General features: G+C 54.8%; 45 protein-coding genes and 2 pseudogenes (1 of these 47 running past the window's edge). 22 read left to right on the forward strand and 25 right to left on the reverse strand.

All coding sequences use genetic code 11. The features are described from left to right. The 3 genes in view from rbsK to AC07OT_RS01290 are tightly spaced (at most 26 nt apart) and all read left to right on the forward strand, a layout consistent with a single transcriptional unit that may run on beyond the window. Positions 1 to 208, forward strand: partial view of a ribokinase gene (rbsK, locus tag AC07OT_RS01280; protein WP_141157757.1) — the end only. It extends 713 nt beyond the left edge of the window; 208 of the gene's 921 nt are visible here — the last part of the coding sequence; the start codon falls outside the window, past its left edge; the stop codon is at positions 206 to 208. 26 nt (positions 209 to 234) lie between these two features. After that, a complete protein-coding gene (gene fucP, locus AC07OT_RS01285) occupies positions 235 to 1566 on the forward strand; it encodes an L-fucose:H+ symporter permease (protein WP_027605850.1) in 1332 nt (443 codons plus the stop codon). Next, on the forward strand, positions 1563 to 2609 hold the full coding sequence (locus AC07OT_RS01290) for an aldose 1-epimerase family protein (protein WP_495107197.1): 1047 nt from the start codon (positions 1563 to 1565) through the stop codon (positions 2607 to 2609). The genes fucP and AC07OT_RS01290 overlap by 4 nt, the downstream gene beginning before the upstream one ends. On the opposite strand, the gene deoR is transcribed toward AC07OT_RS01290, so the two are convergent. Continuing rightward, a complete protein-coding gene (deoR, locus tag AC07OT_RS01295) occupies positions 2606 to 3364 on the reverse strand; it encodes a DNA-binding transcriptional repressor DeoR (protein WP_495107198.1) in 759 nt (252 codons plus the stop codon). The two genes, AC07OT_RS01290 and deoR, sit on opposite strands and share 4 nt — an antisense overlap. Before the next feature lie 128 nt (positions 3365 to 3492). On the opposite strand from deoR, the gene deoC reads away from it, so the two are divergent. From deoC to AC07OT_RS01320, 5 genes and pseudogenes are all read left to right on the forward strand, one after another. Beyond that, positions 3493 to 4176: a deoxyribose-phosphate aldolase gene (deoC, locus tag AC07OT_RS01300; RefSeq protein WP_495107199.1), complete on the forward strand. Its 684-nt coding sequence runs from the start codon at positions 3493 to 3495 to the stop codon at positions 4174 to 4176. A 189-nt stretch (positions 4177 to 4365) separates the two neighbouring features. After that, entirely contained in the window at positions 4366 to 4725 is a 360-nt protein-coding gene (locus AC07OT_RS01305; protein ID WP_065927544.1) for a response regulator, read from the forward strand. Next, a complete protein-coding gene (locus tag AC07OT_RS01310; protein ID WP_027605845.1) occupies positions 4725 to 5336 on the forward strand; it encodes a chemotaxis protein CheC in 612 nt (203 codons plus the stop codon). Before AC07OT_RS01305 ends, AC07OT_RS01310 begins: the two co-directional genes overlap by 1 nt. Positions 5337 to 5348: 12 nt before the next feature. Next, positions 5349 to 6677, forward strand: coding sequence for an ATP-binding protein (locus AC07OT_RS01315; RefSeq protein ID WP_098479517.1), 1329 nt, complete (start codon positions 5349 to 5351; stop codon positions 6675 to 6677). A 2-nt stretch (positions 6678 to 6679) separates the two neighbouring features. Then, positions 6680 to 7084, forward strand: a pseudogene (locus AC07OT_RS01320) (response regulator); the annotation flags it as partial. Positions 7085 to 7162: 78 nt separating this feature from the next. On the opposite strand, the gene AC07OT_RS01325 reads toward AC07OT_RS01320, so the two are convergent. Then, a complete protein-coding gene (locus AC07OT_RS01325) occupies positions 7163 to 7522 on the reverse strand; it encodes a winged helix-turn-helix transcriptional regulator (RefSeq protein WP_027605843.1) in 360 nt (119 codons plus the stop codon). 99 nt (positions 7523 to 7621) lie between these two features. Between AC07OT_RS01325 and AC07OT_RS01330 the strand changes: the two genes are divergently transcribed. Beyond that, on the forward strand, positions 7622 to 8371 hold the full coding sequence (locus AC07OT_RS01330) for an SDR family NAD(P)-dependent oxidoreductase (protein WP_027605842.1): 750 nt from the start codon (positions 7622 to 7624) through the stop codon (positions 8369 to 8371). A gap of 568 nt (positions 8372 to 8939) precedes the next feature. Next, the gene (locus AC07OT_RS01335) at positions 8940 to 10583 is read left to right on the forward strand and encodes a hypothetical protein (protein WP_495107200.1); all 1644 of its coding nucleotides are present in this window, start codon (positions 8940 to 8942) and stop codon (positions 10581 to 10583) included. Positions 10584 to 10930: 347 nt separating this feature from the next. On the opposite strand, the gene AC07OT_RS01340 is transcribed toward AC07OT_RS01335, so the two are convergent. From AC07OT_RS01340 to AC07OT_RS01350, 3 genes are all read right to left on the reverse strand, one after another. Then, positions 10931 to 12058, reverse strand: a complete 1128-nt coding sequence (locus tag AC07OT_RS01340; protein WP_495107201.1) for a hypothetical protein — start codon at positions 12056 to 12058, stop codon at positions 10931 to 10933. Between the two features lie 16 nt (positions 12059 to 12074). Further along, positions 12075 to 12824, reverse strand: a complete 750-nt coding sequence (locus tag AC07OT_RS01345) for a hypothetical protein (protein WP_495107202.1) — start codon at positions 12822 to 12824, stop codon at positions 12075 to 12077. Between the two features lie 227 nt (positions 12825 to 13051). Then, on the reverse strand, positions 13052 to 13873 hold the full coding sequence (locus AC07OT_RS01350; protein ID WP_495107513.1) for an NADPH-dependent oxidoreductase: 822 nt from the start codon (positions 13871 to 13873) through the stop codon (positions 13052 to 13054). 137 nt (positions 13874 to 14010) lie between these two features. Between AC07OT_RS01350 and AC07OT_RS01355 the strand changes: the two genes are divergently transcribed. Next, on the forward strand, positions 14011 to 14325 hold the full coding sequence (locus AC07OT_RS01355) for a DUF7693 family protein (RefSeq protein ID WP_495107203.1): 315 nt from the start codon (positions 14011 to 14013) through the stop codon (positions 14323 to 14325). A gap of 133 nt (positions 14326 to 14458) precedes the next feature. Here AC07OT_RS01355 and AC07OT_RS01360 read toward each other — a convergent pair whose 3' ends face one another. After that, the gene (locus AC07OT_RS01360) at positions 14459 to 14677 is read right to left on the reverse strand and encodes an antitoxin Xre/MbcA/ParS toxin-binding domain-containing protein (protein WP_495107204.1); all 219 of its coding nucleotides are present in this window, start codon (positions 14675 to 14677) and stop codon (positions 14459 to 14461) included. Positions 14678 to 15461: 784 nt separating this feature from the next. Here AC07OT_RS01360 and AC07OT_RS01365 point away from each other — a divergent pair. From AC07OT_RS01365 to AC07OT_RS01395, 7 genes and pseudogenes are all read left to right on the forward strand, one after another. Further along, the gene (locus AC07OT_RS01365; protein WP_495107205.1) at positions 15462 to 16634 is read left to right on the forward strand and encodes a phospholipase D family protein; all 1173 of its coding nucleotides are present in this window, start codon (positions 15462 to 15464) and stop codon (positions 16632 to 16634) included. Between the two features lie 129 nt (positions 16635 to 16763). Continuing rightward, positions 16764 to 17371 (forward strand): annotated as a pseudogene (gene tnpC, locus AC07OT_RS01370) (IS66 family transposase); the annotation flags it as partial. 384 nt (positions 17372 to 17755) lie between these two features. Further along, the gene (locus tag AC07OT_RS01375; protein ID WP_495107206.1) at positions 17756 to 18550 is read left to right on the forward strand and encodes a hypothetical protein; all 795 of its coding nucleotides are present in this window, start codon (positions 17756 to 17758) and stop codon (positions 18548 to 18550) included. A 348-nt stretch (positions 18551 to 18898) separates the two neighbouring features. Further along, a complete protein-coding gene (locus tag AC07OT_RS01380) occupies positions 18899 to 25408 on the forward strand; it encodes a hypothetical protein (RefSeq protein ID WP_495107207.1) in 6510 nt (2169 codons plus the stop codon). Between the two features lie 2 nt (positions 25409 to 25410). Beyond that, complete coding sequence (locus AC07OT_RS01385) at positions 25411 to 28188, forward strand: DISARM anti-phage system protein DrmE domain-containing protein (RefSeq protein ID WP_495107208.1); 2778 nt, start codon at positions 25411 to 25413, stop codon at positions 28186 to 28188. A 9-nt stretch (positions 28189 to 28197) separates the two neighbouring features. Continuing rightward, positions 28198 to 31758 (forward strand): helicase-related protein, encoded by a 3561-nt coding sequence (locus tag AC07OT_RS01390; RefSeq protein WP_495107209.1) that lies wholly within the window; start codon positions 28198 to 28200, stop codon positions 31756 to 31758. A 10-nt stretch (positions 31759 to 31768) separates the two neighbouring features. Then, positions 31769 to 33811: a DUF8724 domain-containing protein gene (locus AC07OT_RS01395; protein ID WP_495107210.1), complete on the forward strand. Its 2043-nt coding sequence runs from the start codon at positions 31769 to 31771 to the stop codon at positions 33809 to 33811. Positions 33812 to 34147: 336 nt separating this feature from the next. On the opposite strand, the gene AC07OT_RS01400 is transcribed toward AC07OT_RS01395, so the two are convergent. The 4 genes from AC07OT_RS01400 to AC07OT_RS01415 form a co-directional block, all read right to left on the reverse strand. Further along, complete coding sequence (locus AC07OT_RS01400) at positions 34148 to 36124, reverse strand: DUF3732 domain-containing protein (RefSeq protein WP_495107211.1); 1977 nt, start codon at positions 36122 to 36124, stop codon at positions 34148 to 34150. Then, on the reverse strand, positions 36124 to 36636 hold the full coding sequence (locus AC07OT_RS01405) for a three component ABC system middle component (protein ID WP_083714415.1): 513 nt from the start codon (positions 36634 to 36636) through the stop codon (positions 36124 to 36126). Before AC07OT_RS01405 ends, AC07OT_RS01400 begins: the two co-directional genes overlap by 1 nt. Before the next feature lie 96 nt (positions 36637 to 36732). Continuing rightward, positions 36733 to 37692, reverse strand: coding sequence for an ABC-three component system protein (locus AC07OT_RS01410; RefSeq protein WP_495107212.1), 960 nt, complete (start codon positions 37690 to 37692; stop codon positions 36733 to 36735). A 490-nt stretch (positions 37693 to 38182) separates the two neighbouring features. Continuing rightward, positions 38183 to 39217, reverse strand: coding sequence for a DNA-binding protein (locus AC07OT_RS01415; protein WP_495107213.1), 1035 nt, complete (start codon positions 39215 to 39217; stop codon positions 38183 to 38185). Positions 39218 to 39384: 167 nt separating this feature from the next. On the opposite strand from AC07OT_RS01415, the gene AC07OT_RS01420 reads away from it, so the two are divergent. Both AC07OT_RS01420 and AC07OT_RS01425 read left to right on the forward strand, forming a co-directional pair. After that, positions 39385 to 39990, forward strand: coding sequence for a site-specific integrase (locus AC07OT_RS01420; protein ID WP_495107214.1), 606 nt, complete (start codon positions 39385 to 39387; stop codon positions 39988 to 39990). 10 nt (positions 39991 to 40000) lie between these two features. Continuing rightward, positions 40001 to 40333, forward strand: a complete 333-nt coding sequence (locus tag AC07OT_RS01425) for a tyrosine-type recombinase/integrase (RefSeq protein ID WP_495107215.1) — start codon at positions 40001 to 40003, stop codon at positions 40331 to 40333. Positions 40334 to 40511: 178 nt separating this feature from the next. Here the strand turns inward: AC07OT_RS01425 and AC07OT_RS01430 are convergent, their stop codons facing one another. The 7 genes from AC07OT_RS01430 to AC07OT_RS01460 all read right to left on the reverse strand — a co-directional run bounded on the left by AC07OT_RS01430 (position 40512) and on the right by AC07OT_RS01460 (position 47915). After that, complete coding sequence (locus AC07OT_RS01430) at positions 40512 to 41606, reverse strand: hypothetical protein (RefSeq protein ID WP_495107216.1); 1095 nt, start codon at positions 41604 to 41606, stop codon at positions 40512 to 40514. Between the two features lie 199 nt (positions 41607 to 41805). Further along, on the reverse strand, positions 41806 to 42810 hold the full coding sequence (locus AC07OT_RS01435) for a hypothetical protein (RefSeq protein WP_495107217.1): 1005 nt from the start codon (positions 42808 to 42810) through the stop codon (positions 41806 to 41808). Then, positions 42803 to 43480 carry a TauD/TfdA family dioxygenase gene (locus tag AC07OT_RS01440; protein ID WP_495107218.1) on the reverse strand — a complete coding sequence of 226 codons (678 nt, stop codon included), beginning with the start codon at positions 43478 to 43480 and terminating at the stop codon, positions 42803 to 42805. The genes AC07OT_RS01435 and AC07OT_RS01440 overlap by 8 nt, the downstream gene beginning before the upstream one ends. Before the next feature lie 496 nt (positions 43481 to 43976). Next, complete coding sequence (locus tag AC07OT_RS01445; RefSeq protein ID WP_495107219.1) at positions 43977 to 45191, reverse strand: hypothetical protein; 1215 nt, start codon at positions 45189 to 45191, stop codon at positions 43977 to 43979. A 137-nt stretch (positions 45192 to 45328) separates the two neighbouring features. After that, the gene (locus AC07OT_RS01450; RefSeq protein ID WP_495107220.1) at positions 45329 to 46477 is read right to left on the reverse strand and encodes a hypothetical protein; all 1149 of its coding nucleotides are present in this window, start codon (positions 46475 to 46477) and stop codon (positions 45329 to 45331) included. 109 nt (positions 46478 to 46586) lie between these two features. Continuing rightward, a complete protein-coding gene (locus tag AC07OT_RS01455; RefSeq protein WP_495107221.1) occupies positions 46587 to 47057 on the reverse strand; it encodes a hypothetical protein in 471 nt (156 codons plus the stop codon). A 597-nt stretch (positions 47058 to 47654) separates the two neighbouring features. Further along, a complete protein-coding gene (locus AC07OT_RS01460; RefSeq protein WP_193040903.1) occupies positions 47655 to 47915 on the reverse strand; it encodes a hypothetical protein in 261 nt (86 codons plus the stop codon). A gap of 432 nt (positions 47916 to 48347) precedes the next feature. Between AC07OT_RS01460 and AC07OT_RS01465 the strand changes: the two genes are divergently transcribed. Continuing rightward, positions 48348 to 49334, forward strand: a complete 987-nt coding sequence (locus AC07OT_RS01465; RefSeq protein WP_495107222.1) for a hypothetical protein — start codon at positions 48348 to 48350, stop codon at positions 49332 to 49334. Between the two features lie 155 nt (positions 49335 to 49489). On the opposite strand, the gene AC07OT_RS01470 is transcribed toward AC07OT_RS01465, so the two are convergent. The 4 genes from AC07OT_RS01470 to AC07OT_RS01485 all read right to left on the reverse strand — a co-directional run bounded on the left by AC07OT_RS01470 (position 49490) and on the right by AC07OT_RS01485 (position 51910). Next, positions 49490 to 50122, reverse strand: a complete 633-nt coding sequence (locus AC07OT_RS01470) for an HAD family hydrolase (protein WP_495107223.1) — start codon at positions 50120 to 50122, stop codon at positions 49490 to 49492. Between the two features lie 59 nt (positions 50123 to 50181). Beyond that, positions 50182 to 50679, reverse strand: a complete 498-nt coding sequence (locus AC07OT_RS01475) for a hypothetical protein (protein ID WP_495107224.1) — start codon at positions 50677 to 50679, stop codon at positions 50182 to 50184. Positions 50680 to 50852: 173 nt separating this feature from the next. Then, on the reverse strand, positions 50853 to 51176 hold the full coding sequence (locus AC07OT_RS01480) for a hypothetical protein (protein ID WP_495107225.1): 324 nt from the start codon (positions 51174 to 51176) through the stop codon (positions 50853 to 50855). Continuing rightward, a complete protein-coding gene (locus tag AC07OT_RS01485; RefSeq protein ID WP_495107514.1) occupies positions 51176 to 51910 on the reverse strand; it encodes a metallophosphoesterase family protein in 735 nt (244 codons plus the stop codon). Before AC07OT_RS01485 ends, AC07OT_RS01480 begins: the two co-directional genes overlap by 1 nt. A 292-nt stretch (positions 51911 to 52202) precedes the next feature. Between AC07OT_RS01485 and AC07OT_RS01490 the strand changes: the two genes are divergently transcribed. Then, positions 52203 to 52577, forward strand: coding sequence for a helix-turn-helix domain-containing protein (locus tag AC07OT_RS01490; protein WP_495107226.1), 375 nt, complete (start codon positions 52203 to 52205; stop codon positions 52575 to 52577). A gap of 47 nt (positions 52578 to 52624) precedes the next feature. Here the strand turns inward: AC07OT_RS01490 and qatD are convergent, their stop codons facing one another. From qatD to qatA, 4 genes are read right to left on the reverse strand one after another with little or no spacing between them, the layout of a single operon-like run. Continuing rightward, entirely contained in the window at positions 52625 to 53392 is a 768-nt protein-coding gene (gene qatD / locus AC07OT_RS01495) for a Qat anti-phage system TatD family nuclease QatD (protein ID WP_495107227.1), read from the reverse strand. Further along, positions 53389 to 54765: a Qat anti-phage system QueC-like protein QatC gene (gene qatC, locus AC07OT_RS01500; RefSeq protein WP_495107228.1), complete on the reverse strand. Its 1377-nt coding sequence runs from the start codon at positions 54763 to 54765 to the stop codon at positions 53389 to 53391. The genes qatD and qatC overlap by 4 nt, the downstream gene beginning before the upstream one ends. Further along, a complete protein-coding gene (gene qatB, locus AC07OT_RS01505; protein ID WP_495107229.1) occupies positions 54762 to 55643 on the reverse strand; it encodes a Qat anti-phage system associated protein QatB in 882 nt (293 codons plus the stop codon). The genes qatC and qatB overlap by 4 nt, the downstream gene beginning before the upstream one ends. Positions 55644 to 55653: 10 nt before the next feature. After that, positions 55654 to 57612, reverse strand: coding sequence for a Qat anti-phage system ATPase QatA (gene qatA, locus AC07OT_RS01510; RefSeq protein WP_495107230.1), 1959 nt, complete (start codon positions 57610 to 57612; stop codon positions 55654 to 55656). Positions 57613 to 57671: the final 59 nt, after the last annotated feature.

The following is a 57671-nucleotide window of genomic DNA, read 5'->3' on the forward strand; positions in this document are numbered from 1 at the left end:
GCCGGGCCGAAAGGTCGTGGCACGGGACACCACGGGCGCCGGCGATGCCTTTATCGGTTGCTTCATCCAGCACTGGAGCCGCGACGGTGGTATCCGGCAGGCCATGGAACAGGCCGTGGCGTATTCCGCCTGCTCGGTCATGGCGCTGGGCACCCAGACGTCATATCCCGACAGCGACGCGTTCGCCCGTTTCCAGCAACAGCCGTAACCCCCAAACCAGCCCGGAGAACAATAATGAACAAACCTGCGCTGCAACAGACACCCGATGGTTTCTACCTGAACCGCACGCCCTGGTTCGCCTTTATCCTGCTGTGCAGCATCTTTGCGCTGTGGGCGGCGGCGGCAAGCATGAATGACGTGCTGATCGCACACTTCAAGAAAGCGTTTCTGCTCAGTGATTTCCAGACCGCCTTTGTGCAGTCGGCGTTTTACCTGGGTTACTTTTTCGTGGCGATTCCGGCGGCGATGGTGGTGCGTCGTTTCAGCTACAAGAGCACGATCCTGATCGGGTTGCTGCTGTACATGTTCGGCTGCCTGCTGTTTTTCCCGGCGGCGTCGACGGCCAAGTACGGCATGTTCCTGCTGGCGCTGTTTGTGATTGCGGCCGGCCTGTCGTTCCTGGAAACAGCCTGCAACACCTACTCGACCCTGATGGGGCCCAGGGAAACCGGGACGCGGCGCTTGAACATCTCGCAGACGTTCCACCCCTTCGGTGCGATGGCAGGGGTGTACGTCGGCAGTTTCGTGATGTTCAAGGACACCGACGCGACCACGGAACAACTGACCCGGATGAGCGCCTCCGAGGCCGCCGTGCAGCAGTTGCAGATGATCCAGTCCACGCTGTTGCCCTACAAGTGGATGATCGCCGTGCTGGTGCTGATGTTTATCCTGGTTGCGATCACTCGGTTCCCGGCCTGCAAGGGCAATAAGCCGGCTGACAGCAAGCCTGGCAGCCTGCGCCACAGCCTGGGCCGACTGTGGCGTAACCCGCGCTTTACCTTTGGCGTATTGGCGCAGTTTCTCTACGTGGGCGCCCAGGTCGGCGTGTGGAGTTTCACCATTCGCCTGGCGATGCAAATGGGCGGAATGAATGAGCGCAGCGCTTCATGGTTTTTGCTGACCACCTTTGCCGCCTACTTTGTCGGCAAGATGATCGCCAACCTGTTGATGCGCCGCCTGCATCCGGCCAAGGTCCTGGCGATCTACGGTGTGCTGTGCATTGTGCTGCTGGCCTACACCATTCTGGTGCCGAATATTTCGGCGGTGTACGCAGCGGTCGGCGTGAGTATTTTCCTCGGCCCGTGCTGGCCGACCATTTACGGCCTGACCATCGATGGCCTGGGTGAAGACACCGGCGTCGGCGGTTCATTGCTGGTGATGAGCATCGTCGGCGGCGGGGTGATTCCGATCTTCCAGGGCCTGTTGTCCGATGCCAGCGGCGGCAATATGCAACTGGCCTACAGCGTGCCATTGCTGTGCTTTATCGTGATCGTGATGTATGCGGTCAAGTGTATGCGCCAACCCGGCACGTTGCCGTCGAGCGCCGCCGCGGCGGTGGCCTCATGAATACGCGGATCCCGCTGTATCCAGCGGTGTTTGCCGAGCAGGAGAGAGTCCTGTTGCAGTCCGAGGATTTCAAGGTCAGTGCCTGGATCTATCCGTCCGGCGTGCTGGCCGTGAGCCTGGAGAACAGCCGTGGACGCCTGGTGCTGCTGCCTTATCAAGGGCAGATGATCTGGTCGGCGGTGTTCGACGGCTGTGACCTGACCATGAGCAATCTGTTCGTGCAACCCCGGCCCAGCCCGACGGTCATTGATACCTACGGCTGCTTCATGTTTCACAGTGGCCTGCTGCGCAACGGTTGCCCGGCGCCGGATGACACCCACGCCTTGCACGGCGAAATGCCTTGCGCCCCGATGGACTCGGCCTGGCTGGACATCGGCGAGGGCTTTGTGCGCCTGGGCGGTTGCTATCAATACGCCAAGGGCTTCGGCGATCGCTACCGGGCGTGCCCCAGCGTGACCCTGCGCGCCGATTCGGCGGTGTTCGATATCGACATGGACGTGACCAACCTGGCCGGCAAGCCTATGGAACTGATGTACATGGCCCATATGAACTACGCCTTTGTGGCCGGTGCGCGGTTTGTCGAGCCATGGGGCATGCAGCGCCTGCGCCTGCGCACCAGCATTCCGGACCACGTCAAGCCGACGCCGGACTGGAGTGCCTACATGGCGCAACTGGCCGAACAACCCGGGCAATTGGCCTGTCTCGATCAGCCGGGGTTGTACGATCCTGAAATCGTGTTTTTCTTCGACGGCGTCGGCACGGACGCCACCGGCCAGGCGCACTTCCTGCTGGATCATCCCGATGGCGCGGCGTTCTACACCCGCTATCGCCCCGAACAATTCGAGCACGCCGCACGCTGGATCCTGCACACGCCGGATCAGCAAGTGGCGGCGTTCGTGCTGCCATCGACGTGCGAACCCGAGGGCTATAACGCCGAGAAAGCCAAAGGCCATGTGCGTCTGCTGGCGGCGGGAGCCAGTGCTTCGTTCAGTGTCAGCACCGGCTACCTGAGCGCGCAGGAACGCCAGCGGTTGCTGGGTTAAACCAGCAATTGCGCGCCGTGGGCCTGGATGGCGTCCTTGTAGCTGCGGGGGATTTTCTTGTCGCTGACCACGTACTGAAAGTCCTCCAGGGCAGCGAAGTGAGCGGTGCGCACCGTGTCGAACTTGCTGAAGTCGGCGAGCAATACACGTTGCTGGGCCTGGCGCATGACCTTTTGCTTGACCTCGATTTCATTGAAGTTGAAGCACGTCACGCCGAATGCCTGGCTGACGCCGGCGGCCGTCACGAAGGCCCAGGTCAGGCGCACGCTGTCGAGGATGCTGCTTTCGGCACTGTTTTCAAACACCTGGTTCTTGCGGTGGAAGGTGCCGCCGCACAACACAATGTGGCAGTTGGGCTTGTTATGCAGCTTGAGCAGCACGTTCAAGGAGCTGCACACCGCCGTGAACTCCAAGTCGTCGGGGATGAAGTCGATCACAAACGGCGAGGTGGTACCGCAGTCGAAAAACACCGTATCACCGGGCTGGATCAGGCGCGCGGCGAGTTTGCCGATGCGGCGCTTTTCCTCGACGTGGCGGGTGTCCTGCTCGGCAACCCGGTAATCGCTGACCTCGCTGCCGACCCGGGTGATGTAGCCACCCAGCAGGCGCAGGTGATCACTGAAGTGGTTGAGATCGCGGCGCAGGGTCATCTCCGAAACCTCCAGCAGCGCCGCCATTTCCCTCAGGTGAATGGCGTTCTGGTCCTGCAAGGCTTGTTGGATAAGCTTGAGTCGCTCGGCTTTTCTACTGTCCACGAGTATTCCAGGGCTTGATTGTTTGTGTTAGATAATTAACATTTAGTGTTATTATTGTAACGCATTAGTGTGGGTGCTGTGACAAGCGGCACACGACCATTCGCAACATACAGGCAAGGGCACGTTAAATGAACACTCTTCAACCCGCAGCATTGGCCAAGTACATCGATCACACCTTGCTGGCGCCCGACGCCTCCCGCGAGCAGATTCGCACCTTGTGCGAGGAAGCCCGGGAGCACGGTTTTTATTCGGTGTGCCTGAACTCAGGGCAGGTGCCTTACGCCGCTTCCTGCCTGACCGACGACAGCGTGGTGATTTGTGCCGTGGTGGGCTTTCCCCTGGGCGCCGGCCTGAGTGACACCAAGGCCTTCGAAGCCGAACGGGCGATTGCCGCCGGGGCAGGGGAGATCGACATGGTGCTCAATATCGGCTGGTTGAAGGACGGTTTGCTGGAGGCAGTGCGCGAAGACATTGCCTTGGTCCACAAGGCCTGCGGCGCCGTGCCGTTGAAGGTCATCCTGGAAACCTGCCTGCTGGACGATGAAGAGAAAGTCCAGGCCTGCGAAATCTGCCGGTACCTGGGTGTGGCGTTCGTCAAGACCTCCACGGGGTTCAGCCGAAGCGGTGCCACCGCCGAAGACGTGGCCCTGATGCGTAAAACCGTGGGCGCTGCGGTTGGGGTCAAGGCGTCGGGGGGCGTGCGCGATTATCCGACGGCACTGAAGATGATTGAAGCCGGGGCGACACGCTTGGGCAGCAGTTCGGGGATTGCGATTGTCGGCGGGGCGATGACGGCGGCCAGTGGTTACTGAGTTTCGGGCCGGCGCCTGGCAGCCTGTAGGGAAATCCCTACAGGCTGCGCAACTCATTAGATCACTATCCGGTTTTCCTCATGGCTCTTTGCTATATGTCACGCTAGAGTGGAGGGAAGATTCAATGAAGTCTTGATTTCTCCGGCCTCGGCCGAGGCCGCAGGACACTTCATACCTGTGGAGTGCACCATGAAAGTTCTAATCGCCGATGATTCATCCATGTCTCGCAAGATGGTCTTGCGTTCCCTGCCAGAATCACTGACCGAAGATGTTCGCCAGGCCTGCAACGGTGCCGAAGTGATGGAGGCTTACCACGCCGGTTTGGTCGACCTGCTTTTTCTCGACCTCACCATGCCCGTCATGGATGGCTTCCAGACCCTGGAGGCACTCAAGCGCGAAGACGCCAATGTGGTCGTCGTGGTGATCAGCGCAGACATCCAACCCCTGGCCAGGCAACGGGTATTCGACCTGGGCGCTGCTGCCTTTGTAGCCAAGCCGGTTACGGCTGAAGCTGTAGTCAATGCCTTGCACGTCATAGGAGTGCTTTGATGGAAACCTTGGCTGCACTCACCGAAGACCAACGTGATGCCCTGCAGGAACTGATGAACATCGCCATGGGACAGGCGGCCGAGCGACTGGCGCTGCTGACCGATACCATGGTGACGCTTTCGGTTCCTTTTATTCACCCGCTGATCCGGGAACAGAATCACCTGCTGATTCCGGAGCATCTGCGCCGGAGCTTCATGATCGTCACCCGCCAGTCTTTTCTGGGTGAGTTGCGTGGCGAAGTGTTCGTGTGCTTTGGCTCCAAGGGGGCCGATGAACTGGCCGAACTGCTGGGCTACAAGGGCAGCGGCCTGGAGCAGCAGCACGAGTTGATGCTTGATGTCACCAACATCCTGACCGGCGCCTGCATCAGTGGCCTGGCAAGGCAGGTGGCGACTCAGGTGAGCTATGACGCACCGTCCATTCTCGTCCACACCGAACATGCGGCGAATGCACTGGATGAATTGAACCTGAATGAACACCTGGCGATGGTGCTGGAGATCCGTTTCGAGGTTCAGGCTCATCAGTTCTCCTGCGACTTGTTGATCTGCATCACTGAACGTACGGCAGGCGTTGTCGTTCGGGCCATCGATCGTTTGCTGGACGAGCTTTGAAGGGGCCTCTTCATGACAGACAGCAAGGTAATTTCCCGGGAAACCCTTGAGTCGATGCTCAAGGCCATCAATATGGGCGTGCTGCTGGTCGACCAGGACTGCAAGGTGCTGTTCTCTAACCATTTCATGTCCATCAACAGTGGCCGCAGCGCGGAAGAACTGGTCGGCCGTACGCTGTTCGAAGCCTTTCCGGAGCTGCCGGAGGCCTGGACCCGGCAGAAGATCAACAGCGTCATCACCCTGCAAAACTTTGCGTTCACGTCATGGCAGCAGCGGCCGCACCTGTTCAATTTCGAGAGTACCCGGCCCATCAGCGGCATGGTCCGGCTCATGTATCAGAACTGCACCTTCTTCCCCGTGCAAGATGCCGATGGCAGCAATCTTGGCGTGGGCCTGGCCATCAGTGATACGACTGACACGGCTGCCCGCCAACTCGAGTTGACGCAACTTAACAAGTTACTGGAAGAAGAGAAGGGTGCCCAGGCGCTGCTGATCGCGCGGCTCGAAGACGCACAGGCGCAGTTGCTGCAGTCCGAGAAGATGGCGGCGATAGGGCAACTTGCTGCAGGCGTGGCCCACGAGATCAACAACCCGATCGGGTTTGTCGGCTCCAACGTCAACAGCCTGCGTCGTTACCTGGTGGACATTTTCGCGCTGCTCGAAGCCCATGAACAGGCGACCGACGACAGGCATGCCAGCGCTCATCCCGAGCTTGCGGTGATGCGGGACAAGATGGATTACACCTTCATGCGCCAGGACATCGACGACCTGCTGGCCGAGTCGGTCGACGGCCTTGACCGGGTCACTCGCATCGTCAAGGACCTGCGCGAGTTCTCCCACGTCGACAGTTACGAATGGCAGTTGGCCGACCTGCACAAGGGGCTCGACAGTACCCTCAACGTTATCTGGAACGAGATCAAGTTCAAGGCTCAGGTGATCAAGCGCTACGGCGATGTGGAACCCATCGAATGCATGGGCTCACAGATCAACCAGGTCTTCCTGAACCTGCTCATCAATGCCAGCCATGCCGTGGGGGCCGACGGCGAAATCACCCTCAGCAGCGGCAGGGAGGACGGGGGCGTCTTCGTCGAAATCGCCGACAACGGCCACGGCATTCCCCTTGAAATCCAGAACCGGATATTCGAACCGTTCTTCACAACCAAGCCGGTGGGCATGGGGTCGGGCCTTGGCCTGTCGTTGTCGTACAGCATCATGGTCAAGCACCATGGACGGCTCACCGTCGACAGTGAGCCGGGCAGGGGGAGTCGCTTCCGCGTCTGGTTACCCTTGCGCCAGCCGGTGATAGAGGCTGTCTCTACCTGCGCCGTTGAAGGACGCTGATCATGGACACGCTGTCTTCCTGCGAAAAACGACACATCGTCATGCTGGTGGATGATGAGGAAAGCATCCTCAACAGCCTTCGACGCCTGCTGCGCGCAAAGCCTTACGACTTGCTGCTGGCCACGAGCGGGGCCCAGGCGCTGAGCCTTTTCGAACAACACGCGGTGGACCTGATCGTCTGCGACGCGCGCATGCCGTTCATGGACGGGCCGACCTTATTGCGCGAGGTGCATAGGCGCGATCCGCACTGCGTGAATATCCTGCTGACCGGCTACGCCGATATGAGCATGATCACCCAGGCGATCAATGATGGGTATGTGTTCCGTTACATCAGCAAGCCCTGGAATGATGACGATCTCAAGCTCAGTCTCGATCAGGCGCTGGAAATGAAGAGAGCGCTCGCTGAGGGTAGCCCTGCGACTTCGCCCCCACGTCTATAACTCAACTAAATAGTCATTTAGTTGAGTTGGCTATCGGGGCAGGGCTCAGGCCTGGGCGAGGGCGCTGATACGCCGTTCGCTGATGCGTTCGACGGTGTCCATGTGTTCGGTGCCCCACACGCACAACGCGCCCAGCGCAGTGGCCAGTGACTGCCCGAAGGGTGTCAGGGAATACTCGACCTTGGGCGGGATCTCCTGGAAGTCGATCCGCGCAATGATTTCGTCGCGTTCCAATTCCTTGAGTTGCTGGATCAACACCTTGTCGGTCACGCCGCCGATCGCGCGCCTTAACTCGCCATACCGATGAACATGTCGCGCCAGGTTATACAGGACCAGCGGTTTCCATTTGCCGCCAATCACCGCCAGGGCAGCCTCGAGCCCGCAATTGAAGGTGTTGTTCGCCATGTGATGGGTGCTCCAAAGGGGTACTTACTAAAAGGTGCATACTATTCAAAAGAATAGTCTGGATCTAGAGTTGGGCCTCAACATTCTTTGGAGTTAACCATGAGCAGGCTCGACGGAAAAATTGCAGTGATCACCGGTGGCAACAGCGGCATTGGCCTGGCAACCGCCATGCGCTTTGCAGCGGAAGGTGCACAGGTGGTGATTGTGGGACGCAGGCAGGAAGAACTGGACAAGGCGCTCGGGCTGATCGGGCCTGGAGCGCTCGCCATTCAAGGAGATATCTCGAGGCTGGACGACCTGGAGCGCATTTTCACCCACATCAAAAGCGTCAAAGGTCGCGTAGACGTGCTGTTCGCCAATGCGGGCCTGGGGGATTTCCAGCCGCTCGGGTCGATCACCGAAGAGTCGTTCGATCGTACGTTCGGCATCAACGTCAAAGGCACACTGTTCACCGTGCAAACAGCGCTGCCACTGATGCACGCCGGCGGTTCGGTGATCCTCACCGGTTCGACCACCGGCACCATGGGCACACCAGCGTTCAGCGTGTACAGCGCCACGAAAGCCGCATTGCGTAATTTCGCCAGGAGCTGGGCGCTGGATTTGAAAGGCAGCGGTATTCGCGTCAACGTACTTTCACCGGGACCGATCTCGACACCGGGCCTGGACCTGGCGCTTTCAAGTACCGGCCAGAAGGATGCAATCATTGACGACATGACGGCACAGTTGCCACTGGGCCGTATCGGCCAACCGGAAGAAGTTGCGGCGGCGGCATTGTTCCTGGCGTCGGACGACAGCAGTTTCATGACCGGCAGCGAAATGTTCGTGGATGGAGGGTTCGCTCAGGTTTGAATCAGAGAGGGGTTTTGCCTGTTGGAATCTGACGGGCACTGCCCCTCATTACGTAACATCGTATTACGCATAATGTATATTATGTTAAATCATATGTCAGGCTCAGCCACTTCCAGCTCTCGTCGCCTACTGCGGTGCACCATCGCTCTCATAGGTGCTGGGTTCGTGTGACCCCCACTGATTAATCGGAAACGTGGACGACTTAATCGGAAAGCATTCCACGCCAACCAGTTAGGTTGCACAACTGACGTACTATCTCAACCCGGCTACGCCTTTTCTGTCAGTACTAAATTGGGAAAAACCGCTCTGTAGCCCCTGATTTTTGGTGCCCACCGCCTGCGACCAAATCTTTCCCTGGTGTGCTGCGTGACGAAAGTAAATTGGAAAATGGAACTCAGCCATATTGGCCCCAGCGCAAATCCTTGTTCCCAATGAACTTATTCTCGCGCAAATATCAAAGCTGCTCCTGTACTCTGGGCGATTGACGAAAGTTAATCGGACAAAAATTCTCCTGCGCGGCTGATACGCCCAGAGGTTTGCTTTTATATCACCTGCTGTATAGATTCAGATGCTGACCCTAAAGCTCAAGGCTGTTAGCCTTCGCGATTGCCGGCCCGCATTTCGGATGCATATTATGGTTCTGAGGTTTCATGGACTGCTGACGCAGCCTGACTCGCATGCCGAGGGCTCCAGCGAACGGTCTTGTGCAGAAAAAGAGCTGGTGCGTGTTTACCTCCAAAGTCTTCCGTCGGCTTTACGTGCTCAGGAAAGCTATGCGTTGATGACTGATTATGCGCTGGCCACCAGGGCTCAGCCCGCTCAGGCCCGCAGGGATCAATCAGTTTTAGAAAAGTTTTTGCTTTGGAGCTTCATTGTTAAAACGAAGCCCCTATCGGAACTAAATAATAGCGACGTGCAAGATTTTTTGAGCTTCTGCAATACCCCTCCTGAGTCATGGGTATCAAAGAGCAACGATAGATTTCTAAAAAAATTTGGCCTTCTAAAAGCCAACCCAGAATGGCGTCCATTTCACTCTCCCTTATGCGAGCATGGGGTCAGGTGGGTTATTAACCGATTTTTTAGTTTTAACTCTGAAGCCATCGGTCTTGTCCTTTGTCCTCCTAGTAGACCCGAAACTCCTCATGTGAATACATGCAGTTGCACTGATGCAGAGCCGTTGTGCTGCGAATACCTTGATGCGTTAAAAGAAATCACGAACGGAAAGAAAGGACTAGAGCTCGGCTTGTTTATGTTCGCCACCTCGTTTTATCTTAAAATACCCTTGAGGGATTGCCTTAACTATTTAACTTTCGATTGCTTTGATTTTTCGGACAGAACCAATGGAAGATTCAAAGTCAACACAGGTAACGGATCTATTTCCGGGAGAGTCCCTGAACATTATATGGAATATTTTTTGCGCTGGAGACAGATTTCTCAACTGCTGCCCTACCCTACACCTGACGAAATGCAACCATTGTTTCATCGGCGAGCAAAAAATTACCCGACAGCTTATCTTCCAAAAATTGACGTAAATGGTTTGCTTCCCACAAAACTGTTAAGAGCTTTTAATGAGGGTTGCGCACGGTGTCGTAAGCCGGAAGGTCAACTCCTGAGCAGTTTTGATAGAAGCAAAAAATACAGAAATAAAGTCGCTAATAAACAGGAGGCTTTTTCTACTATTGAACGGCTCTACCAAGAGTCTAATAATATTAACCATGACACCTCTGCTACGGCAGTCCCTTTATATCTCGTAAAAGAAGGAGTCACGGCGCAATTGCCTGAAAAAGTAATAACTCACTTTTTAACCTCTTTTAATCCAGCTAGCAGTAAGGAGATTTGCTCGGCTGGAGCGTCACTGTTTTGTTTATTTGTTCGGGGGGAGCCGAACTATCTGAATCTTCGCGCGTTTGAAAAGCTTACTCTTTGGTCGATCCTGGTAGCTGGTAAGAGCCCAGCAGGTCTAGATGCGTCAGATGCTAAATCATTCTATCTATTCTGCTTGAATCCTCCAGCGCAGTGGATCAGCACGAGGATATATTCCCGATCAAGCATATTGTGGAGGCCGTTTCTTAAGCTTCGGCCGGGCAAAGCTAACAATGTGCCTCGCGCCGGCATGATCGTGAGATGGTGCAATGCTTGCTACATCCAACTGGTGCAGGCTGGTATTTTGCGTTCAAACCCTTTTCAGCATTTAAACAAATATATCAACTAAAAAGCCAATGGGCAGTCCACGCGGCGCGTCTGTCGTGAACCAAGCTTCGATTGCGCCAGGCTCTGGCCCTATGGGCTTCCATCCTCGGGCCTGCGCCTCATCGCCTTACCTTAGGAATGCAGAGTAGGAATCTAAGTCTTGATCCGCTTCCTCACCGAAGCCAACCTGCGCTTAACGCCATTTTTTGGATTCAAAGTAAACGTCCGGCGAACTCACCTTCCGAACTCCAGCATTTGGTGCACGACTACCTGGGAGTTGGGTCGAGATAGTCACCACCTCAACTCCTCTGCGTCGTGTCTTCAATCCGCATCAGCACCGGTGATAAGGATCAACAGCGGCTGGGCTCTTCAATGCTGGTAAGCCCCGACCAGTTCACCGTCGCGCATTTCGATCGTAAGGGTCACGTTCGCCTCTCGTTCAAGCAGCAATGTACTCGCCCCTTGAATGTCGGATAGAGCATCAGTCTTCAGTTTCGGCAACCTCTCCTCGTTCCATTGGCGTAGCTTGATACGGTTGATCTGGATAGTGGACTGCCACTCCCAGACAGAGCTAAGTGTGTCGATCCGACCGTCCAAGGCAGTGTTGAATCTCTCCAACGGCCCCTGGTTTGAGAAGAATGCGTGCACTTCAGAGTTGAAATCCTCCTCGCGTTTCGTTAGGAGCGATGTCTGACCGGTAATTTGTCTGAGCAAACTACACGCGACCCATCGCGCGCTCATACATAGCTTCCATTCTTCCACCAAGCGTTCGGCAGCTTCCTGCTTAACGCCTAGCTTCGAGACCAGCCCAGACGAGCCGTCAAACAACCCTGGACTATCAAATCCATCGACCTCCTTCTTTAGCGCCTCCAATGAAAGCACGAGATGATCATTGATACCGCCAAGCTCGCGCTCAATGAACTCGAGCTGGGCGCGGGCGGCATCATCCATTTCACCATGGTGAAGCATGACGGCAACCTGGCCGAGATACTTCAACGCCCCAGTAATCTCAGATCTGCGTTTATCCGAGAGGTAAGTGTTGATCGCATCGATACCAGCTTTGATGTCATCTAGCTTGGCGCTGATATCCGCCAAGTGTTTCTGCGCCACTACGACTGAGGCAATCTGGAATAGCGCAGCGGAGTTCACGAGGTTCTGAAGGCGTTCTGGTTCGAACAGAGTCGCGTGTTCGCGGATTCGTCCACCCTCAATGTTGAAGGCGCGAAATCCTTCACCGTTGGCGACCTTGGCCAGCGGGCCATTGATCACTACTTCCATCAGTCGAGTCTGTGCGACCTCGGAGGCCACGGCTGCGCTGGGGATGGCCTGCAGCAGAGGCGAAAGTCTGTCGATCCCTGAGGTCGTTCGGTCGACGGCAGTTGAGTTCTTTGGATACACACTCACCGGTTTGACCGTCACCAAAGGCTTATCGCCAGTGACTCCAATGATCAGAGTACCTGACGGTTCCCGACCCTTTGATTCGTTGAAGACGTCCATGCGAACTTCCCTTTAGTCAGCGCGCGTCAGCGGCGCCTCGATGCTTTTGGCGAATGTAGGCAATCTGAGCGACACATGGCAATGTCACTCTATAAGCCTCTTTTGCAGCCATGTGCACGCCGGCGGCGCTGGCAATGGCAATACCCACAACGCCCAGTAGAGCAGTTGCTGCCCTCCCACCAACTGCAACCGCCCCCGCAGTGAATGCACCTTCAGCCAACAAAGGGGCCACTGCTGCGACTCCCATTACCCCTGCTCTCGCTGCACCGAGTCCACCAGAGCCGATCGCCGAAAGTACTGCCGCCAATCCGACGTCGATGACACCGTTGTCGGCATGAACCTTCCCTGCAAACTCAGCGCGTTCCTGTTCGGTCATTTTTTCCCAAAGCTTAGTGACTAGCTTTTGAAGAATCTTGAGTTCCAACACCTCTATTGCTTCTTTGCCCGTCACCTCGGCGTGCACGTATTTCGCAACGTCTCGCACGATTTCAGCGTAGGGAACACCAGTGCGACGCACAAGATTCGCGACACTATTTCCTCCAAAGAGCTGGAGCTCCCGTATGAGCAGAAGTAAGGTATCGCGCGAATATTTGGCCTTCTGCTTTGCAGAAAGCAAAACCTGCTGAACGTCGGAGCTCATTGCCAATCGCCCGCTACCAAAATCCGTGAGGAAGTCGACCAAAGCCCCCACATCCACGGCATCCGTCGCTGACAGCAGCGTCAGTAATTCTTTATCACCGTTGATGACGTCATTTTCATACGACATTGCCGCCCCCTTCATGCTCGTCCATTCTTGCGCCACCCCTCATCGACAACGTCAAGGCAGTACTGCGAGCAATCACCATAACGTGTCGCACGGGATGTGGTGCGGAAACAGCCCACGATGGGCAGAAATCATTTCGTTCAGTTTTCGATTTATCGACTCATAAGCCTAAGACTTGAAGCAGGACTCTGGAACACGGTCGGTCGCTGGTTCATGTAAGGTTCTGCAAATCAGCGCAGCCCAAAGCCCCTTCGCGCCAGCTCACCCAGAAGCTCCTCACGCCCATGCAGGCTCGACACATTCCGGAGTCTGTTGATCACTTGCTCCGACCAGTCGGAAGCATTCATTCCTTCGCGCTGATAGAACGCACCCAGGCGCGCATCGTATTCCGAGAGGACGCCCTCCTCGCCGGCGATCGTATAGGTTTCGTGATGCAGTACGGCTTGCTGCGGTAGCCGCGGTTTTACCTTTGCAGGTCGGTCAGGTGATGGGTAACCGACGCATAGGCCGAAGACGGGATAGACCTGGGGAGGCAGCCCCAGCTCATTCGCAACGCCTTCGATATCGTTACGGATGCCACCGATGTATACGCTGCCAAGCCGCAGCGACACCAGAGCGACAACAGCGTTCTGGGCAGCCAAGGCTGCGTCAATCGTACCGAGCAACAAGCTTTCCAGGTACGGTAGTGCTTCCAGCTCTACCCCCGCCTGCTCCGCTATGCGTGAAACCCGGGACAGGTCTGCAAGCCACACCAGGAACAGTGGGGCTTGATGGATATAGGCCTGATTGCCGGCCAGGCCGGACAGGCGCTTCTTGCGATCGACATCTTGAACGGCGACGACACTCCAGACCTGGAGATTGGAAGATGTCGATGCGGACTGGGCTGCTGCGACCAGGGTCTCGATTGTGCCATCAGGCAAGGGCTGATCAGTGAACGCCCGGACGCTCCGGTGATCCAGCAGTTGCTCGATGACCTCATTCGATTGCGTGGGCGGCGAGATGTCAGTTGCGCCGTTGCGGGCACTGAGCTTGGACTGTGTGTTGACTGTCAGCGATGTGCTCCAAAAAGGCCGAAGGCTACCAAATTGATGCCCGCGTAACACGCCCACCATGCCAAGTTTCATTTACCATGCGGTCAGCCGAGTTCGGACACGGACAGTTCGACAACATCCAGATATAGGTACTTCTTTTGGAAGCAAAACTGCTCACGGCCCGCGAGGCTTATCAGATCCTGCGGGACATCGCTCTCGGGGTTCGTAGCATGCGCCGTCTAGGTGAGCAGTCTTGGGCTGAGATCTATTGCGGTTTGATGACGGTGGAGGCCGATGGCTGGGTGCTCACGTTCTACAACGACTGTGACACGCTCGACTATTGCGACAGCTGCTACAGCCCGGAGGGACGTGCCTACATTTTTGACTCGCTGCAGTCGTACAGTACCGACCCCGTAGAGCTGCTTAGCACCTGGGAGCATGCACAGCTGGAAAAGCTGTTGGGTGTCGCGTAGCCGGCCACCGGGGAGCGGCAGGGTTTTGGTTTGGTGGACAGTCGGCTTCCGTTTGGGGTTCGAAGCGAGCTATTTCTGGCGCCGCCCCGGCTCAATGTCCAGACTTCCACCTAAAGGGCATCGTCTAGACAACTCACGCAACAAACCCATGCTCCAAGCGCCTGATAAACTCGATAACGGTGTCCGTCTCCAGCCTGGTCGTGACCATAGCGGCAGGAGCTTTGCCGCCAAATGCTTTTACCGGACGTGACATCCAGTGCATGGCTGCGTCGATATCGCCGCCATACAAGCGCTTCACGGCGTCGAGCACTTCCAAATAACGGGCTTGTTGATCGGGGGGCAAAGTGCTCATGAGTACGCTCCTTCTGCGGTCTGATCCTAGACTACACCATCGCCATCCGCTCACTGCCTCCCCTTATAGGCGAGCCTGGTGCCAGTTTCAGGCGTGCCTATTACTACGATCCCTGCAGGTGGTTACGTTGGCCTGAGGCTGGCGTCTCTGAAAATGTGTAAACCAGTTTTTTTACGTGTAAAGCGCGGTGGTTTACACATCAAAAAATTGGTTTACACACCGGGTCGAGGGCGGTTTCAAGCTAGATCTTCACTTCTCTCCTGGACTCCCTCCCCCGTATCCCACTCCGTATCAGCACGCGTTGACTCAAGTCCACAACACCATGGTTTCGTCATTCGCATGCTCGCTGCAATCGCTCGGCAAAAAGAGGCAGATAAAGCTCAGACTCGGCTATCGTCTTTCACCTTCCGTTCTCCAACACTTCAGCTTCCAAAATTAATCCAGCATCCTTTCTCACGCGCCTCGCTTGATTGGCCCACGCCATCATCGTATGGTTTCCGGTTTGACAGGGAACTCACTTGGAGTTGCCTGTTCTCGCGTACCACGCAAGTCGGCACAAATCGGACAAGGTTGTTCACGATGGCAAAAAAGCCCAGATACTTGCAGTCGCCCATGGGTGTCGGGCAGGCACCTTCAACAAGTGGGACGGTGGTGCTCGGATAGTAATCGATAAATTTCCAGATGCTGATCACCGCTCCTATAGGACACTCGAACTCGCACCAAGCTCGACGTTGTCGGCCTAACGCAAACCCGAACTCTCTATCCCTCCTGATACGGACGTCATATGGAACTGATTCTGCTTCCAAAAAAATCTGAAGGCCTCTGCCTTGAAAAAATCTACCAACGAGCATTGAGCAAATCGAAAGAGCTTTACATTGTCAGCGCATATCTCACGGAATGGGGTATCGCAGAGGAGCTCGGGAGCGAGTGTGAGTCGTTTCTTTTCATCGTTGGTAAAGACTTTGGTATTACCCGAAAGGACGCCTGCAGAGCAGTCATGAAGTGGCTCCCTGCCGATCGCCATCAGGAGTTCATGGTAGCGGAATCAATCAATGGGTTTCATCCCAAGGCAATGTTCTGGAAAGAACTTGATGGAAGGTGTTATGCGTTACTAGGCTCATCCAACCTGACCCAGGCGGCGTTCTCCACCAATTTCGAGGCCAACGGCTTTGCCTGCATCACTGACGAGCAGTTTCAGCTGGCATCTGAATGGATCGAAAAGGTCTTCGAAGTCAGCGTCACGCTGAATGAAACTTGGCTCGATAAGTATCAGGAAGCTCGCCAGCCTGCAGGTAAGAACGGCGAAAAGGGAGCGAAACCTGACGAGAGCATAGAAGCCTATCGGCTTCCACTCCCAGCGATACGACGACTCAAAGGCTATAAATCGTACCTTATCCAACGACGTGATCAGATGAAGGTGTTCCGCAAGAACAGGGCTACATTAGTGGAGCTTTTTCGGACGACTAGCAGAATCAGAAACTGGAATCAGACTCGCATTGATGACTTCTATTTCAAGATGTCTACTCTATGGTTCTTCGGTGAAAATGGGAGCCGATTTCAAGGTAAAGGTTGGGAGCGCAAGGGGCGAAACAGCGATTTTCGCGAGCTTTCAAAAAGTCTTGTCCGCGTGATCGATGCTCCTTTTGCCGCCCGAGATAGGATGGTGATCCAAGAGATAAATCGTCTTACGGTCATGAGGAATCCGACGAGGGGTGCGCTGTTTTCCGAGATGCTTTGCCAGTTGTTCCCAAACTACTATTACGTTCTTAATCGCCCAGTTCTCGACTGGTTCGCCAGCTTGGATATTGCATTTCCGCGAGGGCTCAGTAAGGGCGAGCGATACGTTAATAGAGCTCGCCTGCTGCGCGCGGCTCTCAAGCGCGCAGATGATTACCCTGCAGAAAATCTGGCGGAGCTGGATTGCCTCATCTGGTTCGCTAGTACCTTGAGCGCTTAAAAGCAGTCAGTACAAATATCACCCAAGCGCATGGTCTCCATTCACGCTGGCGGCCATACAGCATTTCACTGAGTGATCATCTCTCCGAACGCAATAGTGGCTCCCGATCGGCTATTGGTGTAAGCGGCCATCCCGACCGCAGGCTTACTCGCGCATGTGATGGTGGCCAAATCCGCTGATCATCTGCCGCTGTACCTGCAGGAAAAGATCTTTGGCCGGGCAGGCCTGGCGATCCCGCGTTCGACGCTGGCTCAGTGGGTCGGCCAAACCGGCGTGCAGCTCCAGCCACTGGTGGATGCACTGCGGGAGGCCGTACTCGCGCGGCGGGTTGTGCATGCCGATGAAACGCCAGTGCAGATGCTGGCGCTCGGCGAGAAGAAAACGCACCGAGCATATGTCTGGGCTTATTGTACCACGCCATTCTCGACGCTGAAGGCGGTGGTCTACGACTTCAGTCCCAGCCGTGCCGGCGAACATGCACGTAACTTCCTGGCACATGGAACGGCAAGCTGGTCTGCGATGACTTCGCGGGCTACAACGCCAGCTTCGAGCTGGGCATCACCGAAATTGGCTGCATGGCCCACGCCCGCCGCAAGTTCTTCGACCTGCATGTGGCGAACAAAAGCCACCTGGCCGAATAGGCTCTGCACTCAATCGGCGGCCTGTACGAGATCGAGCGGCAAGCCAAGGAAATGAACGATGATGACCGCAGGCGATTACGGCGACGGCGATCAGTTGGCTAATAGTTTTCATGGTAGTTACTCCGGTCGTAATCAGGAATTTGAGGCCGGGCAGTTCAGATAACCTTGATCTGGTGAACCCGTTGCAGTCGTGTTTCTGCATGGGTTTAGATTACGGGCGGGGCGTGAGGCGTCGTTAGCGCAGCAGGCCTTCTTGATCATCCTTTTGCACTCGTTCAGAGCAACGTTCACATCGGAGAAACTAGCACGCTTAGTAGTCGTGATTCGCAGACAATCAGCCTGGTGTGGACACTTAATGCTGATGGAGAAAGTAAGGTAACCAGGATTGCATTGCACCACTTGCACCACAATGGCTGGCGCAAGCCAAGCGTGCTAATGCATCATCAGTTGATCAATACCCCTTTTGGATGGCTCTCCTGTATGAAGACGGATCTCAATCACCAGTTAATCGTCGTTTCTGAAGACGGGGAGCAAGGCCGGGAAGGCTCGGTAGCACGCAGCCTACGCGAAACCCGAGAAATGCTCTTCAATGAGAAGTATCCATGGAATTGGGCAAACGCTTTAGCATTCCGGGCAGCGGAAAACGTAGCGAACACGATTCAATCTGTACCTGACGAAATCGCCATAATTTCGACAGAGGCATCGGCCTTATTCTCCTTCCCCCCAGGACATCCAAGACGAAAACTGGTTTACGCCCGGCACCCCTCCTCCTCGACCCTTTACTATCCAGTCGCCAGTTTTCATCGAAAAGCCTTCGAACATAAATTCGCCGAGGCCATTCGCCTGCTTACATCCTTAGGCGCCAAAAAAATAAGAGTCGAGCACGAAAAAGGATGGGGGCGTGGCTTTGGTGTTGATTTTTCAGCGAGCGTACCCGAGGCAAACGCGCAAGGTTCGGCAGGCTTTTCATCCTCAAATAAGGCCGATGAACGCCTTCTTTTTGTGGCCACGTTGAAGGGGCACGCCGCGCCAAAAATCCCCGATAATCTTGTGTGGTTTCCTCACGAGCCCGTTTGGCAGCAAATTGCCAGAGATCGAATCGACTGCGGACTTGAGGACTTCGATCTGACAATTAGTTATTCGGATGATTTTGGCGTGAACGCCAAACTCATCGCGAGTCTGACCAAAGGATCATTCGAATTGGGAGGGACATTCGAGGAGCACGAAAGCACGACTTGGCGTATCACCGGAGAGTTTAGCCAACCTCTCGATTAAATCGTCTCTAGCTCTCAGGTTCATCCCTCCAGCATTGGCTGTTCATGTCTGCTGAAAATAACCGCTTGGCCGGTCTCTGCCGGTCACGGCGGCTGAGCTCGGCGAAAGGCGCTCTTCTAGTGTCTAACGACTCAGGGATAAATCACGGCTCTCGAAATTTCACGGACGAATGGCCCACTGTCTGGCTAGCCGGAAAATCCCTAGTGTAGTAGCTTTGGGCTACTACGCTTCGTCATTCAACTGCCGCGCAGGCAGCGTGGAATGCCTCCTTCCGATGGGATGTTTTACCCGTTTGGAGAGAGGTTTGCTCTGGCGAGCTTTCCCCACCTAGTCTGATATGGATATCAAATGCCAAATCTGATTTGCATCGATGTAGTCGACCAATCCCTTATTGAGCAATTTTCTGCCGATGGGGTCGGTTTTCCAGACCGCACCATGTTATGTCCCGAAACTGGTGTGCTCGATACTTCCGTGTTGGAACGGATGATCGGCATGTCCAGATCTCTTCGCCGGATCGAGCAGGCGAACGTGAAACCCGGATTTCGAGTAATGGACTTTCAAAAGACCTCCATTGGTCGTCTGAAGCTCCTACTCAAGGACTTGTTCAACCTCCAGCAGCGCTTGCTCAAAAAGTCGAAAAGAATTGACGGATACCGCAGCTGGGAACGAGTTGTCATGAACGACATAGACCCGACCTGGCACGAACTCGAAGGCGCAGTGGCGCAGCGTTTCGGTGAGCTGACTCAGGAAGACCAAGACACTTTGAGCACCATGCTCGAAAAACGGCTTGATTGGGTTGATAGCGGGAAGAACTGGGAAACCGGACTAAAGGACTTCATTAAGAGTCGCACGTACGTCGATCAGTTAGGTGGAATGGTGGGGATCCTGTTCGATCGATTGGCGAGCTGGAACGAGCTCGACAACGAGGAGCGTCGAACGCTGGCAGATGGCGTCTATGCCATGGCCACGCCTTTCGGCCACGAGCTACTGGGTATTTTCTTGACGTGCCAACCTGAGCTGATGGGGTACTACTCCACGATGCTGGAGGACGAGAGGAAGGCCAGACGGGTTGGCGTGATAGACTCGGTAGAGCAGCCAGGTCAGACAGCGACACCCGTCGAGCCGCCGACTGCATCAATACCCCCCGCCGCACCCTTGAGTCTGTATGCCCTCTATGCTGAGCTGTTTCAGTTAGCCGAGCAGGCAAAAACTGATTCAGGCAACCTTCACTATGCCGAGCAAATCGAGGCGCTGATCTCCTCAAACCTTCCTCGTCTGAAGGAAGAATACTCACTCAGCGATGATACGGTTCGCAAAATACTTGGCGAGTGCATCGACGTTCTGATCAAAATTGGTCGTGAGCTGTCACTGCAGAATTTCGATGACGAAGAGTTTCTAATGGCCTTTAAAACGGCCTGGCTGGAGTTCTTCAACGAGCGTTTGCAGGATGAGGTACCGGAAACTTTCTTGGCTGATTTGACCGACGAGCGTGAAGTAGAATCGGTAGAACTCAAGACCCGTCTTGAGCAAGCTCAAGCGCAGTGCGTCCAAATCGAGAACGACTTGGCTGGTTTCAACGAGAAACTCAAGGTTGCCAATTTTCGTGAAAAAGGTGAATTGCGCAGCAGCATTACCGAGGCAGAAGAGTCTCGCGTCAAGAGCAGTAGGCTGCACCAAGAGGTGGAGCAGCAAGGATGTGACCTGTTGCTGCCACCCGGGTACCGGCTTGATTCACTCTCGGCAGACGGGCAAGAAATTGATCTGACACCGGACGCTTATCACCCCTCCACCAAGGCTGCCTTTACGGCCTGGTCACGAACGTCATCTGCTGATCTGGCTACTCCGCCCCTTCCCAATCCTCTTGGTACACAAAGTAAAACCCCTGTTGGTGATATATCGCCGGCCTCTGTGGTTGGTTTAGGCGCGGATGAAGCTGACGCAGGCGATGAAGAGCCTCCGACCGCTGATGAGCCACAACAAATGGCTGCTCCCGAGGCTGCCTCAGAGCCAGCATCTCTTCCCGAGCCTGAAATCAACATAGCGCTTGAGCCCGCCGTCAATTTTGTTGATCCGGTTGAGAGACAAGACGCAGCTTCAGATCCGACTCTCACCAGTATCGAGAACGATGTAGCTGATGAGTCAACTATGCAGGAAGCGTCGGAAGATGAAGTCAATGTCTCTCGATTCTTCAACAAGCCAAGGGAAACCCTAGAGCGGCTGGAGCATTGTCAGCAGACGATGGATGTCGTTCCCGCGATTGCAGTAGAAAACATCGCATTGCTTTGGTTGAAACGCGGGCAGCTTCCACTGGCCAGCAAGACGCTGGAAATTGCAGGTCGAATGGGCCTTGCGGGTGATCTGTTGTCGCTGCCACTGGTTCAGGCGGCATACCATGGCATGCACGTTTGGCGTGGTGACTCTGCGACCGTAACCCGGGTTCAGCAGAACCTGCATCAGCTGTCCTCGGAGATCATTGAAAGCTGGATTTATCGACGCCCAGGTGGACGTGTTGTTCCCTACCTGGTGTTCGCCGCTACACTTCAGCCCACGTTGTTCTTCGGAATGATGACCAACGCGCCACGCTTGCTCGGCTCTGTCCTCGGCAACTTCGATGGCCCGGTGTCCCGGTTGATCGAAGAAGTGGTCAGTTTCTCCAGCCACAATACTCGTCTGGATGTGGATACCCTGCGTGAGCAACCCACAAGCAACGACAAAGAGGCGCGTGACAAACTCGCCGCCCGTCTTGTTGAGTGGCAAGACCGTATTTTGAACAAACAGACCGGATGGGCTCCGGCTCGCAAAGCCATGAAGGAATGTTTGGCACGTGAAGACTTTGATCTCACCTACAAGAGTATCACCAGAGACGATGCTTCACGGATAGACGACGTGCGTGCGTTTGCCGATCTGTATCGAGACAAGGATGAGCAGTCTCGGCTGATGACGGCTGAAATTCACAAGATGATGAACGAAAGCACCTCCGCTCCGCAGATCGAAGGCAACGCTAAAAATTGGTTCCTAAGGTCAATTGACGAGATCGTTGACGTCGCCGATCGGTGGGTCGAAGGCCATAGCCTGCTGGGTCGACGCACCAGCGAAGTCAGTAAGTTCGCCCCACGCTTCCTTACGATGCTTACTGCGGCGTCCGCGCACCTAGAGCAGCGCCTCCAGAACACCGAAGATCCAGAGCAGCAAGCCGGCTTACTACTCGCCATCAGTGTACTCCAACGTATCAACAAAGTGGCAGAGCGACATGAAGAAACGATTTGGGAGATCTCCCGAATCAATGGCTGGCTTCAGTGGCCTTCGGAATGGCTGGCCACCTCGCCAGACGACAATCCTCATCATCAATTGGCCCTTTTGACGAGCCTGCTTGAAAAGGGCGTCAGCGATCTGGAACTTGCCGATCAAGCGCTGGAACGTAAGAACTTCCGTCATGCACTGCTTCTGACCCTCAACCATGAAGACGTCCACAAGGGCTCAATGGCGGAGAACATCGAAGCGATCAAGCGCTCGTTCTTGGAAGATGTTCGCCAATGCAACCTGCGAAGCGATCAGATAAGGGGGTTGCTGGATAACGCGAACATCGCCTCGCTGATCGACGATGAACGACATTACCAACTGCGTGGCGAGCTTGAGCACCTTCAGGATCAACTCAAAAGCCTCAAGGCGCTGGATGACATTGGCGAGATTCACCACAGCTTAGACACCCTTGAGTCAAGCATCGTAACCAAGTTCACGACCAAGAAGCAGGAGCTTGAGGCATCCCTGGATTCACTCGTTAACCAAGCTTTGGTTGATCGCGGGGTGGATTGGGTACCCGCAGTGTGGCAGGAACAGATCCGCTCGGCGCTCAATACACATGACACGACCGTCGCCGAGGAGATGCTTGAACATCTCAAGCACTCGTTGGACAAAGGCGAGGCGCTGCAAAACGAGACCGAATCTGGTACTGAGCTGCTCAAGCGCTTTCTCCTGCTTGAACCACAGCTCTATTCAATGCTGAGTCAGAATCGCAATCCTCGTGAAGTGATCCGCCATGTTTCCAGCGCAAGCTTGAAAGGTTTGTCTTTGGACACCTTGCCTGCCTACTACAAACTGGCCATCGAGGATCTGATCAGCCTGCGCCGCCGCGTCAAGTCATTGGACAAAGCAACCTACGAAGAGCTGGTACGCATTCTATATGCCTTAGGTCTTGAGGCCGCGACACCCTTCTTTAGCAATGCGACCTCGCAGCGTACCGCCTTCTCCTCGCGAAGCCACATTGCCCACCTCACCTTGAACGTGAGACGGCATGATACGGGGCGTGGGATCGTGTTCTTCAACCAAAAATCTGAAGAGCAGGCCCTCAACGTATTGATTGCCAACGGCGAGTGGACGCTCACTGAGCTTCGCACACTGCTGACCGAGCAGACCCAGTTCCTGCACGAACGTACGGTGTTGATATCGGCAAAAGAGCTTTCGAACGATGAGCGCAACGAGTTGGCCAAGTTTTCAAAACAGCAGAAACATGCGCTACTCCATGTCGATCCCGTCCTGATGACCATGTTGGCTGGTCTCAACGTACCGGATCACCAACGGCTCAAGACCTTCCTGCAACTAAGCTTGCCATGGACGTTCAGTAACCCGTACACCGGCAACCAGATGCAGCCGGCGCCACCGGAAATGCGCTATGGGCGCCAGAAAGACATTAAATCGCTGACCACCATGCGTAACGGTGCAGCCATGATCTTTGGTGGCAGACAACTGGGTAAAACAACTCTGCTCAACGAAACACGGCGTTTGTTCCACAACCCTGAGCTTCATCACCATGCCTTCTTGTACCAAATGGATGGAGACCTGGATCGCGCCAACCTTTCTGGCAATGAGCTCGAAAAACACCGGAATCGGGTTTGGCAGATGATTCACCACGCTGCCGTCACGAGCGGTTTGGTCAAAAATTCGTCCCCCTCAGACGCTGATGGGATGGTCGATGAGCTGCGGGATTATTTTTCCAAAGACAACCCAGATGCGCTTATGGTTTGTCTCGACGAAATTGATCCGATTCTGGGACTTGATGCTGCGAACGGCTTCCGCATTTTCCGTGAGCTCAGTGGCTTAGTGAACAACAGCAATGGCCGGTTCAAGGTCGTAATTGCGGGTCTGGAGAACGTACGCCGGTTCGCTGACGCCCCGAACTACCCGCTGCACCAGCTCGGCAGTGCTATTCAGGTCTCGATCATGAGCCCTGCAGAAGCGCTTCAGCTCATTCGCGAACCACTGGGGCATTTGGGTTATGAGTTCGAGTCTCCCTTGCTCATGAACAGGATTCTTGTCGAAACAAACCGCCATCCCGGCCTGATTCACATTGTCTGCCATGAACTGATCCAGACCCTGAATGCACGTCACAACCGTCGCGTGGGATCGGTCACCATCACCGCTGAAGACATCGAGCAGATTCGAAAGGATCCGAACATTCGACAGCTCATCTGCGACCGCTTTGACATCACGCTGAACCTTGACCTGCGTTACAAGTTGATTGCCTACAGCCTGATCTCGCAAAGCACCAGCAGCTTCTCTCCCAGCCGTGCGAAACTCATTGTCCAGGAGTGGGCTCCGCATATCTTCGAGCCGATGACCGATGCGCAGTTTGAAGCGTTTCTGGATGAGCTGTGCGGCCTAGGCGTACTTCAGTACATGCGGCGCACCGAGGGCGGCAAGGAATACGCTCTGCGCAATACCAACATCATGAACTTGGTGGGCGGCCAACAGAACATCGAAGACAAACTGCTGGCTGCAGTAGATGCGATCAATGAGAACGACCCATTGTCCGCGCACGCATATCCGGTTAACGCTACACGCCCATCCCCGCTTACGCTGCGAGACGAGAAATTGCTCATCAGCGAAGAGGTGCGTGAAAAGCCTACATTTGGTGCCATTGAGGCGCGCTCTTCAAACTACTCCGTCGGCATCATCACAGGGTCGGAGGCCTTGGGGCTGGATCCTCAGTGGATGCTTGAGTCTCTCCTGGCAATTGGGGAAGAGGAGCCTGTCCTGACCACCAACCAGAGCTCTGGCCGCTACGTTCCAGCTCACAAAAGAGACACCGATCTCGGCTCAGCCAGTGAGTTCAAGAAGCTGTTGGTCGAGAGTGTCATTGGTGTTCAGTCGCTTCGCAAGAACATCATGTTCTTCGTTGAGATTACAGGTGAACAACCGATCAGTCTGACGTTGGATCTGCTTGACGTTGCACACGAAGCACGACTGAACACCAACGCCAAACGCAACCGCGTTCGGGTCATTTTCCTCATGTCGCCGCGAGCCCTGTGGCAGTGGGAATCTAATCCTCAGCTCACCCAAGGCCGAGAAACCATGCAGCCCTTCATCGCCTTGGATGTCTGGAAGAAGACCGCAATGGCGCACCTGCTGAACAAGCTAAACCTTGAGAACACTTCAACATCGACCAACACCTTGGAAAGCTATAGCCAGGGATGGTACTTCTCCTTGGACAGGCTGTTGGCTGCCAAGAAAAAGAAATCCGATGTAGTCAAGGTGAGCGGCTTCGGTGCGGCCTACACATCTGTGCTTCAAGCCAAGCCCAAGAGCATGGAAGAGTTCCTCGGAAAGACCGGCGTAACCGCTGTGAGCTGGGGGCGGCAAGTGCTGAGCGCGCTGTGTGAGCAAGAGCGCTTCGATGAAGAAGATATTGAGTTGCAGCTCATGGATGACTATGGGGATGTCGATCCACAGCAGGCACTTCGTTGGTTGACCCGCTTGCGCCTCATCGTTCCTTGCAGAGTGGCTAAGAAAAATTTCTATCGCATTCCTGAAAGCATTAAGGCTGCCCTGCTCAGCAAGGCGCCTCAAGAGGCCAAGGCCTAATCATGACCCAGCAAACAACAGGTCAATCTGGCTGGGTGCAGGTGATGCAGGGTGCGTGGGGAGCAGTTCCCGCTAGTGAACTACTCCACCCCAACTCAGAAGCGTGGTCATCAATCAATTTGACCGCTCCTGATGTAGCCGAATGCACAAGTTTCGCGGTGGCGGGACGGGCTCTGAAATACGGTCAGTCAGTGGCGATTGCGCTGCCATTGATGGGTGGGGAAGGTATCACCCGACTGATGGTATATCTGCAACGGATCCGGCTGGATTCACTGCAAGGGGGGATACGTTCGCCTTGGCTCAATCCGGGCAACATGGAGCAATGTCCGGACATCGTATTTATCTCCCGGCCCCGTAACGGTTTCCACGATCTCTCGCGTGTAAAGGCCTTGCGTACTCGCGTACTGCGAGCATCTGACCTCAAGCGCAACAAGGCATCCGCCTCCCAAACGCTAGTTGTGGATGGCTCCACGGACGTAATGGAGCTGGTTGAAGCGATCAGCAAAGCAAGCAAGCCTTTCGTTCTCGTCATAGATGGTACGCTTGGAGGAAATGAAAACTTCGCTGCCGTGGATAGCGCACTGTCAGAGAGTTTCCCTGAGGTACCTCGAATCACGTTGCTCTCGCTGGGTGACAGCGAATCTCTGGACAGGATCCGCTCGAACGGAACTCGTAGCCATCTATGGGTGATGCGACTTGGCGATACAGCTTTGTTGACTTCACCTGCAGGATCCGACTCCCGGTTCAAACTGACGGTGATCCAGGATCGAAGGGCCAACTCAGAGCTGGGACTGATCGCTGATCGGTTCTTCGATTTACGACGCGAGCTGGATCGAAAGGATTTCGTGCTGAAGGAACGCTTGGCCATCATCGGCAAGGTTTTTCGCAGCCTCAACGAGTTGTGCCTCCCCCTTCCCTACTTGGAGACGACATTACAGGCAGCGACTCGCCCGGGTCTTTTCCCTATTCGTTGCTTGGAGCGATGGCTGCAAATTGCCGACAAAGGAAGCTGCCTGTTCGGGGAGTCAGATGTGGCTTCACGCAACCTGATTCAGCAGTTAAGGGACTGGCACCAGTTGCTTATGCAGTCCATCACAGGCAAGGCTAGATGGCTGCTAAAACACCTTAAGGATTCATGCGCGAACAAGACTGATACGTTGGTGCTGTGTGGCAGCCCCCATGAAGTAGCAGCCTTGGAACATTGGTTCGACAATGAACTCGACGAAGGCTGGAACGAAACCATTCAAATCACCGCGATGGATGGCGTGAAAGCCTATCGACAGTTCTCTGGGGTAGTCGAAGAAGTCGTCATCGTAGGAATGCTATGGCCTAATCGGCAGCACTGGTTAGCTACCCCATGTCGCCGTCTGACTATCCCAGCCTACGAATATGAGAGGCCCTTCGTAGAGCGCATGCTTCATTTATGGTGGTCTAAGCATGGCGTTCAAAGCCGTATCGATGGTGACAAGCTGACTCACTGGCAGCTCGGCTGGAATGATCGTCGATGCGACGATATCGATACGCTGCAGCCGTCCTTGGCCCTGGAAACGTTCACCCTCCCCGATTGCAGTCTGTATCCGGCAAAAGAACGTGCGGTCTCTATTCCGCTGGCAATGGAGTTCAATAATTGGCTCGATCTGCTGATGGAGCAGCCCGTCGAACCTATGGCCTCTGTGCAGAGCGGCGAGTCCTTGGTTCAGGATCTTGTCTGGATCTACCTCGAAGAGGCGAAGGCAGAGCTGCCCTGGAGCAAGACCCGTCCAGTGCTCGTGCTTCGAGAGGAAGAAATTCACCCAACGCCTGCCGATGAACTGACTGAAGGTGATCAGATCATCCTGCTCCGACACACTGACGAGCGTATCGCCACTCAAGAAAAGCTCTTCGAGATGGTGGCTCTTTCAGAGGGCATGCAGCAGTTCCTCAGAGCCGCCAACCGCTGGAGAACGATGGTCGATACCGTCTCCGCACAACTGACGGTGGCCCAGGTGCAAACCCAGTTGCGCAAGGAAAAGGTGAGTGTGTGCGATGCGACGGTGGGCAACTGGTATCGTCACAAGGTATATGGCCCCCGTGACCGAGCGGCGGTCACCGTGTTTGCTCGTCTTTCCGGTGCCAAAAATCCCGAGAGAGCGGCACTCTACGTAGCCAATGCCATCGAGCAGGTACGAATCGCTCATCAGCAGATTGGCAACCAGCTTCGCCGAGCCATTCTGGAAAGAGCTGCAGGTGCTACCACCGTCGAGATAGGCCAGTTGACGATGGACGGATGGGCCTTCGACGACATGATCGAAATATCGGTGGTGAAGTCGATCCGGACGGCCACCAAGCAGGTCATTTCGTCAAAAGAGGAGGGCTTGATCGACATCGTCAATGGGGTTGCGGACACACATCCTGGGCGTATCCACATGACCACCCCGGCTCTCAAGTCCCTGCGCGACTCGGTGTACCGTGACCATGGAAAATTCCGGGCTTGCCTGTCACTGATGGCCACAAAGTTATACGACCACTACAGTGAGAAAGCGGGTCGACTCCATGACGTGCTTGAGCATTTTAAGCTGGAGAGCATCGACTTCGAACCCAAAATGTCCCCAGTGACAATGGGTATGTACGCAGACAACCGCAAATACAAGGGTAAGCCCGCGAACATGAACAGGCACTTCTGCCTGGGGAACGCCCGCGATCCGTCACGCACATTGCGTATTCACTTCGACTGGGATGCAGATGATAAGGTACTCGTCATCCATCACGCCGGCAAACATCTGGAAACCACACAATCTTAAGGACGAACCATGGCTCTCAACTACCGAGAAGAAATGGGCCTGACGGCTGCATTTCTTGAAGAGATGCGCCTGCGACTGAGTGACAAGGACGTGGATGTACTGCCACAAGACGGCAAACTGTATGACGGCATCGAACCCAACCGCATCAGCCTGGTTGGCTGCCTGGGCGCAGCGCCCGACCCCGCCTATACAGGCCCGCAACCTCCAAACTCAATCGGCATCGTGCTCTTGGTCTCTCCCGATAAGGAAGGTTGGATCAAATGTGAGCTAAGCGGTCAATTCGATGTCGTGCATCGCTACATTCCTGACTTACGCAGCGTGGAAGAAAACCTGGTGCTTGATGCCGGTTCACCAAAAAGAGGCCAAGTTCTGCCCATAGCGTACAAGCGCTACACGGTGTGTTTCTCATCTATCATGCTTGATCTTGACTCCCACAAGCCCAACGAGTGGGTCTCAGGAAAAGCTGCAATCGAAGCTGTGCTGAAGGCGGAACAACAACGATGGGTTAGCGATCCTCGGGTCATGCGGCGCTGTCACACGAATGCGAATGGCAACGCGAAATTCGGTTACAACTGGAGCGACACGGCTCTGGCCGATCAGACGAGCCTCAACCGTACCGTTCATGAGCAGATCGTCAGTGACCAAAATACGCTCCTCAACTATGCGATAAACCTGCGTGCACGCCTTCGCCCTACCCCATCAGCATTCGGTACGAACGCTCAAGGTAGCCTCCTGCTAGAAGTGTTTCTGGAAAACCAGACGACCACCGAGCATGCCCGAGTCTTTGGCGTCGACTCCCCATACCTATTGGATGCCCGCTTGGCCACCAAACTCGTTGCTGGCGAGAACTATAAGGTGCCCCATCGTCTGCAGCCGGAAGAATACCGCTACCGCGATAATGACGGCCTTCCTGGCTACGGCATCAGCTGCGCGGTCGTTGAGGTAGAAAATAAGCTGTTCATGACGGATGGAATGCCTACCTACGCTCAGCCCCGGGTTGATGCTCCATCGCCTGCCGAAGTCGGAATGGACTCAGCCCCGAGCTATGAAATGCTTGCCCGCGATCCACTCCTGGTTTGCGACAGCTTCCTGAAAACGCAAGAGAGCTACCTCGGCGAATGGGCAAGTCGTATCAGTGCATTGGAATCAGCAGGGCTGATGGCAGATAAGGATGTTGCTATTGCTGACCGCAATGCCTTTCAGGAGGAAACCAGCCGGATCCGCGACGGTGTTGAGCTTCTGCGCAAACATGACGACCTGCGTCAATGTTTCCAATGGATGAACGAAGCAATGGGCGCCGCCATCAAGATTCAGGGGAAAAGGTTTACCGGATGGCACTTGTTCCAACTCGGTTTCATTCTCTCGCAGATACGATCGATCTACGAACGGCATGCCACCTCGGCTGAACTCCGAGGCAGCATGGAAACAGCAGACGTACTATGGTTCGCCACGGGCGGCGGCAAGACCGAGGCGTACCTCGGTATCATCAGCATGGCGTTGCTCTATGGTCGGCTTAAGGGACGCGATTACGGCACGACTGCCTGGCTCAGATTTCCATTGCGGATGTTGTCCGTTCAGCAATTCCAGCGGCTTTCCTTCGTGCTCGCCCAGACCAACATCCTGCGTCACCGTGAGTGTCTTGGCGGATGGCCATTCACGATTGGCTATTACACAGGTGAAGGCACGCCAAACCGGGTCAGCAGCACTTATGGCGAAGACGTCCAGAAAGGCTTCCTGCCATCTTTCAGCGACGAGCGCCTTAAGTCCTACCAGTTCATCTCCGATTGCCCTTATTGCGGAACCGCCGGCTCCATCAGCGTTGCGACCGATATGGCTCGCGCGCGGATCAAGCATGTCTGTAGCAACCCCGGATGCTGGTCGAACTGCGAAGCCGATCCAGGAGAACATGGACAGGGTATCCAGGGGGAGATTGGTATCTACGTCTCAGACGAAGAATGCTACCGGTATCTGCCTTCTGTGCTTGTGGGCACAGTGGATAAGCTCGCCGTCATAGGCCATAACCATCGTTTTGTGAACTTCTTTGGCGGGGCGCGTTACTTCTGCCCTGAGCACGGTTTCTCTCAAAGATCCAAATGTGAACATCGTCGCATCGAGCAACGAAGCGAGAAATGGGAGGCCCTCGACTGCGGTAACAATACCCGCACTAGCGTGGTCAGAGTGGTGCCCACTTCCCCCATGAAAGACCCAGGTTTCTCGCTGCTGGTTCAGGATGAGCTGCACTTGCTTCGCGAATCCCTTGGCAACTTTGACGCTCATTACGAGACCTTGCTCAGCACCCTGCAGATCAGTCACGGCGGGCGTGCGCCCAAAGTGCTCTCTGCAACAGCCACCATCAAGGATTTCGAAGACCACATCCATCACCTGTACCTGCGCAACGCCGTTCGCTTCCCTGCCCCCGGCGTCAACCAGGGCGAGTCCTTCTATGCTCGCAAAGCGAAGGATGACGAGACAGGCTCACACCTGATTCGTCGCTGGTTTGCAGGGATTCTCCCCATCGGTCGTGGCCGTGTTGCCATGAAAGCGGTGGCGGAAGCCAGTTCTCGCTTCCTGGATCAGGTAGATGACTGGCGAGGCAAGCTTGCAAACGGTGATGCACAACTGCTCAAGGCAATCGGCATAACCAATGGCCAGAATCAGGATGCCCTTCGTTACATCGAGAAAAACCTGAACACCGACCTGGTGTATGCCAACAGCAAACGCAGCATCACCGAAATCATGCGGTACATGGAGGAGGTCAACAGCAAGACCAATTTGGAGCGTAAAGCTCGGTTGCTGGATGGCGAAACCCGCCTGGACATGATCCTAGACGCAATTCGTCATGTCGAAACCAAGGATGCTGATGACACCTGCCGACACATCATTGCCACCAGCGTTGTGTCGCACGGAGTCGACATCGCGCAATTAAACTTCATGATCGTCGCTGGCTGGCCAAAATCGACGGCGGAATACATCCAGGCCTCCGCTCGAAGTGGCCGCGTTCATCCGGGCATCGTGCTCTGCGTGCTTTCATCACATCAGCTGTTTGAGTCTGGTGTTTTCATGAACTTTGGCGACTACCACACGTTCCTTGATCGCCTGGTTGACTCGGTTCCGATCAACAGATTCGCTCCTAACATCATCGACCGCACGCTACCCGGGGTCATGTCGGCAGTACTGCTCAACTGGGCCCCGCAGCAAAGATGGGGAGGCGACCTGAGCCACAGGGTGACCGACCTTGTCACGCTACTGCGAAGCGACATGGGAAAGGCCGCTGCAGCAGAAATCAAAACTGTCGTGATCAATGCGCTGCGCATCCCGGCAGCGCTGAGCAATACGTTTGACTCGCGAGTGATCGCCGGGTTTGACACCGCATTGATGACCCGTGTCGACAACGCGTTTTTTGAATTAGAGCGGTGGCCGGGAAGCAAGAACGAACAGACGTTGAGCGAAGCACTGGGTGACATCTTCGGGTATGCCCCATTTCGCTCGTTTCGCGACATCGAAAACCAGATTGTGATCAAGCCAGTCAACAGTGCGGCTGATCAAGTATTCATGGCAATAGCCAGGTGAGGAAGGAAAAATGGACAAGGAATATGTGAGTCGCAGCCGCCTTTTCAGGGAAGCCTTCCTCCCTGGAGCCTACATGCGCCTTCGCAACCAAGCGTACGGTCGCGTCATGGGTATTCTCAACAATAGTGGGTCAGCGCTGGAAGGGGTTGATAAGCAACAGTTGCGCGAAGCTGTCCTGACATTCGTACATGACTGGGAAAGCGCCGGTGGCGAGGTCGACCCAACTTTTTTGACCGCCGCAGAAAAGAAGCGTCTGGAAATCCAATCTCCATCTGAAATTTTTGTCTCCCCTGCACCACTGATTCTCACCTGCAGGCGTTGCAAAGTGCTTGATTTTTACGACGCCCGCGAGCCAGATGACCGGACGCTTTCCAAAATGCAGTCCCGGATCAGAGAGCACAATGGCAGGAGCTTCATCCCTTGCAAGCGCAGAGGTTGCTCGGGAGAAATGATCCAGCTTCCTTACGTTTCGGTGCATCGGTGCGGTTACGCAAGCCCCGTCCACATTCCGCACCCCGCTCGTCGATCCACCAGCATCGGCTACCGAGATGCCGGTTCGTTTTTCCACTCATCGTTTTTTGATGTGGAAACCGGCGATAAGCTGTCGGGCTCATATCAGGACGAGTGCCCCGCGTGCAGTGGTTTGTTTGGTGCCGAAATTCAAAAGCGTGGAACACCACTCACCAGCGGTGAGTCTTTCTACGCCCAGAGTACCCAGTACATCGCGCTGAGCGAAGACAGGGGCAAGCTGATTGCCAGCCTCTTGCAGTGCTTGCAAGGATCAAACGAAAGCGCCGAGGGCATGGCTCAAGACGTTGCCGAAGGTATAGCGCTCGCTTTGCTGAAAAAGATGTCTGGCCGTGAGCTGGAACAAAAACTTTCCATGTTGCTCTCAGCAAATATTAGCGATGCAAACGATCAGGCCGCCCTGCGCACGCAGTTGGAGAGAAAAAGACTCAGCATCGCGAAATATGAAGTAATGGCCGAGGATGACGAAGATTTGGCCCAGATGCTTGATTCAACGCGAAAAGAGGTAGCCACGATTGAGGCAAAGCTCGCGACATCAACCGGCTGTTTCAGTGCCATACGCAATTTGATTCCAGAACCCAGCACCCTAATCGAACTGGTCAGCAATCGGCGCACGCTCGAAGCCGTTTTCTTGCCCCACGATGTCCAGGGCAGAACGATCGAGCAGGAGATCGAAGAAACCACAGATATCGCACAAAAAGACGTGCTTGCCGGTCAGTGGCAGAGTGTACAGGAACGCTATGGGATCGATTCGATCACGCACATCCCTGACCTTCGAGTTGTCTTGGCCACGCTGGGGTACACACGGGAAAGAAGCGCCCCTTCAATCAACCCTGACGCTCCGCCTGTAGTGCTCAACGCCTTTGCTGATCGTGTCGATGAGGGCATGAAAGGCAAAACGTCCATCTACGCGATGTCGGCGAAAACAGAGGCTCTATGGATCCGACTGGATCCTCGCAAGGTGCTTCGTTGGTGTATCGATTCGGCATACCTCGAATCGCCTGATGAAGAGGTACTCAATGACAAAGCCCGCAGTCATGCGTACCTGTTGAGCCACTACCACGTCCTGGCTATGCATCCTGGCAGAGCAGCGAGGGAAATCCCGGCGCGCAACCCCGAAGAAGGTGCCCCTTTCAACCTGCTACATTCGATCAGCCATGCGCTCATGCTCACTGCGCGCCGCCATACTGGGTATGACTCCAAGAGTATTCAAGAATACCTGATACCCATGGATTTGTCGGTCATCCTGTATGTGTCGTCCGTCCAGAATTATACCGCTGGCGGGTTGCTGACGTTGTTCCAGCACTATCTCCTGCCTTGGTTTGATGACGCCAGCATGTTCGCATTCAACTGCGCGTTCGACCCCATATGCACGGATGTCGGCAATTCCTGCAGTGGCTGCGTGCAAATTGAAATTGGCTGCGAAACCTTCAACCAAGGACTGTCTAGGGCTTACATTCATGGCGGCCCGGCCAATCGCGAGTGCTCTCTGACCATCAAGAAAGGCTTTTGGGATAGGTCGTAGTAGTACCCTAATCTGGGCATGCACACTTGAATTTGTACTCTTAAACAATGAGTACTTGGGAACGAGAAATGCCCTGCACGCTTTTACTTGCAGGGCATTTTTATTCGCATATCAAACCCGACTTGGGCTGAGCCATACAAAGGTGCTCATGCCAAGCGACGTCCAGAAGTGCGATCCGATCCATCAGCGGCGAACATCTGACCTTGAGGGCATCCAACACGCCCATCACCTTCTCACACGCTTGCGGCTGTGAGGTTGAAAAAAGATCCTCGGTATACTCGCCCTTTTGGCATAAGTTAGCCCATCTGCAAGACTCCGCGGATAGTGCCTGAGGTTTTATTCTGGCGGAAGGCTGAACCAGTCAGGCACCAGCTTGGTGTCTCGCCACTCTTCGGTCAGTACAACTCCTGGAATTTTTCCCCAAACGCCATCGTCAGCATGATCGAGCACGATGATCTGCAGCCGTCCTTCAGACGAATTGACCGCGTCGGCGAATGCCTTGAAGACCTTACGCACCGCAACTCGGTCTTCATCATTGAGTTCATGCTCTTCCTCGACCTGCGCGGCACGTTTTACCGGGAAGTAGACTTGGCTGGGCTGATCGAATACGAGGAAATGTGGCACTGGGTGCTCGACCGCTTTCTTGGCCATGAATAGCTTCTGCAGCGCGAGGAGCATGGCCACATGGTAGGCGAGCCAGTTCGCACCACTACCAATTTCCCAAAGGAAGTCATCACGGCCATCATGGCGCACCTTGATGGCCAAGTCCGTGATCGACAGCCCAATCCTCGCGTCCTTCCACTCAGCATCAAGAGTCGGGGTGATTTTCGCGCAATGGGCACTCAAGGAATCTAGGATCTTACGGGTGTTCGCTCTGATCAAATCCACGGACACAAGTGGTGCAAGCTCCGTCATCCGCTTGTCCACCTTCTCCAACTCGCTGGCTAGGGTGCTATCGAATTGAGCCTCTTTGTAGTTTTTGACTGCCTCTTCAAGTCTTCCCAGGTATCGGTCAATGTCTGCTTCGCGTAACGCTTGTCCTTTGGCTTGCGCGTCGACCAACTCAATCGCTCTAATCTCTTTGCGTATGGCATCAAGTTCATCTGAGTCCTCGTTCATCGCGTTTCGGAGCCGTAGCGTTTCGCTCTCGATCGATACGGGAACTATCGGCGCGACGCGCGCGCTGTCTTCGATGCTGCTGAGCGCCTCGCATAGCGCGTCCAGCTCACCCGATGGCGACAGGGTTGGGGACACGAGTGCACCGATAGGTGTCACATTTTCTTTTTTCACCAAGCCTTTGAGCCATGTCGAGAGAGACAGGCGATCCTTCATAGTTTCTAGGGCAGAAACGTAGGCATCTGCATCTCTCTGCAGTCCGCTTAGCTGATTTAGTTTCTGGCGACCTGCGAATAGATTCGCGGCAATAATTTCTTCCCTGATCTTGAGCTCACCAATGGTGGTGATCGAGGCCTGGATTGTCTCTAGTTTCGGTTGAGCATCCCTTGAGGTTTTCATCAGAATCGCGGCAAGCTGTTCGACCGCAACAGGCCACTCCTCGGAAAGCACCGAGTCGATACCAACCAGACCATACTCACGCGCTCGGAAGTACCAGCTATTGGCTTCTCCCCGCAGCCGAGCTGACGCGTCCGCCAGTGTCTTGATTTCTGACCGAAGCTGTTTTTGTCTGCGCTCCAGATCCTTCATTTCCCAAGACGCCAGCAATGTCTGAGGCGTGACAGCACCTAGGATGAAGGGAAAGATGTCTTTCAGTTTTTCCCGGTGGCCAGTCGTGTCTGCCTTATAGAAGAGGACATCCGGATTGGCGACAATGTTCTGCGGCTGAAAGGTGAACGCCATCAGGTCTCGGAAGCTGGGCCGGTTCTTGAATCCGAATTTGACGTCTTCGCCGAAACCGATGTTGGGCAGGCCTGACAGCCGATTCAGGATATCTTTAACGATGTTGCGATTGGAGTTTTTTCGTTCGATCCTGGCTGGGATAGAAATGCTCTGCCCCTCTAGCACGAACATATCATCGGTGGATCGCTGGCGACCCGGCTCGGATCTCGCGAACAGCTTCATGCCCTCATCCGTGTCCACCAGCAGTCCAAACCATGCACAAGTATTCCTGATCGTGCCTACAGGAATCGCACATTTCTCTGAGGCCAGGCAGTAGTCGATAATAGGAATGACCGCGGACTTGCCCGCCTTAGAGGAGCCGCTGATGACGTTCACAGCACCTGGTGTGAACTTCACTTCACGGTAATGGCGACCATTTTTTGGCCACAAAATCAGTTTTTCAATTTGCAGTTTCATCAAAAACCTATCCGTAGGGCGGTCTGGACTTCCTGGATGGAAAGCGCTCCACACCAACCACCAAGCTTGTCTGCGTGTTTGCCTAACTCTCTTACCGTGTCAGGGATGTTGGCCGGGTATCGCTTGGTGCTGTAATGGACGACTGCAGTGGTGCAGTCGAGGGTTAACAGGCCACTGTCCAGTGCGATGCTCACGCTGCTAAGTGATGTTTGTCTCAGCGCCAGCATCCGGCGCTGGATGGATAACAATAACTCCTGCTCCTTGGAAAATTTGGCGGCGAAGAGCCGTAAGCCTGAGGTTGAATTGGTCTTGCCTATGATCGTCCGTAGGGGCTCACTGAAGATTATCGGCAATACGAGAAACAGAAACGGCAGCGATGGGCCAGCGCCTGTGCATTGCCGTTTATACCCTTTGACGAACTCCCACATAAGAACCGCCCCAAGGGCAGGATTTTGCACCAAGTAAATCTCGTCGTTGAGCCGAGGAGACATTTTGAATTCAGGGGTTTCCATCCAGGCCAACCTGTTTCAAAGCCAAGCCGCATGCCTCCAGATGGAGCCAGGCAGCCAGCGGTTATAGTATTTATTGACGGGATTCAGAAGCTTCCATCAATCTTCGAGCAGATTCAGGTAGCGAGGATGCCAGCCAACCTTCTTCACGTTGGCGAACTCCTGATAGGTTCCGCGTACGAAGAATCTTGGCGGCTCGGTACCGTCCAGAGGCTCGGATATAAGCATGCACTCCATTTTCAACATCTGTCCTTTATCCTGTTCTGAAGCGGTGGGATAGGCCATGTTTGTCTTCTTATTCAGAAGCTCCCATTTGTCGAATAGAGTATTGCGAAACGCCTCAAAATCCTGGTCGCACACCAGGCCTTTCTCGCCCCATCGAACCTTGTTCGTTTTGGACTGCAAGAAATCTGACACCGCTTCGAACCCATCCCCTGCCTTGTCAATGAGGTCTAGCTGACGAAGCAATGTCAAAGCCAAGGGTCGGCACTCCTCGATTTCGTCTTCGGAGGGCGCAGGTACGGTATAGGTCTTCAGGAGGTTCAGCGCGCTTCGACTAACGAACGTCGACATGTAGTCTTTGAAAGCGTTGCGCGACAGCGCAGGGTATTGCCTTGCGGCGATCAGCGCGTCGGAGTTGTTTTTGACCCAACCAATGGCAACGTTGCAGGCGTCTTCGAGCCTGTCATCTGGGACGGTAAGCGCGAAGAAATTCGAAATCCTGCCGATCAGATCGTCATTTCCTGTTTCGAGCTCAAAGGCCATGACAAGGTCGGCGCGCTTCGTCTCGTCGTAGTCAAGAAATCTTTCAATGTAGGGTTTGCACTGCTCGGGCTTTTCCGCCGCATAGGCATCACGGATCTCTTGCACGACGCGATCTACCAACACCTTCGTGTGGGCAAAATGGAGCGAGTTTGCAAACTCGCCGTCTTTATCTTGAAGGACATATAAACGGAAGCGGGTTTTGCTCAAGTCGACTAGACCTGCCTCAATGACATCGATCCAGTTCGCGAATGTTTTCCAAAGGTCGACGGAGAAGTTGCTGATAGGGTTTGTCACCAAGCCGCTCTTAGACTGCTCTAGCAGTACAGACCCGTCAGCATGGTGGACATCTGTATCATCAAATACCTCCAACGCGACGAATGCATCCTTAGGGGCGTCGCAGAGGTGCAGACACATCCGCGTAGATTGCAGAGAGAACCCCAGGAATGAGCCCGGCCGACTCGACTTAAGCTGAGGGGCCTGGGTTGGTATTGGGTTTGATTCCGAGCCAATCACATTCATTCATCCCTGCTCTGCTGTTAGATTGCCCGCTGCGTGCGTAGGTGGAGCCTGGCGAAGCCGCGATACGCATGCCTACGAACCCAGGTGACGACGAGCCAAGCAAAAGATCGCACATTGCCATCATTGCCCGCAGGATGTTATCGCACTTGGGGCGCCGGATAAACCGACATAGATCCGCAACATCGTGAGCTCCCCTTAGCCCGGACGAGTGGGAGTACGCTTCTGTGGGAAAAGAGTACATTTGCACTCCACCTATTGTTTCGCGTCAGTCTTCATGGTCTTCAGGCGACTCACCAGTTGGGTTCAATGTACGTAACAATTCTAACTTTGCTTCGCACTGTTCGAGCTGCACCCGTAATTCCTCAGCCCTCTGCTGAGTTGCTATTCCTACCGAATGGACTTCAATGGCCTCTTTTGATTTGGCTTCAAGCTGATGAGCGAGCAGTTCCTTGGCACCTTCCGCCCGTGCAGTAGCAGCATTGGCAATGGTCAGGTCAGCCCGCAGGGTTTCGACAGCCTCACGATGTTGCGAGGCTTCCCTGACATGCTGACGATTTTCAGCAATGAAGCGCTCGTTATCCCTGATCAGACGGGAGATCTCCTCCTGCTTAACCATAAGCGTCTGCTGGAGGACGGTCACCTCTTGCTGCATTTGATAGACTTGGGATTCATGGCGGCTCAGATCCTGGTCTCGCTGTTCCTTAACTGAAGCCCGGTAGTGTTCGAGGGCCTCCCGGGCGTGTGCATGCTTTTGCTCCAAGGACTGGATCTGCCCATCCTTCTCTAAAATCCGCACCTCTAAATCATTGCAGCTCTGGCTGAGCCTGGCGTTGCGCGTGATCTCAGTCTGCAGTGTGGACTGAGTGGTTTTGAACCCTTCAGTTTGAGCAGCCAAGACATCCCCTTGCGCCCTGAAGCCGAGCTTGAGTTCATCGAGTTCGCTCTCAAGTGCCTCGGCTCGGGAGACCAATAGCTTACGCTCGTGCTCGAACTCTGCTCGTGCCTCAAGAAAGGCCTGGCTGCCCTCCTCCTGGACTTGATCCAACAAGCTTTCGACGACCCCGCGCAGCGCGCCGCTCATACGTTCACGAGGGTTCGCTTCTGATCCTGGTGATTCCAGCTGCTTTAGATACCGAGCGATCGTAGTCTTTGAACCCGTATTTCCAATCTCCACCCGGACTGCATCAATGCTGGGATAAACACCACGCATTAGCAGGCTGTTCCGCGCCTTTTGTACCACCGCTAGGTTAACGCCGCCTCGCGCCATACACCCTCCAGACGATTTCGTGTCATGCCACATGTCATGCAATTACATAATACAAAAAAGCCAAACTTTGCTGGAAAGTTGCCGACAACTGGCAAGATATAATCAAGATTTATGGCTTGTTATACCTAGCATCAGGGTTAAATGGCCTGAAAGGTGGTACAAACGGCAAAGACGAGCCGCCGAAGACTTGAACGGGGGAAATGGCATTGTTTGGATTAGTCAGCAAGGCAGACAGGTACTTGGAGGCGAGCGTTCGTCAGAACACGTCGAAGAGCTACGCGTCCGCCCTCTCCCATTTCGAGGTGACCTGGGGCGGATACTTGCCCACCACTACGGAATCAATTGTGCGCTACATCGCTGAATACGCCGACCAGCTGGCGCTGAGCACGCTGAAGCAACGCCTGGCTGCGCTCGCAAACTGGCATCAAAGCAACGGCTTCCCCGACCCCACAAAAGCCCCCAAGGTCAGGCAACTGCTGAAAGGCATCAGGGCGGTACACCCCGTGCAACAGAGGCAAGCAGCTCCTCTGGCGTTACTACACCTCGAAAAAGCAGTGGCACACCTAGAGGGTGAGATTGATCAGGCAAGGGCCGCCGGCAACATGGTCGCCGTTCTCAAAGCGACCCGCGACATTGCCTTGCTCACCATTGGCTTTTGGAGGGGATTTCGAGGAGATGAGCTGGCTAGGCTCGAGATCGAGAACACCCATGCTGAGCGCTATGTGGGCATTAGGTTCTACCTGGGTTCCAGTAAAGGGGGATCGGCAGAACATTGGCCGCGAGTACAAAACACCATCGCTGAGTAAGCTCTGCCCAGTGGAGGCGTATCTGAACTGGATCGAAGTCGCCGGTCTCACCCGTGGTGGTGTATTCCGTGGAATCGATCGCTGGGGCAACATCAGCGATCGCTCGCTTGCTGCCCATAGCCTGATTCCTCTGCTTCGCGACACCTTGGATCGGTGTGGGTTGCCGTCCGAAATCTACAGTGCCCACTCGATCCGGGGCGGATTTGCCACCTGGGCAGCAAGCTCAGGCTGGGACATCAAGACACTGATGGAGTACGTCGGCTGGAGCGATATGAAGTCCGCGCTGCGCTATGTTGAGCCTGCGCAACAGTTTGGCGGCCTCATTAGGAAATTTGAAGGCTGATTTCGACTTGAGATTCACTCGCGTGCAGCAAAGGAAATTACTGCACACGGTTACTCACATTTGCAGCAGACCCCGACCTACCAAGGTCGGCGCCGTGATCGAAATTCAAACTGAATGAGCCCAGAAATCAACCTGGGCTCGCCCTAAATAGGGTCAGCCCTGAAGGAGCTAAAGGAAGTCACTCAGCATCAAGCTCGACAGCTTTCTGCTCTAAGTGCTTCTCTTCCCTTCTATAAATTATGTCGCTTATATTAAGGATCTCTTCGGAGTTTTCGTCATATGAGCATAATAGCAAGTTGCGCAATGGGTGATTGGAAATCGCCTGCTTTGAGTTCGGTAGCATCTGGGGATTAGATTCGAACTCCATTTTCAAATAATGGTTCACGCTATTCGCCAGCACGTCCGAGAGAAGGGTCATATGAGAATTCTCACATGTGATTCCAAGCTCTAGCCCTGGGTGGCTTGGAATATTTTCTGCTGTTGCCCGCGAAGAGCAATGAAGCAACTTGCCTGTAGACTTTTGATAGACCTTGAACTCACGCTTTAACTCACTAGTTCTTAAGAGGGAAAGGTAATCCTCTGATTCGATGAGGAACTTCTTGATTACCCCGGCATCTATGTTGTCAGAGATCACTACTATCTCAACGCCCTCATCTTTGAACTTGTGAACCAAAGCCAGAGCCTTGATCATCAAGCCCATAAAAAGCTTTGCATGCAACAGTTCTTTATGGGAGCCGTCCCCGCCTCTGCCCTCACAGAACTCAGATTGATACAGCCCCTCAACATAAATAGCTTCGTATATCCAAGGTATCTCAAGCTCTAAGAAGGCTTGGAATATTACACCTCTAGCCTCGCTTTGATTTAATAGGTCGGTTATGTGCAGCTTTCCAACACCATCAATTGAGACCAGCCTTTTTTCAAGATGCGCTCTGTATTCACTTAAATAGAGCTCTGGTACAAGGTAACCCGCAATTACTCCAAGCTCACCAGGGTAACGCTCGCGATTGTCAGCATACCCCTTTGCCCCGGATTCATCGATAAACAAATAATGCCTTTTCACATAGTGCTCCATGAATTTTTCGTATTGCAAGTCCAGAGCTATAACGAGTTTCAGAGTAGCCATGAGAATCTTGCTAGCTGTCCGCTTTGTGCAGGAGGTCTCAGCCCCAAGCGTAACACTGAAATTATGTTTTACTGCATAGCTATCAGACAGGGGCTGATTAACGTCCGGGCGGAGCCGGAACTCCAAAGCTACCAACGGCACGTCCCACAAGGGCACCGCTCAATCACCAAGATAACCCAAGGCACGCCAGAAAGGTCAGCGCTCTAGGCTCATCGTCGGTCAGAGCGGAAGCGCACATGTGAATGTCTGAGGCGTCGCCATGCCAAGCGCTTACTAGCGCCTAGCTGAACCTCGCGCGCAGCCCCATCAGCCATTACATCAACGTGGTGTCTTACGGTTTGCTCCGGCCCTAATCGTTCCCGTAGTCTGGCTCGTACTCGATCTCTCGCTCATCCTGCTCAACGTACTCTTCATCGAAGCCTGCCGCCTTCATAGCCTCGGCACCCTCCAGGTGCAAATCACACGTTGGGCAGTAGAACTCGACGGGTGTGGAGTACCGCTCAACCGTTTCGTACCCACTTTCATGATCCTGCTCGATGACCTCTTCATGGACACGATCACCCCCTAAGAAGCCTTTGCTTTCACATGCAGGGCACGGGATGTCCCAGTGGCTATCCAAGTGGTATCTGAAGGCACCTCGATACGTCCACCACTCCAAGCCTTGGGAATGCTCTCGCAGTTCCTTGATCTCTTTATGAGAGCGCTTTCTCGGCTTCTGCTGTGATGATCCAGGCACTTCATCAGGTTTTTCGAAGGTCGCTCGGGCGTTTGCGATGCTTTGTTTGGCTGCCTGCACCTTGATCGTGTGGAAGTCCTTGGCAAGGGTCGCAGGGATTTTTGACTTACTGCCCACCCAATCCTCCAACTCCAGTCCCATGGATGCGAGGATGAGTTCTGAGGTTGTCCAGAACTCCCCCTCCCAGTCGCTATCCACGACGCCGGCGTATGCTGCCTGGCCCGAATGGAGTTCGGCATTTCTACGTGAGGAGATCAATTCGCATGACTTAGCATGCGGTGTGCCGAATTTTGCCACCGTGTGCTTCAGTCGTGCGAAAACCACGTGAGCACTGATGGTCTTCACCTTGGTGTCGGTTTCGACACCGCAAGCCTCCAAAAGGCTATTTGGATTGTCGGTTTCCACGACCAGGCAAGGATGAATCGCCGCAAGCTGAGCTTTACCCAGGAGTTCAAGGGCCAGAGCTGCCCAAATCTGATAGACCTCCGAATCCTTCGAGGCCTTAGCTTGCAACGCTCGCAAGGCGTAAAGCCGAGACTTCCCTAGCAGCGCCTCCGCCGAGATTGCTGATGGCACTTCCTTGCGCGGTTTTTTTACGTCACTTCCCGTGTTAGCCATGGTTGCCTCTCTCCATTACGGTGACCCTAAGGAGTTTCCGCTCAGTGCTTCCCTGTGCAGCTCCGCGGCGATGTAGAAAACGCCAGTTATCAAGCAGCAAGAATTTCCCGGCCTGCCAAGTGATTGCCTGTCCGTCTGCAGGCTCAAAGAGATCGATCGCGCGCACGATCTCCTGGGCGCCGGCATCCACTGGCGTCATGCAGCCAGGGTCAAACCTGTAGTAGCAATCAGAACTTCCTCGAGCCGCGACGTAAAAGCTGTTTCCGCCATTGGTAACCCTGAACACCGACGACCGAGCACCATCAACATTCAATGGATCGAATGTGCTGCCCTCGCAGAAGAGCGTTTGGGCAGTGTGTGGGGCGGCCTCCAAGCAGGCCATAACTAGGTACCGCGGCGGCGTATTCCAGTGGGCTCCGTCGGTGTGCCATGGGAATGGGCTCAGCCCATAGCGGAAGCTGAGAGAGCGACGATTCGCAGATCGCCTATCAGTCGGAATTAGTACATCGACCAAAGGCCCCTGGCGTCGCGTTGCCTTGGGCTGCCCGAGGAGAAAGGCAATATCGAGCGCAGTTTGCTCTATTACTGCGGCGCCATCATCCGGCAATTGAAAGCTCGCCCATCCTTTTGAGCTCAAAGCTGAAACGGCATTCTTGATCAGGTGTGGCATTTCGCATCCTTGCGGCGGGAGGGCAACGTGAACGATTGTAGAACCTCAAAGCTATCCGAAGCGTGCTCCTTCGCTGGCATGCTGGATTTCACTCTTCGCAGTGACAGCGTAGTCGCCCTGCGTAAACCCTAGGTGCGCCGAGCTGATGCTAGCCCAAAACCGTGCCCCCCCATTAGCGGTTCAAATCTGGTTCAGCACCCCTCCTTCATCACCTCTAGCTGGGTATTACATTGGTTGTACACGTGGACACCGTCGCGGTCTGACTGACAAATATCATGCGCTCAAACACAGCTGACTTGGCGCACCAGACCTATCCCCGAAAATTGCTCCACAGACCGAAGGCTTCTGGCCCTCAGGTTAACTGCAACTCGACGCAATACATTGATGTCTCTATCCCAGCTGTAGCCAAGCTAGCTTTCGGCCGAATTGGGAGGATGAATGAGGTGATGTGTCCCAAGCAACGTCGTTGCGATCATTAAGTCCGCCTTGTCGCGGATCAGGTACCCGCCACACGTTCCAATATTGCTCCGACCCCATCACGACTTTGGAATATCACCTGGCCAGCTGAAACTACCTTTCCGTCTCCTGAGCTTTTCGCATTGTCAGGGGGCGGGGCCAGCATCGCCGGGGTTTCAGCAACTGCCGGAGCGTTATCAGAAACCAGGTTTTCTAAGGCCTCCTCTAGCACGTCGAGCCTACAGAACGGCTGCATTGTCCAAGCACCTTGATCGCCCAAATCGACAATTCGTCGTTTGCCTGTGTACACGGAACCAAGATCATCAATATCTACCGCGCTTCGCCGAGCAGCATCCATTTCGGCTCTCGCTAGCCCCAGAGGGCCACCAATGAAATGGTTGGCCATAGCGTTTAAACCTAAGAGATAGAAAGCGTTGGTGAAATTGATTTTCTGAACAGTTTTTATCGCTTTGCTGGTAGTGCTCACTCGGCTCGAATGCCCAGTGCCCGGAGGAAGAGAAGAGCCTAGAAATCGTCCGTGCGCGGTTACTAGGCCGACACCATTCGGATTTGCCAACGAGGCCGCGATAATGCGCCCCTCGGTAGCCGTGCCACCGCCAGCTAATTTTACTAGTCTGTTTGAGTAGATTTGACGCTTCCACTCATTCTTGGCGATCTGTCGCACTTCCTGCATCGTTCGAGCAGAACCCTTAGCATCGACTAAACATACGTTGCTCGAGGAAGCAAACACAAAGTCAGGCGCGGGTGCTTTGGTTTTAGCTTTGGCTGAGCCGGAAGCTTTCGACGTCGATGCTGCGGAGCTTATGATCAAAACTGCGGGAGTTGTACAGTCCTCCCAATGACCGCACCATGCGTATCCTAGATCTTGCATCTCCAAGTAAGCCAAGGCTGCACCGATTGTTCCTTTTATACTGGAACCAATGAAGTCTTTCGTGTAATTAAAATTGTGATGAAGAAAAATTCTATTAGTTACCTTTGCGCCCGGACTGTAGAGATTAGGTGTCAGATAGCATAAAGCAGCTGCGCCCAGCCCTCGTCCAGCCAGCTGACCTCTTAGTCCAATTTTTTGCCCGAGTATTGACGCGCGGGTTGACGCATAAATAAAAAGCGATGGATCAATAGCTAGCGGTGGCCCAGCTGGAATAACGGGTTTATCCCATGATGCCTTCGTTCGGACTTGCTTCAATTTGTAAAGTTCGTAGCGTGGAACATCCTTAATTCCGTGGAACCACATTTGGCCGTCTCCAGTCGCTCGTACATGATGATGGAGCGCGATGATATCATGGCGCCACCTCGAGCAGGATCCCTGGCAACAGCCATTTCGCTTAGATGTTGGTAGCGAAAGCCTCGAAGATGTTATCCGGGTACGGTTTAGTTCGACGTCCCCGCTTGCCTCTTCAATTCGGCAACCTTGAAAGCGATTTCCTCTTTGACGCTCAGAGGGGGGATCTGGATTGGAGGCAAATCTTGGATGCTTTTCAACATGGCCCATGCCGCGAAGTCATGGAAAGGGTTAAGTCCCATCACATTGCCTAACGTTTCATCCGCCTGCAGCTTACTGGAGGCAATTTGCGCAAAGCAGCTGACCGCAGCGTCCAGGTGCCAGTCGGAAATGAACAATAGCAAAGCCGAAAACGCCAACAGCGGTTTGACATTTTTCAGCCCATTCAAGGGGTAGTGAGCTTTCGACAATCGTCTCAACGGGCTATGGTTTGAGCACATGAATGCTGCAAGCCGGTTAGTAAGCTGGAAGTGGTTTTGCAGAACTGTAGGGTCATAGACCGATTTTCCATGGTAGTCAGTGGCCAGCTTTTCGAGGCGCTCAACCATTGCACCTGGGTACAGGCGTTTCTCCCGGATGATGTCTAGCGTAGCGCGATGGCGTTGAGAAACCTCTCGCGTTGCTGCTGCCTCGAAATTAAAACCGGGAATGCCCAGCACCTCTGTCGTCAGCTCAATAGGCACAGCATCCAAATCTTGTGACCATGAGACATGACGATGCAGTCCATCCAACCATCCAGGCAGTTTGGGATCCAGCGTAATGGTGAACTGCGACTGTAGCTTGGTCTGGAAGAACCACTCGCGCATCCGCCGAATATCCCACTGCGTGAATATCTCTAGCTGAATGCCTTTGCATACGAGCTCCCGCACAACCCTGGAGACGCCATCCTTCGCAGACGAAAACTGGACAAGGTTTTCCGGGATGAACGCAGCTGAGACATTGCCCGAAAAGTCACAGAATGGATGGTGTCCTGTTGAACTATCGCTTTGAGGGAACCGGAAGTACGCCTGCCGCACATCGTGACCATCGACCTTGGACTTGCTCGCCCTTACCACCTCCGCACCTGTGCAGAAGCACGAGGGGCACTCGAGATCCGTCGAACAATGCACCTTCCAGCTTTCCGAAATGGGCGTACTCTTCGACGGCATGACATAACCAGTCTCAGCCCCTAGCTGTGTTAATAGCTGCTGAACGTCCAATTCCATCCGGCGGGATGCGGAAAAAACGGTTAAGGGCATGGCGACTCCATTCACGCGAGGGTTGATCCATCATGCTCGAGCTTAACCACATTTCGCCTACTGCGCTAAGGGTGGAGCTGGCTCACTCGCCACTGCTGATGATCACAGGTCAATAAAACCTTTCGTAGTCGCCTCGGAAATCACCGAGCTCCACCAGCCCCTCCAGCACAGCTGCACTCGATGTGAGGAGAGACTGCGTACGTTGAGGGCAATCCCAGCCAGCGGCGCCATGCTTGCCACCATGGAATAGATTGTTGCGAACTGTTTTCACCGTTCGGACAACCTTCGCTAGGTCAGATCTACAGTCTTGAAATCCAACTGGCGCCCACTCCAAAACCAACCCGGCTCCAACCACTTGCCGATCAGGTGGAGCAGCAAGAAGCTCTGCCGCTTCAGCTGTCAGCGCGTAGGTTTCGGCATGGCGCTCTACAAATTTGTCCCAACCTGGTTCAGCTTTCTGCCCAGGGATTTCGAATTTTAGGTAACCGTTCTCTTTGAGACAGAACTCAAATCGTGAAAACCGGTAGAAGAAGTCAAACGCGAGCAATGAGAGCTCGATCGGTATCTCACCTTTACGCATAGCACCCTCTCGAACGGCCTGAGCACAAGAGTGAAGTATAACTCTACGAGCTTGGGCGCGCCGTCACTGGCTGAGCACCCAGGAACAAGCCACCCGCCACTTCAGCCTTCTAACCCTTTGGAGGTCAAAGCAGCGAAGCCGCGCGAGGGGCGAAACACCGAGCTCTTGGTGGAATACACCACCCGATGACGTAATGGCTTGCGAGAACTCAAGCAAATCGCCGAACCGTCCTGCTCTATTTCGATCCAATTGATAGCCTAGAATTGCGAGGCTCAAGTAATCAGACTCAAGCCGTCCATGTAGTTGTTCAAGGCTGGGCTTATGATGGTTGCGTCCGATTTGTGAGTCTTTACCGGGGCTGTTTTGCCATCGAAGAACTTGGGCAGTGCACTTACCAGTTCCTGCTTAGTCGCGGCTCGCTTGGACGCTTGACCCGGAGCGCGCACTCCTGTGATAGGGGCGCGAGAATGAGTTGTCCTGTGTGGTACAGAGTGGCCAGTTCGCGTGGATGGACATTCACCTGCAGGCTTGATTCACACACCCTAACGTCATCCGAGAGCAGTTTCGATCCTGCTCTCAGACGACCTGATTTGCGTCTCAGAAGAGCTTGTGCTCTCGACGCAACTGGATCGAAATCATCTTGGCGCAGCCCGTTAGGGCGAAGACCACAGCGCAGCTTGCTACGTACGGGAATGACTCCCACAGCGTCATGCATTGTGTGACCTCAATCGTCGCCCAAGCGAGATCCCACATTCCTTTGATTGCCATCGAGAGTGCTCCGGGAATGAGCAACCATGCACCGATAACCTTGGCTTGTGGGGATTGGGTGCACTCATACAGCTTGCGAAGCATTTTCACATCAGCATCCTCTGGTGGTAAGAAGATCCCACTCTAGGGAGGTGCCAATCGAATGTCCTCTCAACTGGATGCATTTACTCAATGACGGTGCTGATGACGCACCGCCCGATGGCATCTCTCAGCCGCAACGAGTCCTTGTGAGCCGCCGCCGTCTCAAGCCCGTGTTCCTGAGCGATTGCTGAAGCTACTTCGCGCCTTGTGTCCGCTCCTGCCCCGTTGATACATTCTGGGATCGGGGATGAAGTTAACGGATATCGACCCCTCCACTGCCGCGCTAGCAGATCGAAAGCTAGACGCTAAAGCGTCCGGCTTTGAAGTAATCGACCTCTGACTTAATGCTCATCGTCAGTGTAATGGGCAGTGACCGCGACGACTCAACCAACTCCCGCGGCCGGCCTTTAACAAAATGAGGCGTTACCAGGAGGTACATCTATGGGCATCAAGATGAGCCAGGCACGAGACCAAAATGGCCATTTTTGGGATGCGGAGACCTATCAGAAAGGGCTAGGTGCAGAACCGCTGCTGTGCATGCATTGCGAGACAAACGTGGCTCACAACCCTCCTTACACCAGGGAAATGTACGACAAGTCAGTATTCGTACCTGGTTACTTCCGCTTGAAGCCCAAGGGGGCTCATGCCGCGCACTGCGATTACGGCGTCGATGAAGAAATCGAAAAGATTGCGAAATCCTCAGAGGATCTCATCGAGAGCATTCAGCGCGACAAATATCGCCTGCGCTTGGTCATGATCCAGGAGGCATTGGCTGGCAATGCAGGTAAGCCTAGGCAGGGCGATGGAGAAAGACGCCAGGGCGGCCGTACTTACACCTCAAATCCGGCGCTTCTGCCGGCGTATGTCAACTCGGCTAACAGAGTCCTAAAGCTGCGCGCACTGTGCGCAAGCAATGAGGAGATGGAACAGCATCTTGAGCTGGTCTTCGAGGGCAACACCACCGTCTCGTGGGATCAGTTCTACTTTGAGCAAGAGCGCCATAGACACGCCTACCACGCCGTGTCACAAAACACCGTGTCGCACCCTATTGCAATCCAGGGCCGTATCAAGAGCGTGCGATACGCTGTTAAAGACAAGCCTTCGAGCAATGTGATCAACCTGGTAATGAACAAGGTGCAAGCCGATCCAAATGATCCATCCAATGGCATTGGTTTGGAGGTGAGCATCTGGTCGAACCAGCCCGAATGGTTCAAAGGCTTCGAGCAAGACGAAGAGGTGGTAGTGCTTGGGATCTGGCGCCACTCAGTTTCTGAACCACGGCCAGCACCGATGCAAGGTGGAAGGTATGAAACCCTGACCAATCGTAGGCTCTCCTTAACTCTCGCACTAAAGGCTCAAATTAGCCTTGTCGAGCCCCTCAAGGTCGCAGGTAAGCGAGCCAGTGTGGAGCCCTCTGCTGCAGAGTAGAGTGCCCCCACCAAATCAGTGGGGGACACGCTATAAGTCGGGAATGATCTGTTGGTTACCTCGCATACACTTGAGTACAAATGTACTCCTGTCGAGATCGGGCACATCTCCTACACCCGCTTCAAAGGTCGAACGCGAAGGGCTGGCTGTGGGCATCAACCTCTGCTGGTGTTGATACCTGTAACAAACTCAAGCAGGTCATAAAAGCGACCCGCTCCACTACGATCCAGATGGTAACCTTCGATGCCGGCCACTCGGGGGCCATCAGCATCACATCGCCGGGAGTCTCCGATCATCAAGACCTGAGGCGCGTTCGATCCTGGGAGTTGGCTGGGTGCAACCTCGAGCTGGGTGCAGATGTGTTGGTACATGGCCACATCAGGCTTCATCAGCCCAACCTCGGCACTGAGCGCATAGCCATCGAGCCCCGGCAGCAAATTCCGGGCTACCGGGCAATACGGGCCACCCAAGTTCGAGCAAACGCCAATTTTTATTTGGTGGTGTCGCAGCAGAGCGAGCGCCGGCAGCGCATCCTCAAAGAGTGTGATCGATTCAAGTTCGAGCTCTAGGCAGCTCTGGAGCTCAGTGAGTTGAGTGGAGGAAAGTTTGATTCCAAAAAAATCAGCAGCCTCCTGCAACCCACAGGCGTTGGTCATAATCCAGCGCAGATCTCCAGGGGAAGCGGCGCGTCCCTGCTGTGAGCCTAGGCGGAGGAGCCGTCGAAAGGGGTTCTGCCGGTTTCGAATCTCCAAAAGCGTACCGAAGAGATCCAAAATTACTGCTGTCATTTATTGCTCCTCATCGACACGCGGCCTTTGCTCTGCATCGCAGCAGTCCAGCTTGACAGCTACTGTACAATCACTCCATGCGCGGCGAGCTCGTTTAGCAGCGTATCCCGGCGCAGCATCCGGGGGATCTTAAAGAGACTTCTGTATGCATAGAAGAGGCACACAGGCGTAAACAGCAGCCCGATACCAAAAGTCGCTGTTGCGATGATCAAACCCGCAGGAATTGCCGCTACCGCGAAAACAATCCCTTTAAGAATGCTGGATTTAGCAACCTGTCGCAGGTGATCAAGGTCATACTCAACCTTTCCATCTGCCTTTTGGAACGCCACTAGAACGATGGTTTTCTTGTTCAAATGCTTGTAGTACCAAGTGCGAGGCTTGTCAGTAACAATCGCCCCGTGCCTTTTCAGGTAGTCGAGCATGCAAACTTCTTTGAAATAGAAGGTTTTCCCTTCACTGTCTTCACACCGAACTTGGCTATAGAGCGTATCAATTTCAGCAGAATTTTTAACATTGTAGTTCTTGATGGTAAGTTCAATTCTTTTCAGACCAGACATGCATTTTCCTTAGTGCTTTCAAAGGCCACGTGAACACGAGTGCGCACGAAGCCGTCCAGCGGGTTGGTCAGCGGGATATATAAAGCTCTAAATCCGAGGTGCTCGCCGCGCCTTGCCAAGTACTACAGGTTGAAAGCGGCTTCCAGGCCGGGTGAGTCAACCCAATTGGATGCTCACCGCGGCTCGCTGAGCTCGCTAGCGATAACGTAGTAGTCTTTGCCGCTTAGGCTGCGCATTAGCTTGAACCCCGCCCTTGTCTCAACAAACTGAAGTGGAGGGGTAGCAACCGTCATCCCATTCGAGCTCACGTTTGACTGATCGTTGTAAACGAGCGCCGCATAGCTCTGCCCTGCCCGTGCTGCGTTGACAAGGTAAGCGTCGACGACCACCCCCCAGGAAATGCCCTGTGCCTGAATGACTTCTGAGGGAAGATCTCGCTCGAGCTCTATCGGCTCGACGGCGTGGTCAAAAAAGTGCTTCATCGCCGAAGTGGCCATTAGATTTGGATCTCGAAAAAAGGGTCAAAACCGGTGTTCTCTCCAGGGTAGCCACGGGGGTTTGAGATCACCCGGCAGCCAGCCAGCTCAACATCTGTAGCCTCATGCGTGTGACCGAACACCCACACATGGGTCTCCTCAATTAGGTGCTGCCAGTCGTTGGTGTACGCTGCAGTAAGATGCCCTTCATGCTGCTCACCAATCACCACGGAAGATGGTGAGTGATGGGTTACCACTACCGTTTTGCCGTCAAATGGTTGAGCAAGCTCTTGGGTGAGCCAGTCCTTAGCGGTGTGGTTCCGGGAAACCAGGTCATCCGGTCTCAATCGTCTGTAGTTCGAGTCTGCCCTGATGTACTTGAAGTCGTTCATGCCTTGCCTGGCAGCGTTGCTAGCGGCGATCTGGTTCCCTGTTGACGTGAAGTCAGTCCACGCTGTGCTGCCGAGGATTCTGACATCCCCCAGAATCAGCGATTCGTTTTCCAGCACATGCACGTGGCCGGCCGCGGCGTCCTTCATCTTCTGCAAGGTGCGATCAAGGTGCCCGTCGTAATATTCGTGGTTCCCTGTGACGTACACGACCAGGCAGGCGAACGTCTCGTTGGCCCATTGGACGCCCCTGGCCTTTTTGTTGATGTCGCCGGCGAGGATTACCAGGTCAACCCCAGCGTCGAGCGGCGGTGGGTCGAAACGCTGGAACTCGGCATGGAGGTCTGAGTAAATTCTGATTCGCAAACGCTGGCCTTGAGGATTTAGCGGTAAATTGACGGAGGCCGGATCTATAAGCGCGGCAAGCGCTAGCGCGCTCCAGCGTGATGGAGCGTGCCCAGCAAAAAATAGTGAGGCACCATAAGTTGCTTTGCGCGCACTATATTGCATGGAGAACAACTGCGCAATATGGCTTTATCCTCGGCTTTGGGTGCTCCAAATGTCGCTGAGAGAACCGTTGGCCGCAGTCTTGAGGCTGTCACGCGCAGCTCGGAACCTGTCCCAAGAAGATTTCCATGGTCGAGTCGAGGCTCGGCAAATGAGTAACATTGAGCACGCCAAGAGCAATCCCACCCTGTCAACGATGGAGGAATTCTCCTCAGTACTCGACATTGATCTTGTCGCCCTACTGGCGGTGGCTTCGTCCTATGCGAGTCACCAAACACCCAAGGAGTTCTTGAAAGGCGTGGCTGCTGAGATCGCGAAGCTCGAAAAACTGGGTGTGCTCGACAAGCTCCATCATGAATTCGAGGACGGCAAGCTACACTCAGTCCATCCCCGTATCAGATCTGGAGAGGCCAATCGGCAGGCGGTGCTCAAGTGCAAGGCTGAAGGAAAAAGCCAGAAAGAGACGGCGGAACTGTTGGGGCTCGACAAGTCTAGGGTTAGCAGGCTTTGGAAAGACGACCATTAAGCGTCGGTACACGCTTGGAGTAGGTACGCGTGATCATCTGGGCAGCACTAGCAACTACGCAGGAGGCTACCCAGGTTGCTGACAATCTGATTCGCGACCATTTCCTGATCGAGCTCCTTGAGCGAAGCGATCGCCTGAATCACATCGCTCACATCTCGAGGCGCTAATGGCCTTCCACCCGCCAGCACGAATGGCCCATCGGTTTCGGTGAGCATACGATCAAGTGGCAGCGATGCTACAAGCGCCCGGTGCTTCGTGGACTTCAACATCTCGATGTTGATCGAGAAGTAGCATCCGAGATCCAAAGCCCGCCTAGCCTCCGCCGCACTGCCAGTGAACCAGTGCAGCACGACTCTACCGCGATCAGGTGGAAGGATGCGCTCGATATGTCCCAGCACCTTTGCAGCAGCGCGGACGCTGTGCACCGTGAGGATCTTGCCACCCTGCTCAGAACAAGCTGACAGGATCCGGAAAAAGATCCGCTCTTGCGCCTCGAAGCTGGAGTAGAACCGAGGGCCGGCATCGAGACCAATCTCTCCGACGTATCGCGTCCCCTCCAGCAAGCGCTCGAACAGCGCGAGCTCCCCTTCACGCTCCGCCACGAGCTGCGGGTGCAAACCCAAGGCGACTCGAACGTGCTTAGAAGTACTAGCCAGTTCCTGATTTCGAGCCCAGGCCTTTGGCGTGGTGGTAACAGCGAGCGTGGCTACCCCTTCCCTATCGCACTCACGAATCAAGGCTTCGTGGTTGGGATAGAGATCCAGGTGGCAGTGAAAATCCACCCATTTCGGACGCTCGCGCACTGTTTGGCTCATAGGGGCTGCGCCCTGACTCCAGTCAAATATCGATGGACTTCATTGAGGCCGTCCACATACACCTGCTCATACGCCTGATGGTCGTCCGGATGGTCGATCAAGGGGCCAGGGATGTGGATGTCGAACCTCGGACTGTTCGGCGCCCGCTGCACTCGGCGGATGGCCATCTGGAATGATCGCACATGTGCCCCGTCAGCCTTGTTCGTGTTCAAGACATTCGCGTGCAAATCGGGAATCACATACGGGGTTATATCATCGCCGCATCCATGGGCAATGGAGGCCCGCCGGATGATACAAGGAACGCAGAAGCCGCAGTGCTTGGGTTGCCGGTTGGTCGGATCCTTTTGGTATCGTGCCTTGCCCGGTGAGGAGCACGACATGGTTTTGTGGACGTTCGCACGGAGAAACTCACCATCAGCGCACTGCTTGGCCATCTGCCCTTTAGTGCGATGTCCATACATGTTGTGCAACCGCATCCGAAGCCCAAGGCCAGCAAAGAGCTCATTCACACGAGCCATGTAGTAGGGGTGTGTTGTCCGTGTGCTCAGAGCGCCCAACCGCAGCGGATCCAGCGGGACATTCAAGGAGATCAGGCCGTTCTCAGGAACATGGATCACCATCTCCTCGCCCGTGGCATCGGCCGCCAACGCCGCCAACGCGAAGAACAGGAATGAGCGCCCCCGCAGCGTATCTTCACCCTTTGTGTTGGCCACCAGCCCTTGCGGGAAGCCCACCCTGGCCTGTACTTGGTGGATCGGAGTATCAGGGTATCGCTCCTGGAGCGCCTCAAAGCATTGATCCTGATATTTGCTGGTGCTGTTGGAGTCCCAGTAGTGGCTCACCAGCAGCGGAGACTCCCCTTGGGCCAGCAGGTCGATCGCACCAATGAAGCTGTCCATACCTCCCGAGAACAGACACACGCTTGTGGGTGTAGCGCTCCGAAAGAGCTCCACGATGGGGGCCAGCTCCTCCAAGCCTTCAGGCCTGGCGCGGAAGAAGACCCTCCATCGATCGCCGGTTAAGAAATGCAGGGTCGAGTCAAGCAGCGCAGACATCGAAGTCCACAACGCAGGATCTGCCACAGGCACGTAAAGGTCGATCTCACGCGTCCAGGCATTCTGGGATTCGGTCTTCCGGGATATCCGGGTGTCAGCCGCCGTGAGCGCTCCGGCTACGAGGGCCAGGTCGATTGAGGTCTCGCTGGGGCGCATGCCCTTATTCGCAAGCTGATCGATCGCTTGCCCAATACCAAAGCTCAGACGCTGGTAACCATCCAGAAAGGAAATTGCGGTTTCATAGCTCCCTGGGTGCTGGATGTCGATCGGATCGGTATCGCTGTCGCCGAGCCGGCAGATGATGCTGTGGTGTCTCATTGAGCTGCCTCCCCTGCGACCGCAATGACCTCGAAAGCCGATTCGTAAATTCTGCTGATCACGCCCTGGATGTCCTGATCCGTGAGACCTGGCAATCCCTCCAACCTATTGGACAAGCGCCCTCTCGTTGCTCCTGTAATGAAGTCATGAAGCTCGGTCTGCATATGCTCTACCGCCTCAACGTCATCGGGGATAGTCACGCCTCGTTGCCCGAGGTCGGCCATCACCATCCCCTCGATCGACTGCGACACGAAATCTAAAAAGAATTCGTTCATCTGTTCTGGCGTCATTTCATCGAACGTAGTCTCGCCGGACTCGGCGAGCGCGATGATATTTTCAAGCATGGCCTGACGTGCTACAGCCTCGTCGATCGCTCCGCCGGCAGGACATACAAACTCAACGAGGGCCATGAATACTTCAGAAGATGGACGGCCTGCCAGGCCATTCAGATTCAGCCGGCGCAATACCTCGGATGCACCGAAACGCTGCACATCCCTGATGACGCCAAGCAGGCGACCAGCCGCTGCACGGGACGCCCCCATGCGCCGAGCCGCACGTCCAGCCCCGCCCGTTCCGCTTCTCACATAGCCGGAGAGTGCTCTGCCCAGCGCGCTGCGGCTGCCGGTTCTGGCAAAGCGAGTGAACTGAGTTCGAGACGGCTGTAGCTTGGAGGTGCCATTGTTGTCTACAGGACGCTGCCCTGACTGGCCTCCCTGCCCTGGCTGATTAGGATTGTTCGGACTGTTTGGATCGCTGGAAGGATTTGAGGGCTGCCCAGCTTCACCGGATTGACCCGGTGTAGTTGCAGGCGCCACATCATCCACCCAAGACGGAACCAGTCCAGAAACAGATCCCCCGTAACCTTTCGATGTTCCCATGCTGCATTCCTTAGCGTTTCGGGCCGAGATCCAACAATTGCTCAGCGGCTACTTTGAGTTTTTTGTTCTCGACCTGTGCGGCCCACTGTTCTTGCACGGCCTGGAGCGCTGATTTTGCGGCTGGCTCAACCAAGCACTCGCTGAAAGAGGACGCCGCCCAGCCACCCAATCGCTCGACAGGTAGTCCCCGTATGAATTCGAGCAGTCGGTTTTGAAGCCGTGGCTGCTCTTTGACTAGGCCAACCAGACCGTCGATGCCCTGAGGGCGCTTATCGAAGATGTCTCCCTGGAGGATACGATCCCGGATCGCATCGAAGACCTCTTCAGAATCAGGAGCGGACAGCTCTCGCATGCTGTTGAGCACAGGCGCGCTTTTCAACTTCATACGTGGGCCCATCAGGGTCTCTACCAATGCTTCAAGCTGACTAGTGGCTACGAAGCCTGCGAGGGAACTGCGCTTGTCCCTGGTGACAAAGACGTAAGGCCTCAGATCAACACCGGCGAGTGTCGGGTCGATCCGTGCCCAGTTGAGCGCCCAGTCACTTTTAAGCCATTGCTGAAGCTCAGCACCGATGGCCACGGCCACCTTGGGTTTAGCCTTTCGCTCACCCGTATCCTGCTGGTCATCCTCGACTTCCTGAGGCGCGGCCCTCGCCCGCTTCTCAAGCCCGGCGAGAGCCTCTGGTGCGCCGTCCTGCGCCAAGGATGCGAGCCTCGCGATCTGCTCGTAGAAATCGCTGTAGAAGCGCTCAGCCAACATGATCTTCGCCAGGATTGGCCGGCTGATCTCATTGCCAAACCCACGCTCTTCAGCAATCGCCTGGCGGAGCATCATGGAGTTCAGGAATCGCTTGATCTGGCGTGGGTTACCCCGTGTGCCTTCACTCAGGATCTTGGTGACATGGGCGCTGATGGTGATCGCCTGGCTAACCTCCTCGGTCAGCGTTCCGCCCATGGCCGTCTGCACGACGCTGCGCTCGAGCCCCTTGCTCTTCCACGGCCGCTTCATGTCCTCTCGGGCGATGTCCAGCAACGCTTGGAACTTGGAATTGGTGGCACCCAGGGCATTCTCAAGCTGCAGCAAGGTGATGTAGACACGCGTCTCGGCCAAGCCAAGCGCCGGGATGCGGAACGGTACCTGGATGAGCTTTTCGAGGTAGTTGCGGGCGTAGTTCGACGGGCCTGAGCTTTGCGGGAGGTCTGGAAAATGCTCACGCACTGCATATTCGATCATGGCTTCATCAGAACCGATAACGAACGCGGTGCGCTCAACGAACAGGAACAGCCGTATCGCTTCCAACGTTTCGATTGCCGTTTTCGGCAAGCACCTGTCCAGGTCGTCCACGATAACAACGAGCTGGTCGATGTCCGCGGCGTCCAGCAGCTCTTTGAATTCCTCTCGGAATTTATGGATGTGCTCAGGGAGCTTCTCGGAGTCGTCACCGCCCTCCTTGAGGAAGTCACCGATCTTTTCGGCGGCACCCTTTAGATCATCCTTGCTCACATGATCCAATGGGTTTGTAACCACGGAGGTGACCAGGTCATACACCCCCTTCAACTGATCCATGGTGGGGATGCCAGTCATGGCAGTGAACGCGAAGCCGCCGGCTTTGCGCGCGACCTTCAGCCAGTCAACGCGCTTGAGCACCTTGGCCGCAGCAGCTTTCACTTGTTCTGAGTTTGGCCTTGCTCGCTTCAATTCATCGACGATGGTTTCGATCACCACCGTTTTGGCGTCTTCAAAACCTTCGAACGTCCAGCCATTAAACCAGATGCAGCACACACGATCATTGGCTTCGAGCTCTTCCTGGGTCATCCGCAGGACGCTGGATTTACCGGCACCCCAGTCCCCGTGCACGCCAATGGTAATGGGGGTGTCAGGCGTATCCTTGATGAGTCTCACAACCGTTTTGGAGATCGCGCTGTAGTACAGCAAGTCCGTTGCGGTTTCCTGGTCGTTTAAAAACACTGCGCGTTCCCTCGCCTGCAATCTGCTGATGGGATGCAGTTATACAGGCAATGGGCCAC

It is taken from the genome of Pseudomonas sp. GW821-FHT09C10 (genome assembly GCF_059418085.1).

What these genes read in the sequence shown, in the direction of transcription:
- AC07OT_RS01445 (WP_495107219.1), bottom strand. Translation starts at nt 45,191, where the DNA reads ATGTGGTTCCACGGAATTAAGGATGTTCCACGCTACGAACTTTACAAA.
- AC07OT_RS01340 (WP_495107201.1), bottom strand. Translation starts at nt 12,058, where the DNA reads ATGGACGTCTTCAACGAATCAAAGGGTCGGGAACCGTCAGGTACTCTG.
- AC07OT_RS01400 (WP_495107211.1), bottom strand. Translation starts at nt 36,124, where the DNA reads ATGAAACTGCAAATTGAAAAACTGATTTTGTGGCCAAAAAATGGTCGC.
- AC07OT_RS01385 (WP_495107208.1), top strand. Translation starts at nt 25,411, where the DNA reads ATGACCCAGCAAACAACAGGTCAATCTGGCTGGGTGCAGGTGATGCAG.
- AC07OT_RS01375 (WP_495107206.1), top strand. Translation starts at nt 17,756, where the DNA reads ATGAAGACGGATCTCAATCACCAGTTAATCGTCGTTTCTGAAGACGGG.
- AC07OT_RS01395 (WP_495107210.1), top strand. Translation starts at nt 31,769, where the DNA reads ATGGACAAGGAATATGTGAGTCGCAGCCGCCTTTTCAGGGAAGCCTTC.
- AC07OT_RS01415 (WP_495107213.1), bottom strand. Translation starts at nt 39,217, where the DNA reads ATGTGGCATGACACGAAATCGTCTGGAGGGTGTATGGCGCGAGGCGGC.
- AC07OT_RS01345 (WP_495107202.1), bottom strand. Translation starts at nt 12,824, where the DNA reads ATGTCGTATGAAAATGACGTCATCAACGGTGATAAAGAATTACTGACG.
- AC07OT_RS01405 (WP_083714415.1), bottom strand. Translation starts at nt 36,636, where the DNA reads ATGGAAACCCCTGAATTCAAAATGTCTCCTCGGCTCAACGACGAGATT.
- AC07OT_RS01290 (WP_495107197.1), top strand. Translation starts at nt 1,563, where the DNA reads ATGAATACGCGGATCCCGCTGTATCCAGCGGTGTTTGCCGAGCAGGAG.
- AC07OT_RS01330 (WP_027605842.1), top strand. Translation starts at nt 7,622, where the DNA reads ATGAGCAGGCTCGACGGAAAAATTGCAGTGATCACCGGTGGCAACAGC.
- AC07OT_RS01325 (WP_027605843.1), bottom strand. Translation starts at nt 7,522, where the DNA reads ATGGCGAACAACACCTTCAATTGCGGGCTCGAGGCTGCCCTGGCGGTG.
- AC07OT_RS01490 (WP_495107226.1), top strand. Translation starts at nt 52,203, where the DNA reads ATGAGTAACATTGAGCACGCCAAGAGCAATCCCACCCTGTCAACGATG.
- deoC (WP_495107199.1), top strand. Translation starts at nt 3,493, where the DNA reads ATGAACACTCTTCAACCCGCAGCATTGGCCAAGTACATCGATCACACC.
- AC07OT_RS01390 (WP_495107209.1), top strand. Translation starts at nt 28,198, where the DNA reads ATGGCTCTCAACTACCGAGAAGAAATGGGCCTGACGGCTGCATTTCTT.
- AC07OT_RS01470 (WP_495107223.1), bottom strand. Translation starts at nt 50,122, where the DNA reads ATGACAGCAGTAATTTTGGATCTCTTCGGTACGCTTTTGGAGATTCGA.
- qatC (WP_495107228.1), bottom strand. Translation starts at nt 54,765, where the DNA reads ATGAGACACCACAGCATCATCTGCCGGCTCGGCGACAGCGATACCGAT.
- AC07OT_RS01380 (WP_495107207.1), top strand. Translation starts at nt 18,899, where the DNA reads ATGCCAAATCTGATTTGCATCGATGTAGTCGACCAATCCCTTATTGAG.
- AC07OT_RS01465 (WP_495107222.1), top strand. Translation starts at nt 48,348, where the DNA reads ATGGGCATCAAGATGAGCCAGGCACGAGACCAAAATGGCCATTTTTGG.
- qatD (WP_495107227.1), bottom strand. Translation starts at nt 53,392, where the DNA reads ATGAGCCAAACAGTGCGCGAGCGTCCGAAATGGGTGGATTTTCACTGC.
- AC07OT_RS01335 (WP_495107200.1), top strand. Translation starts at nt 8,940, where the DNA reads ATGCTGACCCTAAAGCTCAAGGCTGTTAGCCTTCGCGATTGCCGGCCC.
- AC07OT_RS01440 (WP_495107218.1), bottom strand. Translation starts at nt 43,480, where the DNA reads ATGCCACACCTGATCAAGAATGCCGTTTCAGCTTTGAGCTCAAAAGGA.
- AC07OT_RS01360 (WP_495107204.1), bottom strand. Translation starts at nt 14,677, where the DNA reads ATGAGCACTTTGCCCCCCGATCAACAAGCCCGTTATTTGGAAGTGCTC.
- AC07OT_RS01305 (WP_065927544.1), top strand. Translation starts at nt 4,366, where the DNA reads ATGAAAGTTCTAATCGCCGATGATTCATCCATGTCTCGCAAGATGGTC.
- AC07OT_RS01435 (WP_495107217.1), bottom strand. Translation starts at nt 42,810, where the DNA reads ATGGCTAACACGGGAAGTGACGTAAAAAAACCGCGCAAGGAAGTGCCA.
- AC07OT_RS01455 (WP_495107221.1), bottom strand. Translation starts at nt 47,057, where the DNA reads ATGCGTAAAGGTGAGATACCGATCGAGCTCTCATTGCTCGCGTTTGAC.
- AC07OT_RS01310 (WP_027605845.1), top strand. Translation starts at nt 4,725, where the DNA reads ATGGAAACCTTGGCTGCACTCACCGAAGACCAACGTGATGCCCTGCAG.
- AC07OT_RS01365 (WP_495107205.1), top strand. Translation starts at nt 15,462, where the DNA reads ATGGAACTGATTCTGCTTCCAAAAAAATCTGAAGGCCTCTGCCTTGAA.
- AC07OT_RS01450 (WP_495107220.1), bottom strand. Translation starts at nt 46,477, where the DNA reads ATGCCCTTAACCGTTTTTTCCGCATCCCGCCGGATGGAATTGGACGTT.
- AC07OT_RS01420 (WP_495107214.1), top strand. Translation starts at nt 39,385, where the DNA reads ATGGCATTGTTTGGATTAGTCAGCAAGGCAGACAGGTACTTGGAGGCG.
- AC07OT_RS01315 (WP_098479517.1), top strand. Translation starts at nt 5,349, where the DNA reads ATGACAGACAGCAAGGTAATTTCCCGGGAAACCCTTGAGTCGATGCTC.
- fucP (WP_027605850.1), top strand. Translation starts at nt 235, where the DNA reads ATGAACAAACCTGCGCTGCAACAGACACCCGATGGTTTCTACCTGAAC.
- qatB (WP_495107229.1), bottom strand. Translation starts at nt 55,643, where the DNA reads ATGGGAACATCGAAAGGTTACGGGGGATCTGTTTCTGGACTGGTTCCG.
- AC07OT_RS01480 (WP_495107225.1), bottom strand. Translation starts at nt 51,176, where the DNA reads ATGGCCACTTCGGCGATGAAGCACTTTTTTGACCACGCCGTCGAGCCG.
- AC07OT_RS01475 (WP_495107224.1), bottom strand. Translation starts at nt 50,679, where the DNA reads ATGTCTGGTCTGAAAAGAATTGAACTTACCATCAAGAACTACAATGTT.